A 55,213-nucleotide genomic window follows, 5' to 3' on the forward strand; every position below is an offset into this window, starting at 1 on the left:
CCCCATCAGTTCCTTTTCTTCCTCGGTCATTGTGAAGGCGAAATCCGGTCGAGGCGGGATCAGCCGGCAATGAAATATCAATGGCGCTGTGGGCGGTCCGTCGTTGCTGGCCATCGGCCCTTCTCCAAAACCCCGTCAATCGGCCATCGGTATTCCGCCTCGATTGACCTATTCGTCCGGTCCCGGTTCCGGCCAGGGCTCCTTCGCCGCTTCCGCGTACCAGTGCCGCATCGCCGGCGTGGCCAGCACGGCGTCGACATAGGCCCTGGTGTCGGGCGCGAGTTCACCGCCATAGGTGTCGAAGCGGGTGACGACCGGCGCGTACATGGCATCGGCCGCGGTGAAATGGCCAAACAGGAAGGGGCCGCCCTTGCCGTATTTTTCGCGACACGCGCGCCAGATGGCCTCGATGCGAGCGCGCTGCACTTCGCCTTCGGCGTCGAGCGGCTTGTGGCCCTTGGGCCGGCGCAGATTCATCGGCCAGCCATAACGGACCTCGCGAAAGCCGGAATGCATTTCGGTGGCCACCGAGCGGGCCAAGGCCCGGGCGCCGATATCGTCGGGCCAGAGCCCTCTGTCCGGAAACAGGTCGGCAAGATATTCAAGAATGGCAAGGGTTTCCCAGACGATCCTGCCCCCGCCCTGCGACGGCTTGTGATCCAAGACGGGTACCTGTCCGGTCGGCGAAACCTTAGCAAGATTGGCAAAGGTCTCGGGCGTCCGCAGGCGCACGAAGCTTTCCTCGAACGGGATCTCCAGATGCTTCATCGCCACCCATGGCCTGAGCGACCAGGAGGAGAAGCATTTGTTGCCGATGTAGAGCGTGAATTCAGCCAAGGCGATTTCCCCCAAATTTTCGTCACACTAGAGCAATTCCAGGAAAAGTGTGTAGCGGTTTTGCCGGGAAAAGCGCGTAGCGCTTTCCCTTGGGAAATGAGTCCAAACAAAGAGTTAGGGCAGTTCGGTGTTTCCGTGAAACGATGAACTGTTCCAGCCACGCAACGCAATGGCAGCAAAGCGTTTCGGCCGCCTTGCAGCTTTCACCCGGCGATGAACTCAGTTTGCCTGCGCAGCCAATTGCGCCCCAGGCGAAACACCGGCGCGGGCGCGGATCGCGGCGACCGCGCTGGCAATATCGGCATTGACGCGCAGCGCCTCGCGTCCGGCTTCTATGGTGAGGTCGACCTCTTCGACCGGCAGCTTCAGCCGGGTCGGTATGGCGTTGAGCCTGATTTGCACCGCCGGATCGAGGTCGGCGAAAGACAGGTGCTGCACCACGAGCCGGACGTCGCGGCAATTCCAGCCGCCCGTCGAGCCTCGATAGGCGGCCACCGTCGGGGTCGGCAAGGCGCAGCGGTAGCGCACCAACTCCTCCTTCCACTGCGAGACGGCCAGGGTCAGGGCATCGAATTCGTCGCGCACCGAGGAAGAAAGCGTGGTGCTGGTCACGGCGTCGAGCAGTTCCGAGGCCTTTGGCCCATGGAGTGATTTCGCCCAACTCAAATCCCTGTTGCTGCCCGCATCGGCGACGATGAAGATCAGCGTCGTCAGGCGAACGGCCGCCGAAGGCGACAGCGGCCCGTAGGGCGTGCCGGCGGCCGAGCGCTCGAGCGAAAAGCCGGTGACGCCGATATTGTCGGTCAAGCCGCCGTCGAGCAGCTTCACATAATCGAGCGGATCGGCGTTCTGGTAGGAATCGAGCGCGCTGGCGTAGGCCTTCAGCCTGAGCGAGGCGTTGCGGTCGGCAAGCGCCCGGCTCAGCCACAATGGCTTGCGGTAACCGCAATCGGGCTTGGTGGCGGCGACCACGATCGGGGCGAAGACGATGGGCACGGCGGCGGAGGCGGCAACCGCATCGGCCAGCCGCACCTTGTCGAGGTCACTGCACAGAGCCGCGAAGGTGTCGTAGGTGAACATGAACGGCGTGCGGTTGTAGATATCGGACGCGTTAACCCAGACGATCGGCCGGTCCGGCTTGCGGAACGCCTCGAAGGTCGCGCCGTCGAAAAGATGGTCGTTCAGCCATTTGGCGAAGCCGCTGCGGTCATTGACGCCGCCATAATAGGCGCGCACGAGATTGAGCGGCGACACCGATGTCCTGAGATCGGCTTCCGCGTCCTGGATCAGGAAACGCTGGCGAAAATCCTGGTAGCCGTCCTTGCCCTTGTAGCCGAAATAAGCCGCCGCGATGGCGCCGCCGGACGCGCCGGAAATCATCCTGATGTCGTCGACCAGCGTGCGGCGGTACGGCCGCTCGTCGATGACGATGTCGTCCAGCGCCTGCAGCACGCCATAGGAGAAGGCAGCTGCCCTGGTGCCCCCGCCGGAAAAGGCGAGGCCGACCACGGTCGAACCATCGTCACCCGGATCGGGGATGAAGGTCGGTGAAGGGTGGCCTGCTTCGGATGTCAGGACGTTGATCGGTCCGACATCGTCGGCGATGCAACCTGCCGTCAGCACGCAGACGGCGACCGCCAAGGCAAGGCGAAACAGAAAACGCATAGAACTCCCCCGGCCGCCCGTAGGCTGGTCCCGCGCAGACCCTAGCCGCATTGCCTCGCCAGAGGCAACCAGTTGTCTGGCGGCACCCTGCGGCCTGCGGAACCTAAGCAAGGCTGGACCGTTTGCCTTTCGCGAGTGAAAATCCCGAAATCCCAGGAGATGCGAAATGGTGAACAAGGATCAGGTCGCCGGCGTGGCCAAGCAGGTCAAGGGCTCGATCAAGCAAGCAGCCGGCAAGGCCACCGGCAACCGGCGGACCCAGGCCGAAGGCATGGCCGACAAGGTCGCGGGCAAGGTGCAGAGGGCCTATGGCGACGTGAAGGACAAGGTCAGGAAGGCGTTCTGATTCAGCATCGGGAAGATCGGAAAAGGAAGATCGGAAAAGGCGGCTACCCGAGGCCGCCTTTTTCATGTGCTCCAGCCCTTGCTGAAAGCGTTGGTGAAAGCGATCTCGCCGTGGTCGTCGGTCGCCTCGCCCAGCACCACGTCCATGCCGTCGCTGGTCACCCTGGCCAGAGCGAAACCTCCCATATAGGCAGCCTTCGGCTTGAACAGGTCGAGCCCGTCACGACGGTAGATCAGCGAGGTTTCGTGCTGATGGCCGTGGAAGACGGCAATGACATTGTAACCCTTCAGCGCCGCCACCAGCGCCTGCCTGTCGGCCTCGCCCCACCAGTGCGGCGCACCGGCGCCGCCATCGTCATAGGTCCGCTTGGCGGGATCCCACCGCTCCGTCGAAAATGTGTCCCAGCCATAGTGCTGGAACAGGATGACAGGACGGCCATCCGACGCATAGGTCGCCAGATCCTGCTTGAGCCATGGCAGGCTCGAATCGGCGCCATGGCCGGTATCGCCGGCGAAGCGATGCGTCTGGACAAGATGCAGGCCACCCCAATCCCATGAATAGCAGTCGGTCTCGACATCGTAGTCGGTGGCCGGCACGGGCGGCTTGAAGAACACGCCGGCGCGATGGTTGACTTCGACATAGTCACGCAGTTCGCGCCGATACCAGTCGACATGATGCGGCGGACCGTTCTGGTCGAGATCGTGGTTGCCGAGCCCGATATAGACCGGCATGTGAACGCGATCCGGGCCGACGCCCTGGCTGTAGCGCTGGCTGAATTGAAGCAGCTGCGTACCCTCGCTCGGCTGGGTGATCTGGCCGCCGCCGTCGTCGGTGATGTCACCGCCGATGACAAGGCCGAGCGGCATGCCGATCCGGCGGCCCGCTGAACGCAAGCGGGTGGCGACGCCATTGATCTCGGCAGGCCAGTCCTTGTCGCCGATGGCATTCAGTGCCGCGACATTGCGCAGCAGTGCGGCATCGGTCTTGCCCTCCTGCTGGCAGTTGGGACTCAAGCCACTCGCCATGCGGCAGGCATGGATATCGGCGATGAACAGGAAGGTGGCGTCGATGGGCTGGATGCGCTGCCCTGTCTGGCTGAACGCCGGGCGTGAAACCGCACCAGCCGTGGCAAGACCGGCGGCCTGCATCAGAAAGCTGCGTCGTGAAAGCAATTTTGGCCGCCGGTGATTCATCATCGGCGGAATTTCAGCACAAGCGGCGTCCGTCCGTCCAGTTTCGGCGATGTCGTCAGTCGATGTGCGTACCCCTCACGCATGAGTGGAAATTGAAATGAAGCGCAGGAAGCCTTTGGACTGGTCTGATCAAAAGCGGCTTGGACGGAAGTTCGCAAGCAGCGGATGCTCAGTGCCGCTGGCGATCTCGCCGGCGAGCAGTTCGCCCGCAATCAGGCCAAGTGTTGCGCCGCTGTGGCTGAAGGCGACGTAATATCCCTGAATGTCCTTCAGTTGGCCGAAGACCGGCTCGCCGTCGCCGGGGATCGGCTTGGGGCCGACGCCGTAGCTTTCCAGTTCCAGTTTCGGATGGCCTTCGAGAACCTTCGAGGCTTCATCGAGAAGCCCCTGGACGGTCGAACCCTTCACACCATAGGTGCCGTCGGAATTGACGGCCACCTCTTCTTCCGACCAGGCGGAATCGAGCACCAGGGCTCCGTCCGGCGTCGGGCGGATGGCGACGCGCGGTGTGTTGAGCACGGCCCGGAGGGGCAAGTCGACCGACCTGGTCCTGACCAGCAGCGCGATCGGCGTTCCGTCGGCGATATGCTTGCCGGTGACCGCAACCATTCGCGGCACGTCGCCGCCGGTCGCCAGCAGTACCGCATCGGCAGCGAAGCTGGCGCCGCTTGTCGTGGTGACGCCAGTGGCGCGGCCGTCGATGACCGTGACCGCGGCGCTTCCGGCGTCGGTGACCAGCTGCCCGCCGCGCTGCAGAAATTCCGCGATCAATATCTCGATCAGCGACGGCAGGTCGACCCAACCCTCGCCCGGATTGAAGATCGCGCCTTGAGGCGTGACAGCGCTTGCAGCGATGCCGGGCGTGGCTGAAGCTATCGCGCCCGCGGACAGATGTTGCGCGTCATAGCCGAGGCCCTTTTCATGGGCGAAGACATCCGCGATCTCGTTCGAGGCGTCATCGGCATCCCATGTCAGGCCGCCGTCAAAGCGCAGCCAGGCAGCATCGGGATATCTTGCCGACAGCGTGCGGTAGCGGTCGATACCGATCATGCGCAGGCGATGATACTCCGCCGATCGCCTGCGCGCGGAATTCAGCCAAGCGAGCGAGCGGCCGGAAGCTCCCTTGGCGAGCGGTCCATTATTGACCAAAACGGTTTCGATCCCGAGCCTCGCAAGATGAACGGCCGAGGAGACACCGAAAATGCCGCCCCCGACAACAATGACCTTTGAGACCGAACGTGATGTAGCCATGGGATATTCTTTCACTGGTGGAGGTTGGATCGGGCGACCGTCTCAGGGTCTGCGATCGTGGGATCAAAGCACTTCGGCAAGGAAGTGTTTCAGACGCGTGCTCTTTGGAGTGTCGAAGATCGCGGCGGGCGTGCCGGCCTCGATGACGCGGCCTTCATCCATGAAGACGACCTGATCGGCGACCTTGCGGGCAAAGCCCATTTCATGCGTCACCACGACCATTGTCATGCCGCGCCGGCCGAGGTCCGCCATCAGGTTGAGAACGCCCTTCACCAGTTCAGGATCGAGAGCGCTCGTCACCTCGTCGAACAGGATAACCTCCGGGTCCATCGCAAGCGCGCGGGCGATCGCCACGCGCTGCTGCTGTCCACCGGAAAGACCGCCGGGACGATGGTGTTTGCGGGCGGCGAGCCCGACATCGGCAAGGCGCGCCTCGGCGATGCGCTCGGCCTCCTGCACCGGAATGCCCTTGACCTTGGTCAGCGACAGCATGACGTTTTCCAGGGCTGTATGGTCCGGAAACAGGTTGAAATGCTGGAAAACCATGCCGACACGCCGGCGCAGTTTTTCAGGCTTCATCGCTAGGATGCTCGCGCCATCGAGCAGCACGTCACCACCCTTGGGCTCGACCAGGCGGTTGAGACAGCGCAACAAGGTCGACTTGCCCGACCCTGACGGGCCGATGACGCAGGTGACCGTCCCCGGCTTGACCGCCAGGCTGACGCCCTTGAGGACATCGAGATTGCCATAGGCCATGTCGAGATCGGTGATGGTGAGACTGCCGCCCTTGAAGCGGGGAAGCGCGGAATTGTCCTCAAGACCGCTCTGCGCAGGTGGATTGCTGACGGCGTTTTCCAGTTCATCGACCTCGGCAAGACCGCTGGTGACGTGGCCGGCCTTTTGCTTTCCAACCCGCAGCGAGTTGTCGATGTAGTTGACCACGTGGGTCAATGGCACAGTGATGACGAGATAGAACACGCCGGCCAGAAGCAATGGCGAGAGGTTTCCGGTGACCACCGCCTGGTCCTGGCCGACACGGAAAATCTCGCGCTCCGATGCGAGCAGGCCGAGGAAGTAGACGAGGCTCGAATCCTTGACGTTGCCGATGAACTGGTTGACCAGGGCCGGCAAGACACGGCGGACGCCTTGCGGTATCACGATCAGGCGCATGCCCTGGCCGTAGCTCATGCTGAGCGCCCGGCAGGCCTCCATCTGCCCGCGCTCGACGCTCTGGATACCCGAGCGGAAGATTTCGCCGATGTAGGCGCCGGCGATCAGACTGAGGGCGAGAATGCCGAGCGGATAGGGCGAAGGCCCAAAGATCTCACGGCCGATGCGGGCAAAGCCCTGGCCGATCAGCAGGATGGTGACGATCGCCGGAAGGCCACGGAAAATATCGGTGTAGACCCGGGCGGGAAGGCGCAGCCAGCGCGATTGCGAGATGCCCATGACCGCCAGGATCATGCCGAGAACGACACCCAGTACCGTGGACGCGGCCGCGAGGATCAAAGTGTTCTTCAATCCGATGGTGATCATGCTGGGCAGCACGTCCGCCATGGCCTGCCAGTCGAGGAAACTGCGCCGCAGGTTTTCAAGCCAGTCCATTCGCACCCCTTTCGGTTGCGCTGTCCGCATCGTCCGCCATCGAGTGCGGCAGCATAAGGCCCGGCCGCCGGTGTGAAAGCCGGCGGCCGGGTGCGATTACTTCTTGGGGAGATACTGGTCGGGCATCGGCGAACCGGGGAACCACTTCTCGTAGAGCGTCTTCCAGGTACCGTCCTGCATGGCCGCATGAAGGGCGGTGTTCAATGCCTCGCGAAACTTGTCGTTGCCCTTGCGCACCACGAAGCCGGCCGGCGCGTCAAAGGAAGGAATATTGACCGCGATCTTCAGGTTCGGATAGCGAACGCCATAGTCCTTGGCGGCCTCGTAATCGAGGAAATGCGCGTCGACGGTTCCGTTGTTGAGTGCTGAAACGGCAGAATTGTTGTCGGGGAATTTGACGAGATCGGTTCCGACAAAATTCTTCGCCGCGTAGATTTCCTGGAGCGTCCCCTGCACGACGCCGAGGCGCTTGCCCTTGAGCCCTTCCGCCGACGTGATCGCCTTGTCGGCGGTCAGCACGGAGAGATAGCCTGCAAGATACCCGTCGGAAAAGTCGACGGTCTTCTTGCGCGCTTCCGTCGTGCCGATTGCCGCGACCGCGACATCGAAGCGCTCGTTCGCAACCGAAGGCATCAACGCCGAGAATTCCTGGCCGGTGAAGATCACCTGGTCCGGCTTGAATCCCAAGCGGCTCGCGACGTTGCGGAACAGTTCGATGTCGAAACCGGTGAAGGTGCCATCCGCCTGGGTGAAAGCGTAGGGTTTGGCATCGCCCATCGTCCCAACGCTGATGACTTTCGCATCAATAAGACCGTAGGGATTGTCATCCGCGGCGGCGGCTGTCGAAAGCAAGCCGGCGCCGATGCACACGGCCATAAGAGCCATTGCGCCGGTCCGCACCGGTGACATCAACGACTTGAGAATTCCTATCCTGCTCATGTCTTCTCTCCACTCTGAAGGTCTGTTCTTCTTGGTATTTGCGTCGAGCCCGCACTCTCGCGCCTGACATCGCCCGCCACCGCAATCGCGGGACGTTCCGTCACAGCCTCTTGGCTCGCAATTCTCTAAAAGAGACCGGTCTCTTGTTGCTTGAGACCGGTCTCTTTGATAATCGTTATCGCCAGATTGACCTTCCGTCAACAACTCTTGTAGTCGTTCATCCGATGAAAAGAACCGCGCCCAAGACCCCGTCGATAACGGTCAGCGATGTCGCCCGCGCGGCAAACGTCTCGAAGGCGACAGCCGCGCGCGTGCTCGGCGGATACGGCGTCGTCAGCGACACGATCCGCGCTGATGTCGTGGCCGCGGCCAAGGCACTGGACTACCGTCCGAACGAGCTGGCTCGCAGCATGACGACCGGCCGGTCCGGCATCATCGGGGTGGTTGTCGGCGACATTGAGAACCCGTTCTTCAGCCTCGCGGTGCGTGGCATCAGCGACGCCGCAAGGGCAGCCGGGTTCAACGTCATTCTGGCTAACTCCGGCGAGCGGATCGAGGTTGAAAAGGCAGCTGTGCGGCTATTGATCGGCAAGCGCGTCGACGGGCTGATCGTCACGCCATCGGAATCGCGTGACATCTCGCACCTGCGCGACATTCATCGTTCAGGCCGGCCGCTTGCCCTGCTCGACAGGGCGCTGCCCGATCTGGATGTCGATACAGTCACGGTCGACGATCGCGGCATCGCCATGCGAGCGACCCGCATTCTTGTGGATGCCGGACACCGCAAGATCGCCTATGTGACCGCGGTCGACGCCGAAGGGCACGAGTACCGCGATCTCGGGCAAATCTATACCTCGTCGGTTCGCGAGCGCATCGACGGTTTCCTCACCGTGTGCCGAGATGCCGGAATTGATCGGCCAGAACGTTATGTCCGCCTTGGTGCAACAAGCCCCGCCGAAACGCGCAGGGCTGCCGACGAGATGCTGTCCGGGCCGGATCGGCCGACGGCGGTCCTTGCCTCCGACAGCGTCATAGCACTGGAGATATTCAGGGTGATCCGCGAGCGCGGCTTGCGGGTTCCCGAGGACATTTCGCTGATCACCTTCCATGATGCGGACTGGACGAGCGTAACAACGCCACCCATCACCGTCATCGACCAGCCCGTCTACGCGCTTGGCAAGAGTGTCGCGGAATTGCTTATCCGGCGATTGAAGGGAGAGCCACGCCCGGCGGAAAGACTCATTCTGCCAACATCGATCTTTGAGCGCGGGTCCGTTGGCCCGCCCTCGCCAACTTCGCGATCATTGGTCCGGCGTTAGGCTTCCAATGCCTCGATGATGGCCCCGGCGACAAAGGCCGGATCCTCCCAATGCGGGTTGTGGCCACAGGCTTCGGCGCGCACGAGTCTCGCCACCGCCAAGCTGCGCGACAGCGCCTCCTGGTGCGCCTCGCCGAACAGCGGGTCGCACGCGCCGGCGATGATCAGCGTTGGGGTCCGCACGGCCTGCGCCGCACTGGTCAGGTCGGCCGGGCATATCTCTTCCAGAATGGCGCGCCAGCGCGCCGCGGGCATGGCCGATGCGTCTTTCGCCAGGCCGGCTAGAAACGGCTGGGGCACATCGGACCGGCAGGCATGCCACCAGTCATAGAACGGGTCGGCTGGCGATATCGGGTCACGCAGGGCCTGAACACCCGTCACGAGTGGATGGTCGCGTGCGAAATCGGGCTTCAACGTGCCTGCCATGACCACCAGCGCCCCGAGGAGCTCGGCGTATCGCGCAGCCAGAGCGATGGCCACCATGGCGCCCAGCGAATGGCCCACGACAACAGGCCGATCGAGTTGGAGATGCCGGATCAGCCCGGCAATGTCATCGGCGAAGTCGGTAATGCCGCAACCTTTGCCCGCCGGCGAGGCGCCATGGCCGCGCAGGTCGGGCATGATCAGCCGGCGGCCGGCCAGGTGCGGCGCCAGCAGCGAAAAGCTGCGGCTGGTGTCGGTGAAGCCGTGCACCAGAACCAGCGCCGGCTCGGCGCCCGATATCTCGACATAGGCGATCTCGAGGCCGCCGGGATTGACGAATTGCTTACGGCCGACCCAGGCGTCCTGCTCCGCAGCCGATGCCGCCTTCAGTTCGACCGCCGTCACAGGCCGAGCTTCTCCTTGACCGCGGCAAGGCCGGGCTTGCCGTCGAAGGTGGTGACGCCGGCGAGCCAGGCGTCAAGGCGGCCCTTGTTCAGCGTGATCGCCTTCAGGGCCCCGTCCTCCGGCTTCATGCCGTCATTGATCAGGTAGCCCATGCCGACATTCTCGAAATCGATGTCGAAGGCGAGATTTTTCAGGAACTGCGCGACATTGGGACATTGCTGCAGATAGCCCTTGCGGACCTGCGTCGTCACCGTCGCGGCGCCGAAGTTCGGGCCAAAGAACTTGTCGCCACCAGTCAGATATTTGAAATCGTACATGGTGTTCATCGGATGCGGGGCCCAGCCCTGAAAGACGATGAACTGCTTCTCCTTGATCTCATAGCCGACCTCCGAGAGCATGCCCGCTTCGCTCGACTCGACCACGTGCCAGCCGTCAAGGCCGAAGGCCGGATCGGCGATGGCGTCCATCATCAATTGATTGGAACCGGGTTCGATGCCGTACATTTTCTTGCCGAACTTGTCGGCGAATTTGTGCAGGTCGGAAACGTCCTTGACCCCGGCCTCCCAGACATAGGTCGGTACGGCGAAGGTGTATTTGGCCCCGACGAGATTGACGCGGACATTCTCGATCGAGCCGTCCTTCTTGTAGGGCTCGTAATAGGTGACCATCGCCGGATCCCAGTAACCCAGGAACAGGTCGAGATCCCTGTTTTTCATGCCCTCGTAGATGACGTTGATGCCGAGCACTTCGCTCTGCGACTGATAGCCGAGCGCTTGCAGCAGGACGTTGGCCACTCCTGTGGTGAAGGCGAGATCGTTCCAGCCAGGCTCGGCCATGCGAACGGTCCTGCACTCTTCGGCCTCTGCCGCCCGGGCCGCGTGAGACGCCAGCACCAAAGCGGCAAGGCACACGCCATTTGCAAGGATGCGCAACATTTCGGTTCTCCTCTTGTCCTCAATTGACCAATTGGTCTTTTTATTGTCCCACCGGTCAATAGTTGATCTAGACGGACTAAGATGTCAACGTGGATTCGCAATGCCTGGATCGAACCCGTGAAACTCAAGCGTCTCGGTGACATACGTCGCAAGGAGTTGCGGCAAGCCGCTTTCGCGGTGCTGGAGCGCGAAGGCATTGCCGGCGCGACCCTGGAAAAGGTTGCCGCCCATGCCGGCGCCTCCAAGGGCATCGTGCTGCACTATTTTCGCAACAAGCAGGAATTGTTCGAACATGCGATGCGCGAAGCCAACGCCGTGCTGCGCGACGCCGTGGTCGCCCGGCTTCGTCGGGCGCGCACGCCAAGGGAACGCCTCGATGCGGTGATCGATGGCAATTTCGAGGAGCATCTGTTCCAGCCATCGCTTTGCCATGCCTGGCTTTCGCTCTGCGCCGAGGTGCCGCGCGACGAGAAGCTGGCGCGGATCCAGAAGGTGCTTCACGCGCGCATGCGCTCGAACCTGTTGTCCGGTCTACACGGCCTCACCTCGCCCAAGGTTGCCGATGACATCGCGCTTGGCGTCACCGCGCTGATCGACGGGCTTTGGTTGCGGCTCGGCCTGGAGCCGGGCAGCGTGTCGCGCGAGCAGGCCATCCGCCAGGTCAAGGATTTCGTTGCCGCGCGGCTGGCTATGCAGCAGCCTGCTACCGTCAGCGCATAGGCCGGCCCCGGCCTTTGGGCAGGCCGAATTCCACGCCAAGTGAAGGGCGCGCCGTCAGGGCGGCCAGCCGGTCGCGCGCTTGCGCCGCTCAAGGCCGGATTTCAGGTTGCCGCCAGCGTCGGCGTGATCCTTCAGAAGCCTCGCCCACGCCGCCACCGCTGCCGCGCGTGTCAGGCGGGTCCTGGCAAAATCCTGCGCCTCCGCGGCTATCTCGGCCTCCAGTTTCGGATTGGCGCGCAGCCACTCTATGCGTTCGGCCAGATCGGACAGGTCGCGCGCCACCGGGACATAGTGGCGAAACGGCTCGATATCGTCGAAGAACCACTCGCGCCACGGCCGATCCTGCAACAGCACGACCCGTTTGGTGTGGAGCAGCATCTTGAAGCGGCCACTGTAGCCCGCGCCCTCGACGTCGATCATGTACCTGTAGGTGGCGACCTGGTCTTCCATTGTCTTGAAGGTCGCGGAATACCGGTTCATGTCGGTGTTGTAGTTCGGCTCGGTGTTGTAGGCCTCAATCAGATCCGGCCGCGCCTTTGCAATCTCGACTATCGCCTGGCGAGCATGGTTCATGCAGCGCCCCGCCCAGAACAATCTGTCATCGCGCGGCGGCTCTTCGGAGGCGGCAGCCATCGCCCGCGTTTTCTGGTCGTAATCGTCGAACTTCGCGTCCGGCCAGCCATCGAAAACGAAATCCGGCGCGGCTACCTCGCCATAGCCGTCGGCTTGAGAGAAGGCAAAGCGCGTGCGGAAATAGCGATACCTTCTGCGCGACGGCGTATCGCCGAGCAGCATATAGAAGGGCGGCAGGCTTTCGACGCCCAGGGACGCCAATGCCTCGGCGATCAAGGTCAGGACCTGCACGTGCCGCTCAAGCCAGGCAGCGCGGGAGCTCACCTTGAGCGTCCCGCCTTCGAAACGGCAATGGATCTCGCCGCGATTGAGCCCAGGCAGAAAGCGCCTGCCAACCTCGACGACATCGACAGCCATGGGAAGCGCTTTCGGTCCATTCTTGAGTGGTGCCATTTTCAAAAGACGCTCGCCGCGGCCCGTTTCGATCAAACGCGGCTATCCCGTTGGCGCGGCGGATGCAAGGGCAGACAATCCCGGCGTCGGCACCTGACGAAGTTCATACCGTGGGATAGGCCTGCGGCTTGACCCGGGCCGCGACCATGCGGTGCTCTGGCCTGACCCAAAACTTCGGAGCGCCAAATGAGGCTTCAAGACAAGCATGCGCTGGTGACCGGCGGCTCGGACGGCATCGGCCTGGCAATCGCCGAGGCGTTCCTGCGCGAGGGCGCCGATGTCCTGATCGTCGGCCGCGACGCCAGCAAGCTCGAAGCCGCGCGCGAGAAACTGGCGGCTGCCGGCCCAGGGGGAACCGTGGAGACATTGTCGGCCGACCTTGCCACAAGCCCCGGCATCGCAGCGGTTGCCGAACACGTGAAAGGCTCCGGCCGGCCGCTCGACGTTCTCGTCAACAATGCCGGTGTGGCCTATCTCGTGCCATTCGAGACCGTAAGCGAGGCACAATTCCAGCACTCCTTCGCGCTCAATGTGACAGCCGCGTTCTTCCTCACCCAGGGACTGCTGCAGCATTTTGGTGCTGGCGCCTCCGTCATCAACATCTCCTCCTATCTCGCCAACAAGATGATCCCGAAGCGGCCGTCCAGCCTTTACTCCCTGTCCAAGGGCGCGTTGAACTCGCTGACCAAATCGCTGGCCTTCGAGCTCGGCCCGCGCGGCATCCGTGTCAACGCCATCGCGCCCGGCACGGTCGACACAGCCATGCGGCGCCGGTCGATCGAGAACCTGCCGGCGGCCGCGCAGGCCGATCTCAAGGCCTATGTCGAGCGAAGTTATCCCCTCGGCCGCATCGGCCAGACGAGCGATCTGGCCGGCATCGCGATCTATCTGGCGAGCGATGAGGCGGCGTGGACCAGCGGCGGCATCTTCTCCATCGACGGCGGCTACACCGCGGGGTGAGCTGCGGGCTGGCGTCTTGCGCCGTGGACAAGCCGGTGTAACAAGCCGGTGTACTTGACCGACGTCCGATTCCGCGTCTGTCACGAAGAGCGAGAATATCCCGGACACGCGTGCCGCCATGTCGTCAGACGATCCGCTGATCCTCTTCTACACGACGTTCTTCGGCAAGCCCGTCGACATTGGGTCCATCCATTGCGAATTGCCGGGGCGGTGGACGCTGGACAAACGCCGGATTTCCGAGGCGGCGGCGGTTGTTTGCCACATTCCGAACTTCCGCGAAATCGGCGACGCCTACAAGTACCCTGGCCAATACTGGGTGGCCTGGTCCATGGAGAGCCGCCAAAACCACAGCCGCATCGCCGATCCCAAGATCATGCAGCACTTCGACCTCACGATGACGCATGAATCCGGGTCGGACGTCTGGGTGCCCTACCTTCCGCCCAAGCAATGGTGGGAAGAAATATTGGCCAAACCAATCGGGCCGAAGACGGAAGAGGCACCGGTCGCACTCTTTCAATCGGCCGGGCTGAACCACAGCGGTCGCGTCGATCTGGCGACCGAACTGTCACGCTACATCAAGATCGATTCCTATGGCCGACACTTCAACAACCGGTCGATCATCGGCCCCGATCTCGGTCAGAAGACCAAGATCGAAACCATTGCGCGGCACAAATTCTGCTTTGCCACGGAGAACTCGATAGAGCCCGACTATGTCACCGAGAAGATCTACGACGCATTCGCGGCCGGCACCGTGCCGATCTACCTTGGCGCCCCGAATGTTGATGAATTCGTCCCTGCAAATTCATATATCGACGCCAACGCTTTCCCCAACGCCAGGGACCTGGCGGCCTATCTCCAGCATCTGATCGAAACGCCGCAAGACTACGAGACCTACTTTGCCTGGCGCTCGACGCCACTGCCCGACAGTCTCGTCAAACGTCTGCAAGGCTTGGAAATCCCTGCCTTCTGTGGGTTGATGAACCTTGTGGGTCAACGCCGGGAAGAACGGCCAAATCCGCCATCGGGACGGCCAATTCTCCCTTTCGGCCGCATCTCCTTCCTGCGCACGCGGCTGCGTCGCTGGAAGAAAAAGGTCCGAGGCTGACGATCGGGGCATGAGGGGAGAAGGAGGAATGCTCCTTCAACCGATTTGCATTCACACCACCCGCAATCTCCGCTTGAAGGCCATTGTGCAACGCGATACGCCCTTGCCCAAATCGACAGACCGGAGACTTGCCGTGAGCACGCCAAAGACCAGAACCGAAACCGATACGTTCGGCCCCATCGAGGTTGCAGCCGACCGTTATTGGGGGGCGCAGGCGCAGCGTTCCCTGGGCAATTTCAAGATCGGCTGGGAAAAGCAGCCGGCTTCGATCGTGCGCGCGCTCGGCATCGTCAAGCGGGCCGCGGCGGAAGCCAACATGGAGCTGAAGCGGCTCGATCCGGCGATCGGCAAGGCGATCATCGCGGCCGCGCAAGAGGTCATCGACGGCAAGCTCAACGACCATTTCCCGCTGGTGGTCTGGCAGACCGGCTCCGGCACGCAGTCCAACATGAACGCCAATGAGGTGATCTCCAACCGGGCGATCGAGATGCTTGGCGGCGTGATGGGGTCGAAGAAGCCGGTGCACCCCAACGATCACGTCAACATGAGCCAGTCGTCGAACGACACCTATCCGACGGCCATGCACATTGCCTGCGCCGAGCGCATCGTGCACGATTTGCTGCCGGCGCTGAAGCACCTGCACAAGGCGCTGGACGCCAAGGCCAGGGCCTTCAATCACATCATCAAGATCGGCCGCACGCACACGCAGGATGCGACTCCCCTCACCCTCGGCCAGGAATTTTCCGGCTATGCGGCGCAGGTCGCCTCCTCGATCAAGCGCATCGAAATGACGCTGCCCGGCCTGCAGGAACTGGCGCAGGGCGGCACCGCCGTCGGTACCGGCCTCAATGCGCCTGTCGGCTTCGCCGAGCGGGTGGCTGATCGCATCGCCGCCATCACGGGCATCGCGTTCGTCACCGCGCCGAACAAGTTCGAGGCGCTCGCCGCACACGATTCCATGGTGTTCTCGCACGGCGCCATCAACGCGGCTGCCGCAGCACTGTTCAAGGTAGCCAACGACATCCGCTTCCTCGGCTCCGGCCCACGCTCCGGGCTCGGCGAATTGTCGCTGCCGGAGAACGAGCCCGGCTCTTCGATCATGCCCGGCAAGGTCAACCCGACGCAGTGCGAAGCGATGACACAGGTCTGCGTGCAGGTGTTCGGCAACAACGCCGCGGTGACCTTCGCCGGCAGCCAGGGCCATTTCGAGCTCAATGTCTACAATCCGCTGATGGCCTACAACTTCCTGCAGTCGGTGCAGCTCCTCGCCGACGCGTCGGTCTCCTTCACCGACAATTGCGTCGTCGGCATCGAGGCCCGCGAAGACAACATCAAGGCGGCCCTCGACCGCTCGCTGATGCTGGTAACGGCGCTGGCCCCGACCATCGGCTACGACAACGCCGCCAAGATCGCCAAGACGGCGCACAAGAAGGGCACCACGCTGCGCGAGGAAGCACTGGCCACCGGGCTGGTCAGCGAGGCTGACTATGACCGGCTGGTGCGGCCGGAGGACATGACGCATCCGGGATAAGGTGTTTTCGGCGGGAGAATTTCCTCCCGCCGCCCCGCCTTTCGACACGAATTTCGCGCGTCTTGCCCGATCATGGAAATGTACGGACTGTGAACAATGTGTCGCCAGATAGGCGGCTTTGGTGAACAGTCGGCATCGTCTATCTCTGGCTCATTCAACCCATTCGGAGAGCCACCATGTCCATCAACACTTCAGCCGCCGGCGCCGGCACCGCGTCCAACAGCTCTGTCACCATCCTCCTCGGCCGCATCCTGCTCGCGGTCATTTTCCTGCTTTCCGGTTTCGGCAAGCTCACCGCCATTTCCGGCACCGCCGCCTATTTCGGCGGCCTCGGCTTGCCGGCGCCAACGGCAACGGCCGTCATCGTCGGTCTGATCGAACTGCTTGGCGGCCTTGCCGTCCTCGTCGGCTTCCAGACCAGGCTCGCCGCCTGGGTGCTCGCTGTCTTCACCGTCGCCACCGGTCTGGTCGCGCACACCGGCTGGGCCGACCAGATGCAGATGATCCAGTTTCTCAAGAACCTCGCCATCACCGGCGGCTTCCTGCTGCTGGCTTCATCGGGCGCCGGCGCCTACTCCATCGACGCCAAGCGCGGCTAATCCTTCTTCCCATACCTGAGAGAAGCGGTGCGGAATTTTCCGCGCCGCTTTTTCGTTGTCTGGAATAGCCAGTTCGGTTTCGGCTCCAGCTTCGCAGGCGTAAGCTGCGCGGCGCCGGCTCGATCCCAATCGGGCGCCGGCAAGGGAGGTGGCCATGACCCGCAACGCATTGCTTCTGGTTTCGCGACTGCTGTTTGCCGTGCTGTTCGTACCGTCCGGCTTCCAGGCCCTCGCCAACATTGCCGGCACGACCAGTTATTTCGCCGGCCTCGGCCTGCCGCTGCCAGCCCTTGCCGCCTGGGGCACGGGCCTGTTCGAGCTGATCGCCGGATTGCTGGTCCTCGTCGGCTTCCAGACCCGGGTCGTGGCGCTGCTGCTGGCAGCCTTCTGCGTCGTTGCCGGCTTCATCGGCCATTACGGCCAGGGCGCTGACGATGCGACGCTCGCCTTCCTGCACCAGCAGATGCTGATGAAGGACATTGCGATCGCGGGTGGCTTCCTGGCGCTGGCCATGGCCGGTGCCGGAGCCTGGTCGGCCGATGGACGCAGTTTCGGCATCGGTGCGGACGCGACCTGAGCCTCGATCCACCGGAACGCGCTATTTGACCGAAACGCTCGGCCCGCCTTCCACTGCCAGCACCAGCCTGCGGTTGGTGATCCGCGCCAGCTGCGCCAGCCGGCCGGCCGGCCGCTCGCCGTAGAGGTCGGAGAGCGAGGCCGGCAACACCAGCGCCAGCACGCCATTGGCGCGCGGCTCCCATTTCAGCCTGGGCATGATGCCGGGCATCGAGGCCGTCAGCAGATAGACGACGCGCATCATCGCCGCCAGCACCCTGGCACGCTCTAGGTAGCGCGGCGTCGCCAACGCCTTGATTTCCGGCGCGATGGATTCGTTGAAGATGCCGTCGTGACGATACGCATTGGCCAGCGCCAGGAAGGCACGGCCCGGATGGTCGACGCCGAAGAAAGAGGCATGGGCAATGATGTTGAGCGATTGCCTGCCGCGATACTCGGGATGCGCGCGCCAGCCGATGTCGGCCAGCAGTGCGGCGGCATGGCGGTAGCGCGCCTCGTCCTCGGTCTCGTCGATGCCGAAGGCGGCGAAGGATTTGGCCGTCCAGTCGACCAGTTCATGCGCATGGGTAACCGAGCGCGAACGCAACCGGGCGAGCTCCTCGGACGCCGAAATCAACGGATCCGCCTTCTGCTCCGCCTCGTCGAGCAACGAATAGAGGAAGCCTTCGCGCACACCGAGCGCCGAGACGATGATCTTCGACGGCTGCATCGCCGCCATGATCTCCTGCAGCACGATGGCGCCGTAGGGCAGCAGCGAACGGCGGTTCTTCGAGACGCCTTCGATGCCCTTGACCTTCTCGATCTCGGCTTTGCCCACCTGCTTGAGAAAGTTCGCCGCACTGTCGGCTGATATCTCGTAATGGTGCATGACGCCGAGCGGGTAGTTGGTCATCTCCATGTGCAGCCGGGCGAGGTTTCGCCAAGTGCCGCCGACGGCGTAGAAGGGCCGGCCCTGCCCGCCCTTCAACAGCTTGGCCCGCGCAAGCTCTTCGCGCGCGATCTTCTGCGCCTGGGTGAGCGAGTTCTTCGCCATGTCCTGCAGGCGCAGGCCACCGAGCGGCAGCGTTATGCCGTCACCGATTGCCTCGCCACTGACGTCGACAAGCTCGAGGCTGCCGCCGCCCAGATCGCCGGCGATGCCATTGGCCGGATGGAAGCCGGAAATGACGCCGAGCGCCGAATAGTGGGCCTCCTGACGCCCGCTGATCACCCGGATCTCGGTCTTGAGCACGTCCTCGGCCCGATGGATGAAATCGGGTCCGTTGATTGCCTCGCGCGCGGCGGCGGTGGCCAAGACATACATATGCTCTGCGCCGGCCTGATCGGACAGCGCGCGAAAGCGGCGGAACTCTTCCATCGAGCGCGTCACCGCCTCGGGGTCGAGTTTGCCGGTCGAAACGATGCCGCGGCCAAGACCAGCCAGCATCTTTTCGTTGAACAGCATGGTCGGCGAGCGCGCCAGCCCTTCATAGACAACGAGGCGGATCGAATTCGACCCGATGTCGATGATGGACAGCGGTCGGCGGTCCTGCAGCCGGCCCTGGGAATCAGACAGCATCAGGTGGACGCTGCGGCGTTCTTCTTGCGGCGCTTGAACTGCGCAATGCGTTTGGGCGCATGCGACTTCAGCGCGTCACCCCGTCCGGACAGGCTCGGATTGGTCATGAAATATTCCTGCGCGTTGAACGGTTCCTCGCCCTCCTCCAGCACCACGCGCCGGGAGGTTCCATCAGCCAATACGTCGAAACTTTGCTGATTGTCCATGATGTTGCCGAGCATGATCTGGCCGAGCACCTGTTCATGCACAGTTGGATTGGTGATCGGCACCATGGTCTCGACGCGACGGTCGAGATTGCGCGGCATCAGGTCGGCCGAGGAGATGTAGACGATCGCCTCGTCCGACGGCAGGCCATGGCCGTTGCCGAAACAATAGATGCGGCTGTGCTCCAGGAAGCGGCCGACGATCGATTTGACCCTGATGTTTTCCGACAGGCCCGGCACCTGTGGCCGAAGGCAGCAGATGCCGCGCACGACGAGGTCGATCTCGACACCGGCACGGCTGGCATCATAGAGGGCGTCGATGATGATCGGGTCGACAAGCGCGTTCATCTTCATCCAGATGCGCGCCGGCCTGCCTTCCAGCGCATGGGCGACTTCGTCGGAAATGTGCTGCAGGATGCGGTTGCGCAGCGTGAACGGCGAGATCGCGAGCCGCATTTCGGCGGTCGGCTCGGCATAGCCGGTGATGAAATTGAACAGCTGCGCGACGTCGCGGGCAATCGTCGGGTCGGTGGTGAAGAAGGACAGGTCGGTGTAGATGCGCGCGGTGACCGGATGGTAGTTGCCGGTGCCAAGATGCACGTAATTGCGCAGCTTGCCGTCCTCGCGCCGCACCACCAGCGACATCTTGGCATGGGTCTTCAGTTCGAGGAAACCGAACACGACCTGCACGCCGGCGCGCTCCAGGTCGCGCGCCCAGCGGATATTGGCTTCCTCGTCGAAGCGCGCCTTGAGCTCGACCAGTGCGGTCACCGACTTGCCGGCCTCGGCCGCGTCGACCAGCGCGCGCACGATCGGGCTGTCGTTGGAGGTGCGGTAAAGCGTCTGCTTGATCGCCACCACTTCGGGGTCGGCCATTGCCTGGCGCAGGAACTGCACCACCACGTCGAAGGATTCGTAGGGGTGGTGGACGATGATGTCCTTCTCGCGGATGGCGGCAAAGCAATCGCCGCCATGTTCGCGGATGCGCTCGGGAAAGCGCGGATTGTAGGGTCTGAATTTGAGGTCGTCGCGAGGCACGGCGACGATCTCGGAGATCTGGCTGAGCGCCAGCGGCCCGGTCAGGACGCTGATGCGGCTCGATGAGACGCCGAGTTCGCTGGCCACGAAATCGCGCAATTCGTCAGGCATCAGCTTGTCGAACTCGATGCGGATCACCGATCCGCGACGACGGCGCTTCAGCGCCGTCTCGAACAGGCGCACCAGATCTTCCGATTCTTCCTCGACCTCGATATCGCTGTCGCGGATGATGCGGAACGTGCCTGAGCCCTTGACCTCGTAGCCAGGGAACAGCTTGCCGATATAGAGCCCGACCGCCTCTTCCAGCGGGATGAAGCGGACATGGTGCTTGCGATCCGGAAGACGGATGAAGCGCTTCAGCGCCACAGGCAGGCGCAGGAGCGCGCTCATTTCCTCGCCGTTCTTGCGATGGCGAAGCTGCAGGGCCATCGAGAAGCCGAGATTGGGAATGAACGGGAACGGATGCGCCGGGTCGATCGACAGCGGGGTAAGCACCGGAAACACCTGATCCTGGAAATGCTCTTCCAACCAGATCTTCTCGTCCTTGGTCAGAGCGTCGCGGGTGATGGTCTCGATGCCTTCCTTGTTGAGCAGCACAGTCAGCGCCGAAAGGCTCTTCTGCTGGTCTTCCTGCAGCCGTTCGACCTCGCGCAGCAGCTGTTCGAGCTGCTGTTCGGGAGTGCGGCCATCAGGGCTCTTCAGCACGATGCCCTCGCGGACCTGGCCGGCGAGGCCGGCGACCCGCACCATGAAGAATTCGTCGAGATTGGCAGCCGAGATCGAGAGGAAACGGACGCGCTCCAGCAGCGGATGATGGGTGTTCAGCGATTCCTCGAGCACGCGGCGATTGAACTGCAGCCAGGAAAACTCGCGATTGACGAAACGATCGGGATTGCCGCCTTCCGGGCTCGCCGCTTCGACATTGATGAATTCGCTCTGCACCGGCTTCAGTTCGTTCATGGTTCCTGCTCTTTCCACCGCTCAGCCGGTTAACCGGCTTAACTTATCCTCTGACAGGCTTTTGCGACAGTTTCATTTCATCGATCTTGCAAAGAGACCTGTTATGATCCAGATGCATGCGAGACTGCGTTAAGGAGACGACGATGGCAGGCGGTTCCATTCCCCATTTCCAGAACGATGCGGGCCATCCGGCGATCGACATCGGCGTCAAGGAATTCATGTGCACGGGCGCCAACCCGCCTTTCGATCACCCGCATGTGTTTCTCGACATGGGCGACGACAATGAGAAGGTCTGCCCCTATTGCTCGACGCTCTACCGCTATTCGCCGAAGCTGAAGGCGACGGAAACGCTGCCTGCCGGCTGCCTCTACATCGACCAGGCCGCCTGATTCCCTCGCGACGGACCTGATGGACGACAAAGGCTCCCGGCAAATCGTCATCGCCGGAGCGGGCGTCGCCGGGCTGACCTCGGCACTTGCTTTTGCCAGACGCGGCTACCCAGTGCGGGTGTTCGAGCAAGCGCCGCGCCTGGAAGCTGTAGGCGCCGGCCTCCAGCTTTCCCCCAACGCGACACGCATCCTGCGTGACCTCGGCGTACTCGACCGGCTGTTGCCGGCGGCGGTGCGGCCGGAGGCAGTGGTGCTGAAGGATGCGAGGACGTTGCGCGAATTGGCGCATGTGCCGTTGGGGCAGTCGGGTGAAGACCATTGGGGCGCTCCCTATCTCGTCGCGCATCGGGCCGACCTGCAGAGCGCGCTGATGGCGTGTGCTGCCGAGATGCCTGATATCCATCTCACCGTCGGGGCGCGCGTCCAAGGAATTGCGACTGGCAGCCATGGTGTCACGGCGACCGTCGAGATCGGCGGCAAGACTGCGGAGGAACAAGGCTCGTTGCTGGTCGGGGCCGATGGCGTCTGGTCGTCGGTGCGCGGGCTTGTCGATGCAAGAAGGATGGCATCGCCAAGAAGCCGTTTTTCGGGAGAGTTGGCATGGCGCACCACCGTCGCGGCCGACAGCAGCGCCGGGCGGGCCTTCGCCGCGATCTCCGCAGTCGATTGCGTCACGACGTTCCTGCATCCGGGTTTCCACATGGTCGCCTATCCCGTCAGCAAGGGCGACGCATTCAACCTCGTCGCCTTCACCAAGGGCGAGCGCATTGCCGAGGGCTGGTCCGGCCATGCCGATCCCGGCATCCTCGCCGCCGCCATGCGCGGCACCGCGCCAGGACTCGTGAAGCTGGTGGAAATAGCCGGGCCGTGGCTGACCTGGCCGCTGCATACCGTCGAACAGAAACAGCCTTGGACAACGCCGGCCGGCATTGCGCTGATCGGCGATGCCGCGCATGCGATGACGCCGTTCGCGGCACAGGGCGCGGCGATGGCGATCGAGGATGCCGCGACGCTTGCCACTCTGGTCGCCGACTTCCCCGCCGATCCGCGACAGAGCCTCACCATCTGGGAGAATCTGCGGCGGCCGCGCGTGGAGAAGGTTCTCAAGCGCGGTGCGCTCAACCGGTTTGCCTGGCACGCCCGAGGCCCGGTGGCGCTGGCCCGCAACCTGGTGCTGGCGACGCGGCCGGCGGAGAAGCTCGCGGCTGATCTCGACTGGCTTTATGGCTGGGAGGAACCGAAGGTCGTCAGACGGTAGGACGTCGAGACAAGTCAGCCCGATGGCCTGGCGGGACAGCGCCCCCCTTTGTCCTTCCGGACCTCTCCTCCACCCTGGGGGGAGATTGGCGGCTTTGGCGCCGGCGTCCATCTCGGAAACGTTGCCGAGTCTCAGTTATACAACCGCATCGACCACCCCAGCGACACCGGCAGCGGGTTCCACCAGCCGGTCCGCAGGCCTGCGGTACGCAGAGCGGCAGCGGTCCAGGTGTTGCAGCCGACCAGCGCGTTAAAGTGGCCGTTGGCTTCGAAAAAGCCGTCGAATTTTGAATAGGCGGCGTTCTGGACATGGATCGGACCGTTCGGCCCCTGCTGAAAACTGGCCTGGATGAAATCGAGCAACGCCGCGAACCGCCTCCCGTCAATGTCGAAGCCCGCGACATCCGGATGTGGTTCGGCGATGGCGCCTGCGACATCAACATGCATCACCGAGGCATCGAGGGTCAGCGCCTTCATCACCGGACCGGCCTTGAGTTCGGACCAGGTCGGTGTTTCCAGATAGAAGGCGCGGCCACCCCAGCCGAAGACGATGTAGCGCACCTCCGGACTATCGGCCGGGATGCCGGCCTCGACCAGAAAATGAAAGCGCTGACGCACGGCATCGTCCACCGGGATGGCGATGTCGGTGTGGATCGGGTTCTTCAGCACCAATATGTGCCGCGTGCCCTCGCCCGCGGATGCCGCCGGCCAGAGCGGACGCGGCACCAGCGTGCCGAGGGCCGCTGCAAGCAGGATCGCGGCAAGCGACATGGAAAGGAAACGCAGGACTTTTCTCATCGATGACGCCCGCTGCCCTGCCGCCAATCGCATCAGCCGATCCATAAGAAAAGAGCCCAGCCGCATTGCGGCCGGGCTCTTGCGCTCGGTTTGGGACCGGTCAGTGCAGGATCTGCGACAGGAACAGCTTCGTGCGCTCATGGCGCGGATGGTCGAAGAACTCGGCCGGCGTGTTCTGCTCGACGATCTGGCCCTGATCCATGAAGATCACCCGGTTGGCGACCTTGCGGGCAAAGCCCATTTCGTGCGTGACACACAGCATGGTCATGCCTTCCTCGGCGAGCCCCACCATGGTCTCCAGAACTTCCTTGATCATTTCCGGGTCGAGCGCCGAGGTCGGCTCGTCGAACAGCATGATGCGCGGGTTCATGCACAGCGAGCGCGCGATCGCCACGCGCTGCTGCTGGCCGCCTGAAAGCTGTCCCGGATACTTGTTGGCCTGCTCCGGGATTTTCACGCGCTTGAGGAAATGCATGGCGATTTCCTCGGCCTGCTTCTTGGGCGTCTTGCGCACCCAGATCGGCGCCAGCGTGCAGTTTTCCAGGATGGTCAGATGCGGGAACAGGTTGAAGTGCTGGAACACCATGCCGACCTCGCGGCGCACCTCGTCGATCTTCTTCAGATCATTGGTGAGTTCCTTGCCGTCGACGATGATCTTGCCCTTCTGGTGCTCCTCCAGCCGGTTGATGCAGCGGATCATGGTCGACTTGCCGGAGCCTGAGGGCCCGCAGATGACGATGCGCTCGCCACGCATCACCTTCAGATTGATGTCCTTCAGCACATGGAATTCGCCATACCATTTGTGCATGGCGATGATGTCGATGGCGACATCGGTGGTCGAGATGTGCATCTTGGCGGCGTTGACCTTGATCTCTTCCGCGCTGACGGCATTTTCGGTGGCCATTGACAGGGTCCCCTTGGTCTTTCGTTTAGCGTTTGTAGCCGGTGTCGAGCCGGCGTTCGGTGTACATTGAATAGCGCGACATGCCGAAGCAGAACAGCCAGAAGACGAAGGCGGCGAACACCAGGCCGGACCGGGCCGTTTGCGGCGTCGCCCAGTTGGCGTCCGAGAAGTTCTGCTTGACGACACCGAGCAGGTCGAACATCGAGATGATCAGGACCAGGCTGGTGTCCTTGAACATGCCGATGAACGTATTGACGATGCCGGGAATGACCAGCTTCAGCGCCTGCGGCAGAACGATCAGCCCCATCTTCTGCCAATAGCCGAGGCCGAGCGAATCGGCGCCCTCATACTGGCCTTTGGGAATTGCCTGCAGGCCGCCACGCACGACTTCGGCCATATAGGCGGCGGCAAACAGCGACACGCCGATCAGTGCCCGCAGGAACTTGTCGAAGGTGACGCCAGCCGGCAGGAAAAGCGGCAGCATGACGCTGACGAAGAACAGAACGGTGATCAGCGGGATGCCGCGCACCGTTTCGATGAATATCACGCACAACGTCTTGATGATCGGCATTTTCGAACGCCTGCCGAGCGCCAGCACCGTGCCCAGCGGCAGCGACACGGCAATGCCGACGAAGGACAGGCTGAGCGTGACCAGCAGGCCCCCCCAGCGCGAGGTCTCGACATGCGGCAGGCCGAATACGCCGCCGATCAGCAGGAAAAAGGAGACGATCGGCAGCACCAGGAAAAGCAGGATGGCGTTCAGCCCCTTGCGGGGGACACGCGGGATCAGCATCGGCACCAGCAGCGCCACGAACAGGATGGCAACCAGGATCGGCCGCCAGCGTTCCTCGATCGGATAGGTGCCGAACATGAACTGGCCGAACTTGGCATTGACGAAAGCCCAGCAGGCGCCGGTCCAGCCATCCGGCTGAATGCCGCCTTGTGCAACGGTCGCACAGACGGTGCGGTCCGGCCCTGTCCACTGCGCGTTGAGGAACGCCCAGTTGACGACCTGTGGCAGGATCCAGGCGACGATGACGATGCCAAGGATGGTGAGGATGGTGTCGCCAACCGTGCCGACCAGATTCTTGCGCACCCAGGCCATCGGGCCGCGGACGCTTGTGGGCGCGGGCTGCGCCAAGGCCATTTCGGTGCGCACCCAGGACATATCGTGTTCCTGCATGGCTCTACCTTTCCACCAGCGCCATTCTGGCGTTGACCACGTTCATGACGGCCGAGGTCACCAGGCTGAGGATGAGATAGGCGATCATCATGATCAGCACGCCTTCGACCGCCTGTCCGGTCTGGTTCAGAACCGTGCCGGCTGTCGCCGTCAGGTCCGGATAGCCGATGGCGATCGCCAGCGACGAGTTCTTGGTCAGGTTGAGATACTGGCTGGTCAGCGGCGGGATGACGATGCGCATTGCCTGCGGCACCACAACCAGCCGCAGGATAGACCCGGATCGCAGCCCGAGGGCTCCCGCCGCCTCGGTTTGGCCCTTGCTGACACCCCTGATGCCGGCGCGCACGATTTCGGCGATGAATGCCGCCGTGTAGCAGGACAGCGCCAGATAGAGCGACAGGAACTCCGGCTTGACCTGGAAGCCGCCGGTCAGGTTGAAGGTGGATTGTTTCGGAAGATCAAAGCTCAGCGGAAAACCGCTCAGAATGTAAGCGAGCAATGGCAGGCCGACGATCAGCGCCACGGAAGTCCAGAACACCGGAAATTGCTGGCCTGTCACCATCTGCCGCTGACGCGCCCTGCGGGCGACGAACCACGCCATGGCGATGCCGACAAGCAGAGCGACGAAGATCAACCAGGAGCCCTCGCCCCACACTGCGCGGGGAAAATAGAAGCCACGCTGGTTGAGGAAGGAGCCGAAGGGCAGATGATAGCTGTCACGCGGTGCCGGCAGCACCGCCAGCACGCCGGAATACCAGAAGAAGATGACCAGCAGCGGCGGGATGTTGCGGAAGACCTCGACATAGACCGTGCAGATCTTCTGGATCAGCCAGTTCTGCGACAAGCGGCCGATGCCGATGACGAAGCCGATGATCGTTGCGGTGATGATGCCCGCGACGGCGACGATGATGGTGTTGATCAGGCCGACGAGGATGGCGCGGCCGTAGGTCGAGTCCGACGTATAGGCGATCGGCGTATCCGAGATGTCGAACCCGGCGCGTCCCCTGAGGAAGCCGAAGCCGGAGGCGATGTGCAGGCGCTGCAGATTGTCGATGACGTTCTGCACGATCCACCAGACAGAGCCGAACAGGACGATGACGACCAGCGTCTGGAAGAAGAGACTGCGGACTTTCGGATCATTGATGAAGGAAGCCCGGCTGGGCTCCTCGCGAAGAACTTCCTGCGATGCCATGTGACCGTCCCCTGGAAAGAGAAACCGGAAGGCAGAGTATCTGCCTTCCGGATCACATTTCGGTCAGCGGATCGGCGGAGCGTATTGGAGGCCGCCCTTGGTCCACAGCGCGTTGATGCCGCGCGCGATCTTGAGCGGGCTGCCCGAGCCGACATTGCGATCGAACATTTCACCGTAATTGCCAACGGCCTTGACGATGTTGACGACCCAGTCGTTGGAGACGCCGAGATCGGTGCCGATCTTGGTATCGGCCTCCTGGCCGAGCACGCGCTTTATCTCCGGGCTGGCCGAATTCTTCATCTCATCGACATTGGCCTTGGTGATGCCGAGCTCCTCGGCGTCGAGCAGCGCGAAATAGGTCCACTTGACGATATGATACCACTGGTCGTCGCCCTGGCGCACGGCCGGGCCGAGCGGCTCCTTGGAGATGATCTCGGGCAGCACGACGTGATCGGCCGGCGAGCCGAGCGTCAGGCGGATGCCGTAAAGGCCCGACTGGTCGGTGGTGTAGACGTCGCAGCGGCCGGCATCATAGGCGGCATTGACCTCTTCGAGTTTCTCGAAGACGACCGGATTGTACTCCATCTTGTTCGCCTTGAAGTAGTCGGCGAGGTTGAGTTCGGTGGTGGTGCCGCTCTGCACGCAGACGGCGGCGCCCGAGAGCTGGAGAGCCGAATTGACGCCTGGCAGCTTCTTGGCGTTGATCATGAAGCCCTGGCCGTCATAGTAGGTGGTGCCGACGAAATTCAGGCCGAGCGCGGTGTCGCGATTGATGGTCCAGGTGGTGTTGCGCGACAGGATGTCGACCTCGCCGGACTGCAGCGCGGTGAAGCGTTCCTTGGCGCTGAGCGGCGTGAACTTGACCTTGGTGCCGTCACCGAAGACGGCGGCCGCGACAGCGCGGCAGAAATCCGCATCGATGCCCTGCCAGTCGCCCTTGTCATCCGGCGCCGAGAAGCCGGCCAGACCGGTCGAGACGCCGCACTGGATGAAGCCCTTCGCCTTGACGGTGTCGAGCGTCGTGGCCGACGCGGCCGACGCCATCAATCCAAGCGTAGCGGCGCCAAGAATGCCGATAGCAATATGTTTCATGACCCACAGACCCTTTTCTCTGTTTTTCAGGCAAACCCTGATCTTTTTTCCCTTGTGAACGCAGCTCCCATCCCGGCCCATTTCCGGAACCCCGCATCGTAACCGACGCGCCGCCTCCCATTCACGAATGGCATCGAAGGCGATAATTCCTGTGAGGTCAAGGAAAATGACCGAATCCGAACGTGTTTGAAAATCGATTGCCTGAAATGCCCGAACCGCAGACAAACGCGCTCGATATCCAAGCCGTGACCCCATAAATCTGCCGGGCGGACTGCATGCAAGATCCTCTGTGACCCGATAGCCAACTTATTATTACTGCACAGCAGCGCATCAACGCTGCACCAACAGCCGACATTTCTTGATCAGCTGGCGCTCAAGCGCTCGATTTTGCCGACAGCATCGTGAATGCTCCACATGGTCCCGATCTCGTGAGCGATCCGGCCAGCAGCGGCTCGAATTCTGGAATCGGCGAGTGCTCTCTCTATTGCCGCGCGCAGCGATGTCGTATCGGGGTTCGGCAGCGCGATGCCTGCGCCGGCTGCTTCCACCCTCCGCGCATTTTCGGGCTGATCGGCGTTCAAGGGTGTGAGGACGATCGGCAACCCGTTTGCCAATCCGGCCAGGACCGTGCCTGCACCGCCGTGGCAGACGAGAGCCGCTGCCCGTGGAAATATCTCGCGCTGAGGTACCCAAGCCTCGACCGTCACATTCTCGGGAACGGCACCGAGCAGCGACCGATCCATCTCCGCGCCGGTCGAAAACAGCGCCCGAACAGGCAAGTCCGCGACGGATTTCAGGGCCGTGCGAAACAGCTCGTGATTCTTGGACGATCCCGCCGCCAGCGTGCCAAACGTAATGAAAACCAGCGGTCTTCCATCGTCGAGCGCCCATGTCGGAACGGCACTTTCCGGGTCCAGGCTCTCCCTCTCCGTCCGCACACGGAACGGCGCCAATGAGCCGACCGTCTCCACATCGCCATCCAGGGACGCGGGAAATGACGTGAAAGTCGGCGTGGCGCGCAGAGCCGCCCCGACATCCGATTCGAGTCCGGCTTCCTGACGCAGGACGTCAACCGGCGCCACTGCGCTTGCCATTGCGACCGCTTCTGAAAGACCGTTGATGGTCGCGACGCTGGCAACCGGAATGTCATTCTCCGCGGCCACAATCGCGCCCGCAAACTCCAGCGACTCACGCACGATAACGTCCGGCTTCCAGGTCCGGAACGTTTCGCGAAGCCCTGGCAGTGCGGCTCGCGCGTTGAGGTCCGCGAAAACGTCGCGGACCATTGTGCGGCCCATTTCCTCGGCGGTCATGTTGGAGGTCGCCGCCCAGACCTTGCCAAGTTTCTCGTCACCCGGATGACCGAAAGGCGCGTGCGCCAACCCTGTGTCCCGAAGTATTGGACCGGCGCTCTCCGGTGAGGCGAACAAAACTTGATGGCCGTGCTTCGTCAGCGTATGCGCGTAGGGCAGCAATGGTCGTATGTGGCCTGTCATCCGCATGGATGAAAATAGGACGCGCATGCCGCTCCCCCTGACCTTGTAAGCAGACCGTCTTTGCCGACCGTCCAAGTGACGATGTGCATGAAATGAATGGACCCTGTTTTACAAAACAAAGCAATGCCGCGGCATGTCGCCCTCGGCCCACTCGCGACCGGTCAAATCGGCGGCAAGTCTGGCGATGTCCGTGTTACGCCGAAGCGAACGTAAGGTCGGAGCATCAGCGGCTGCGCGGTGGAGCATAGGGGATTGATGGCGTTGCCCGAGACGTGATCCAAGCTTCGAGACCGGAGCCCGAGCCATGCGCTAGGAAGCGATTAAGACTGGACCGGGATCAAGCCGCTGCTGCTGCCCGACAAATCGCGCGAGGTCGGCGGGCACGTGACAGAAGACGGCCTCCGCGAAAGAAATTGGCATATCCGAAGTCGGTTTCCTGGCGAACGCCATGCTGTTGCACGGCCCATGCCGCCGCACTATGGCTAGCGGCTTACCAGAAGAGGCAAGATGAATGGCAAAAGACGGCAACGAGCAGGGTTCAGGCAAAGTGGGCATCAACACGCGGCTTGCCCATTCGGGTAACAACCCGCACGACTATTTCGGTTTCGTCAATCCGCCGGTCGTGCATGCCTCGACGGTGCTGTTTCCCAATGCCGCCGCGATGGCGAGCCGCAGCCAGAAATACACTTACGGCACGCGCGGCACGCCGACGACGGACGCCCTTGCCCAGGCCATCGACGCGCTGGAAGGATCCGCCGGCACGATCGTGGTGCCGTCGGGCCTTGCGGCGGTGACCATTCCGCTGCTCGCCTTCGTATCGACCGGCGATCATCTGCTGATCGTCGACAGCGTCTACCATCCGACCCGTAATTTCGCCGACACCATGCTGAAGCGGCTCGGCGTCGAGGTGGAGTATTATGATTCGCGTATCGGCGCCGGCATCGCCGCCCTGATCAAGCCCAACACCAGGGTGGTGTTCACGGAATCGCCGGCGTCCAACACATTCGAGGTGCAGGACATCCCGGCGATCGCCAAGGCGGCGCATGCGGCCGGCGCCATCGTGATGATGGACAACACCTGGGCGACGCCGCTCTACTTCCGGCCGCTCGACCATGGCGTCGACATCTCCATTCATGCCGCGACCAAGTATCCGGCCGGCCATTCAGACGTGCTGCTCGGCACCGTGTCGGCCAATGAAAGCCACTGGAAGCATCTCTATGAGAGCTTCTGCACGCTTGGCTGCTGCGCAGGCCCCGACGATGTCTACCAGGTGCTGCGCGGCCTGCGCACCATGGGCGTGCGCCTGGAACATCATCAGCGCAGCGCGCTTGCCATCGCGTCGTGGCTCGAAGGCCAGAAGGGCGTGGCGCGCGTGCTGCACCCTGCCCTCCCCAGCCACCCGGACCACGAATTGTGGAAGCGCGACTTTTGCGGTTCGAGCGGCATCTTTTCCATCGTGCTCGCCGGAGGCGGCCAGAAGGAGCAGCACGCTTTCCTGGACGCGCTGCAGATCTTCGGGCTCGGCTATTCCTGGGGCGGCTACGAGAGCCTTGCGGTGCCGGTCTGGCTTGGCGACCGCGTCGTGGCACAAGCCGCTTATGAAGGCCCGCTGATCCGCCTGCAGATCGGCCTTGAGGATGTCGACGACCTGAAAGCCGACATCATGCGCGGGCTGGCCGCAGCCGCGGCCTGAGCGGTGCGCGCGAGCTGACTGCCGCACAGAGTCGGCAAACGGTCGCAAGGCCTTGACGCTGATGACAAAGCGCGAGCCGCTCGCGGCATCCCATTGCCGCGCGGCGCGCAATATTATTCTCTCGGGCCGCGACTTTCCGGATTTGTTTGACTTTCAAATCCGCGGATTCGGCCGCATTGCGTGCTGCACGGCATCCCCGACCAATCCATTTGTCACAAAGCTTGCCATGACCTTTCGTCTTTTTGTCCCCATCCTTGCCGGCGCAACGCTGCGCGAACGCATCCTGGCGTGTATCGGCGCCACGATCGGCATCGCGCTGACCGGCGTGATCAGCGGGCTGGCGATGGGTGGCGGCCCGCACGTGGCCCTGCTGGTGGCGCCGATGGGCGCCTCCGCCGTGCTTCTCTTCGCCGTGCCCGCGAGCCCTTTGGCGCAGCCCTGGTCGATCATCGGCGGCAATTCCATATCGGCGCTGGTGGGCGTGACCGTGGCGCATTTCGTCCATGATCCGGTCATTGCCTCGGGCCTCGCTGTAGCTTTCGCCATCGCGGCGATGTCGTTCACGCGCTGCCTGCACCCGCCAGGCGGCGCGGCGGCGCTGACGGCCGTGCTCGGCGGGCCTGCCGTTGTCAGCGCGGGCTTCCTGTTCCCCTTCGTGCCGGTGGCCTTGAATTCGATCATCCTGGTCACGCTCGGCTTCCTCTTCCACAGGCTGGCGCGGCGCAACTATCCGCATGTCGCCGCCCCCCCCGCCAACAGCCATGGGACAGCCGATCCGCCGGCGCAGCAGCGCGTCGGCTTCCGGCCCGAGGATATCGACGCGGCACTGACCACGCTCGACGAAACCTTCGACATCGACCGCAACGACCTCGAGCGGCTCCTGAGACAAGTCGAGCTGCAGGCCATGGTGCGCTCGCACAGGACGTTGCTCTGCGAGGACATCATGTCCCGCGACGTCGTGTCAGTGCCGGAGCAGGCCACCATCGAGGAGGCGCGCCAGCAACTGCTCGATCACAATATCCGGACCCTGCCGGTGGTCGACGCGGACGCCCGTCTGGTGGGCGCCGTCGGCCTGCGTGAACTGACGAGGGCCAGCGACACGGTGAAGGGCGTCATGTCGAAGGCCGGCACCGCCTCGCCCGATACGCCGGCGATGAGCCTGCTTCCCGTGCTGACCGACGGGCGCAGCCACGCCGTGGTCATCGTCGACCGCGAACGACGCATTCTCGGCCTGATCACCCAGACCGATCTTCTGGCGGCGGCCGCGCGCGTTCAGGCCGCAGACAAGGGATTGGCGGCGGCTTAGAATAGCGAAGCCAGGTTGCCGAAATCCGGGAACCTTTTTCCGGCGGGCGCATCCAACGTGCAGTCATGCGCTGTTTGGGGAGATCCGGTCGCGATGAGCAAACTCGTAATGCCCGCCAAAATGCCGGAGGCGGCTGAAGGCCCTTCCGGCGACGTGCTGCTCGTGCAGCGCGCGCTCGCACGCGAGGCTGGTGCTTTTCGCGCTATCATCAAGACACATAACCAGTTGCTCTACCGGATCGCCCGCGGCGTGGTGCGCAACGACGCTGAGGCCGAGGACATCGTGCAGGAGGCCTATATGCGGGCCTTCGCCAGCCTCGGCTCCTTTCGCGGCGACTCCTCGCTCGCCACCTGGCTGTCGCGCATCGTCATCAACGAAGCGCTCGGCCGGCTGCGCAAGAGGCGCCACACCGTGGCGATGCCCGAGAACCCGGAAGCGCAGATCATCCGCTTTCCCATCAATCCCAGCGACGACCCGGAGCGGACCATGGCGCAGCGGCAGATTCTCGCACTTGTCGAACGGGCGACCGACAGCCTGCCCGACATCTACCGCGTGGTCTTCGTGGCCCGTGTCATAGAGGGCCTCAGCATGGAGGAAACCGCCGATCTGCTCGGCGTGCGGCGAGAGACCGTCAAGACAAGGCTGCACCGGGCGCGCACCCTGTTGCGCAAGGCGCTGGACGACGAGATCGGCCCGGTGCTGCTCGACGCCTTCCCCTTCGCCGGCCGCCGCTGCGAACGGCTGACCCAGTCCGTGATGAGACGCCTTGGCTTCGAATGATCCTGCTCTGATTTTGCGGGAACGTTTTTGCCGGCCGCGCATCCAATCAGCGTCAACTGAAAATCGAGCCCGGCGCCTCCGCGCGGCCGGGCGAAGGAGGATGCCATGTTCACCCGATATACCGCGGCCCTTGCCGCCCTGCTTCTCGTCAGCGCTGCTCCGTTCGCGCAAGCCGCCGACAAGCCGACCGACCCGCAGATCGCCCATATCGCCTATACAGCCGGCGTCCTCGACATCGAGGCGGCCAAGCAGGCGATCAAGACATCGAAGAACAAGGAGGTCGTCGCCTTCGCCAAGGACATGGAGCGCGACCACGAGGCAGTGAACAAGCAGGCGCTCGACCTGGTAAAGAAGCTCAAGGTGAAGCCCGAGGACAACGCCACCAGCCAGGCGCTGAGCAAGGCGGCGGAGGCCGAACGCGCCAAGCTCGCCAAGCTGACGGGCGCAGCCTTCGACAAGGCCTATATCGAGAATGAGGTGGCCTATCACAAGCAGGTCAACGGTGCGCTCGAAACCCTCCTCATCCCCTCGGCCAGCAATGCCGAGCTGAAGAGCCTGCTCGAGACCGGCCTCAAGATCTTCCAGGGCCACGAACAGCACGCCGAACACGTCGCCGGCATGCTGAAATGAAAGCGGACGTCTTGATCCATCCGTCATGGCTGGCCGCCCTTGCGCTGATGCTTTCAGCGGCGCCGGCGGCGACCGCGACCATAGAGGTCACCATCGACAAACTCGTCTTCTCGCCGGCGACCATCGATGCGAAGGTCGGCGACACGATCGAGTGGGTGAACAAGGACGTGATTGCCCACACGGCCACGGTGAAGGGCGGCTGGGAGGTGATGATCCCGCCGAAGAAGTCGGCAAGCCTGACGTTGAAGGCGGCGGGCGCGGTCGCCTATTTCTGCCGCTTTCACCCCAACATGAAGGGCCATCTCGACGTGTCGCCCTGATCAGCGGCCCTGTCGAGCCGTAGCGAGGCGCGCCTAGCCTCGTCAGGCCGGGCGACATGCGTCCACGAGCCGTCGTAACTTGCTTTGCGCCGCTCGATCCAGGCATCGAGCCCTTCGCGCAAATCAATGGTCGGAGCCATGCGGGCGAACTGCTCGGCTTCGACCAGAAGGCCTTCGGCGATGCTGTGGTTGAGCCCGCGCGCCACGGCGGTGAGAATGCTCGCGACCGCAGGTCCGGAGTGCCGAAGGATACGCCTGGCCAGATCAAAAGCCGCCGGCATCAGGTCGTCGTGGGGGACGACTTGGTTGACAAGACCGAGTTCAAGAGCACGCGGTGGCGGAAACCAATCGCCGGTCAAAAGCAATTCGAGCGCCCGCTTGCGCCCGGCGAGCCTCGGCAGGCGCTGCGTTCCGCCAAAGGTCGGCGGCATTGCGAGGTTGATTTCCGGCTTGGCGAACAGGGCGCGGTCGCTGGCGATCGCCAGCGGCACGGCCTCGGTGATCTCGCAGCCGCCGCCGAAGGCAATCCCGTTGACGGCGGCAATGACGGGTTTGCGGTAGGCTTCGAGCCGTGCCGTCAGCCGCTGGCCGCGCATGACGAAGTCCCGTAACGCTGTGTCGGTACCGGCGGCAACGCTGCCCGAGAACTCGTGGATGTCGCCGCCGGCCGAGAAGGCCCGCTCTCCCGCACCGGTCAGAATGATCGCGCGAATGTCGTCGTCGACTTCAATGTCATCGAGGATCGCGAGCAGGCGATCAATCAGGGCATAGTTCAGCGCGTTGAGCTTTTCAGGGCGGTTGAGGGTAAGAACAGTCACCCCGTCGCGGGTCTCGTTCAGGACAAGATCGGTCATGGTTCTTCCTTTCCAAATACGATGGGAAGGGACCACGCTTTCGATTGTATGTATATTCACTAGTCGGTATACATGACGTATGATCCAGGCACAAAGCCCCACCCGCGAACGCATCGTCGAAGCCGCGACCAAGCTCTTCTACGCAGAGGGAATCGGCCGCGTCAGCGTTGATGCCATCGCCGAAAAGGCGGGGTTCACCAAACGGACGCTTTACTATCACTTCAAGAGCAAGGACGACCTGATCGCCGCCTACCTCGATGGTCGCGACCAGCCCAATCTGCGGCAGATGGCCGGCTGGTTCGATGCGGCGGAAGGTGGCGCGGATCGCAGGGTCGAAGCGATCTTCACCAACCTTGCGCGGGTCGCGCGTCATCCAAAATGGAAAGGATGCGGCTTTCTGCGCACGGCCGCCGAACTCGCCTCGATGCCCGGCCACCCGGCTGTCAAGGTCGGAGCACGTCACAAGTCAAATTTTGAAGCCTGGCTGGCTGGCGCGTTGTCCGACCACGGCATCAAGGAACCACGGGCGGTGGCCCGCGAGATCGTGCTGCTGATAGACGGCTCGTTTTCGATCATGCTGATCCACCGCAATCCCGACTATATAGAAGCCGCCGGGCACGCCGCCGCCACTCTGGTCAGGGCGCGCATTTGAGGCAGGAACTAAGTGCTTCTTGGTTTGTCCCTAATTCCCATTTCAGCCCAGAATGCGCGTTGCTCGGGTGTTCGTCTCAAGCTCGCATGACTTTCATGTATTGCCAGGCCAGGGGTGGTGTTGGCCTCGACAATGACGATGTCATCGTTCGTCAATGCGACATCCCACCCGATGAGGCCCGGATAGGGTAGTTGGCTTGCCAGCCTCAACATACGCGACTTGACAACATCCCAGTTGGGTATGACCGCGTTGCGGATTTGGGCACCAGAGTCCGGATGACGTTCACTGACTTGGCGGCCCCTCGTTTCCGAATTGTAAGAGAGGCCGGGGCCAAGAACGCCGTTCAGCGGATCCACCAGCGCCGAGATTCCGCCACGCCCGATCTTCCAGTTGTCGGTCGGATAGGTTTCCGGACGGCCCATCTTCATGGTCGCCGCCAATATGACAGTGCGGTGGTTGGAAAAATGCGTCCCGGTCAACACCCGAAGCGTATTCAACGTGGATGGAAAAAATGTCTCGCTCCATGTTCCCTGTCGGATGATCTCCGAGATCGTGTAGGCATCCGGCTTCTGGCGCAAGAAACCGTCAAGCCATTCCCGGGCGTGCACCTTGTGGCCATTGACCTGCAATCCTTCGGGGGCATGAACGAGCCTTAATGCACCTTTCGCGTGTCCGCCCGCAGCAGGTTTGAGAAACAATTCACCCTTCTGATTTACGAGCGAAAGTATCGTTCCAAATTCAAGACGTTCTTCCGGTTTCGCGAGATCAACAAGATGCTGGCCGGCGACATAGTGGGTCATTGGCGGCGCTACGGAGGGCATGACATGGTCAAGCCATGCCTTTTGGTTCAGCTTATTGAACAAGAACTGGTCAATGCGATTGTTGTAGGCTGCGAGCCGGCGAGTGTACAAACTGAGGGGGGTATATTCTTTTCGAAGAAACGCCTGCTTCTCGAGCATGATCAATGCTTGCGACTGGTGGCCTCGAAGCAAGCCGCGCAACCGCCACAGGCCGCTTGGCGCTGGGTCCTCGAATTCGGTCCGTACAAAAGCGCTGTATGCACGCCATCGACGTGCCATTGCGACCACCGCCCCCAAAGGATCACCTCTCCCACCACAACTCAGAAACTGCCCCAAAATCAATCGTGAGCACGCCGGCGCCAGATATCAAGTCCGCACGCCGAGTTTGTGTTCATGGTGCGCTGCCGAATTGGTTCCGAGAGCTAACTGCTGCTTTTTCTTAATGCCCCAGCGCCAACCATGCCGTGCCGACCACGAGCGTGATCAGCGTCAACGGCAAGCCGACCTTGAAGAAGGCACCAAAAGACAGTTGCGTGCCGGCGGCCTTGGACTGTTCAGCGACGATCAGGTTGGCGACCGAGCCGAGCAGCGTGAAATTGCCGGCGAGCGTGGAACTCATCGCCACCACCAGCCAGGCCCGTTCGGGATTTTCCAGCCCGGGTATGAAGGGTCGCAATGCCAGTACGGCCGGCACATTGCTCATGATGTTGGAAAGCACCGCGGTGAATCCGGATAGCCGCCAGACGTCATCAAGGCCGAGATTCTTGGCCGAGGCGATGATGTCGGGCGTGAGCAGCGTCCTTTCTGCGCCGGCAACCACCACGAACAGACCCGCGAACATGAACAGCAGCGGTCCGTCGATCTCGCGGTAAATACGCGCGGGCTTGATGGCGCGGGTGAGCAGGAGAATGGCGCCACCGATCAATGCCGCCTTGGCGACGGGAACGCCGGCGAAGAAGGCAACGGCCAATCCGATGCAGACGATCACCGCCTTCAGCACCTGCCCGCGATGCATGCGCCCGCGCGACACATGCGGCGTCAACTCAGCGCTGCGGGTGAATTCTGTGCGATAGACGATGCGCACGATGACGATGACCGCGACCAGGCCGAACAGGGCGACCGGCGCGAGCGCCGCCGAGAAGGCGGGATAGGAAATGCCCGACAGCGCGCCGATGACCATGTTCTGCGGATTGCCGGTGATGGTGGCGACGCTGCCGCAGTTCGACGCGGTGGCGGTGGCGATCAGATAGGGGATCGGGTTGCGGTTGATGACGCGGGTGACGTGGACGACGATCGGCGCCATGACCAGGCAGATGGCATCGTTCACCAGGAAGGCCGACAGCACGCCGGTCAGCAGCGTGACCATGACCAGCAGCATGAACGGCGCGTGCGCGTGTTCGATGGCGATGGCGCCAAGGCCGCGAAAGGCGCCTGAGACCTTCAGATGCGCCACCACGATCATCATGCCGAGCAGAAGCGTGATGGTGTCGAAATTGATCGCGCGGTAGGCATCCTCCATGCTGATCGCGCCAATCGCGATCATCGCGGCGCCGCCAAGCAGCGCAATCCCCGCCCGGTCCAGACGCAGTCCAGGTATGCGGCCGACAGCCACGCCGGCATAGGTCAGGACCAGGATCAGCAGTGCCGCCGCGCCCATCAATGTCATTGGTAAGAAGCCCCGCTCGATCTGGTGGCGCCGATGCGGTCCGCCCGGTGGTTCTTTTGCATGTCAACTTTGGCGATGTCGAGATTGATGACAAACGGAGTGGGCAGCCGTCGTTGCGGGCGGTATCGCTAACGTCGGTAGAAATCCAGTCGCTGTTGCAATGCCTGCGGCGAAAACAGCCGCTCGACAGTCTGCCGCGCTTTGTGGCCCACACCAGCCCTCAGCGCCGGATCGGCCTTGAGCTCGGCCAGGAATTGCGCCGCCTGTTGCGTCGTCTCGAAGAGAAAACCGTTCTCGCCATGGATGATATGGTCGGCATAGCCGCCATGCGAATGGCAGACCACGGGCAAACCGCAAGCCATCGCCTCGAATACCACGCGGCCGAAGGTCTCCACATGCGAGCCGGTGCGGTAGTAGAAGACGTCGAGCGTCGGCAAGAACTGTTCGGCGGCAAGCTGGCCTTGCGGCAGGAGTTCCAGCTGCGGATGTGGCGTGAGCTTGTCCTTGAGCGGCGTCCCGCCCTGGATCCGCACCGCAACGCCATCGGCCAGCAATGCCTCATAAAGCGCCGCATCGTCGGCATGATGCTTGTCCGCCGTGTCGCGGCTCAGACGCCCGACCGTGAACGGTCGATCCGACCTTGCCGGCCATGGCGAGAAACGCTCGATATCGATCGGCGACGGATGCACGACGCCTTCGACCTGCAGCATGCGCTTCTGAAAATCGGAGATCAGCACCAGTTCGGCGTCGGGCCAGCCCAGCAGGCGCGGCATGCCGCTCGTCAGCGCGATGATTTTTGGGTGGAAGGTGTTGAAGACATAGATCAGCCGGCGTGGCCGCCGGATCAGGTAAGGCCAGATCTTGTTGCGCCAATGCGCGCCGAGGAAGACGTAGGTGCCGCCGTCCGGCACGTCGCGCTTTGCCGGCGAGACGCGGTGAATCGGAAATTGCCGCATCAGTTCGTCGGACACGCGCGAAGAGGTTGCCCAAAGACGCACCTGCTGGTCGGCGCTCAACAGCCGGTACAGGTCGAGGGTTTCGCGCTCGCTGCCGCCAAACGGGTTTTGAAAACTGTTGAAGAGATGGATCATGATCGCCGCGCTTGCCTGGCCTTGCCCGGGGCCATCCCGCCACTCGTTCGCCGGCACCGAAAGGTCGCGACTGCGCCAGCGGGCCGGAAGACCGAGGAGATCAAGAAAGCAGAAATGTCTCTGGCGATGCCCAATACATCACCTTACCCGGAGGAAGCACACCGACAGGAAGGCGTCAAGGAAGCGGCCGCCTTCACGCGTTGCAAGGCTGCCTTCAATGCACCGTGGCGACGCTGGGCTGAGATACCAGAGCGGCTTCCGCCGGGTCGAAACTGACCTGGTCGCGCCCATTCGACTTGGCGGCATAGAGCCGTCGGTCGGCGGCCGAGAATATCGCCTCGTAGGTGGTCGGGCCACTGAAGCTGGTGCCGCCGATAGAGACGGAAAGCGGACAGGCGCGGCCGCCGGGCGAAAAGTCCATCTCGCGGATCCGCCGGCGGATGCCTTCGGCAACCAGCCAGGATTGCGAGGGGTCGACACCGGGAAGAAACACGCCAAACTCCTCGCCGCCGATGCGGCCGACGATATCACTGCCGCGCAATTGCCCCTTGATTGCCTGCGCGATCAGCTTGAGCGCCTGGTCGCCGCAGTCATGACCGAGGCGGTCGTTGATCGACTTGAAGTGGTCGGCATCGATGATCAGCAGCGCGCCGGAACGGGCATGCTCCTGCTTGCGGGTCTCCTCGAGATAGGCCTCGACCAGCATCGAGAAGGCGCCGCGGTTCAGCACCGCCGTAAGACTGTCGGTCGCGGCGATGACGCTGAGTTCGCGTTGGGCTATGGCCAGTTGGCGGATCTTCCACATGAGAAGAAACAGAAACGAGCCGCCCAGCACCAGGGGAAGAAGCAGGTCCGTAAGTTGCGCGCGCCAGACAGCCTCGGGCGAGAGATAGGGGAAATTGAACGAATCAACAAAAAACGCCACGGCAATGAAGAATGCCGTGCCGGCCGCGGTGACAGCGATCACCCTGCCCCAGCTGGTCGGCGACAGGTCGAGCTTCATCCCATTCCACTCCGTTAGCCGCCTCTACTATGACGTGCCAACGCAAACAAAATGATAAGACTTTCCCTTCAATTCGAGATCAGTGAGCCGGAGCACGCCCGCCAATCGGTGGTCGTGCTCCGGCGGTGAAAGCAGTTCGGTGCTTAAATTTCGCGCGATGCGGGAGTTCCCGAACGTCAACGGCCGGGCGCCGGTCGACTCGCCTCCACAACGAAGGATGCGGCGATCAAGTCGTCGGCATCCAGTCGTAGCGAGCCGTCGCCTGCTCCCATGATGGCGGCGACCTTGTGGAAGGTCTTCATCTCATAGTCGGAAATTTCGGCATCCTGCATTCTGGCCTTGAGTTCAGCGATACGCCGCCCCAAGGCAGGGGACGTTCCAATTTCTCGTTTCGACATGGCCTGGCTTCTCCTCCCCCAACCCGCACTTGTTTTGCCCCGCCCATTCGCTGGCCCGCACATTGCCCTTTTATGAGGTTCCGCGAATACAAGGCCCCGAACGCCTCATGGGGCCTAAGGTTCCAATCTCGGCAGATCACGAAATAATTCCGGATCGCCCGTCGAGCTTTGCGCACCGTCAACAGCCATCTGGATGCTGTCTCGTTCTGGATCAGCCAAGTTGGCATCGCAATTGCGTGGCCGGGATCAGCAGGGGGAACAAAGCACCCGGCATGATCCCTGGGCGGGCGACCTGCCGCCGAGAGAGGCGCGACGGGTTTCGTGAGATGTTCCGAAGCCGCCGGTTTTTAAGGTAAGTCCATGGCCGACAACAAACCGTCTTCCCCATCCGTAGAAATCTCCCGATCCCTGGGCGAGTGGTTTGTCCGCATCGTAAGAACGAACCGCAACACGTATTCCAGAGCCTTCGAACGGGAGGCCGATGCAGTCGCTTTCGCTGAGGATCAGCGTGCGCGTCTGACATTGCAAAATCCCACGAGCATCTAGTCGTGCGGAACTGGTACCTTGGCGCAGTGAACGATGCGAGATCCTGTTTAGCGCTTTGCCCTTCTGGACTGGCTCGGGGTCAGGAATCCACCCATTATCAGGTCTAAGGCGTCGAGTGCCTCTTCATCCAGCAAGTTTGTCAAGGCCACTCCACCCACGAGCACAACCTCGTCGTTGTCTATGTCGTAGACCTCCCAGAGCCCATCCTTGACCCTTCGAATTGCGTGCCGACGCTGCATAAGGGTGTCCTAATAGTCGAGTCTCGGAAACTCCTGCAAGAAAATCGGTCCGGGTGCCCGGATTAACGGTGGAAAACTATGATCCAAACCCAACTAGCGGGTTTAGCCATGCCTTACCAGCGGACCCGTTCCTCCAAGTTCCATTGCGAAACGAAAAACCGGAAAGGTGGCAGACTTTATGCGAAAGCTGTTTGCGTGTTTAGCAAAGCAGCCATCACGGGCGCGGAAGCAAACGCCAGGACACCAGGGGCCGGATCGTCCGAACGGCCGTGGGAACGGGGAACTGCACACGCGCGTTAACATTCGTTAAGATCTCTAATTTAGCATCCGCTCATTATGCGTTTCTCCATTCTACTCTTTTGCTGGTTGGCATTCTTCGGTTGGGACTTCGCCGCTCACGAAGGCCAGTTCACCATCGGGCTCGGAACACGAATCGTGCGTTTGTTTCAGTAGCCGGACGTCGGCCGGAGTTCGATCTCGACATCGAACGCCCTCCAAAGACATACCAGCCGGTTGATCTGGAGACGGTTCGACAGGCAGATTCTGCTCGCAGATCGGGTATCTTTGAAATTGTTGGCGATCCCGACAGGATTCGAACCTGTGACCATCGGCTTAGAAGGCCGGTGCTCTATCCAGCTGAGCTACGGGACCGCTGGCCGGCCAAAAAAGGGCCGGCTGGATATCTGGCGCTGGCCGCCGTTCAATGCGTCCAGGGCGTCCTGCGGTCATAGCGGAAATTTTCCGCATAGGAAATCTGGCGGCGCTTGGTCTCTTTCGGCTCCTCGACACGGAAGGCAAGCCCTTCCTTTTCGGCGTAAGCCACGGCCTCTTCCCGCGTGTCGAAGGTGAGCCTGATCTGGCTTCTCATATCTCCAGAGGTCGTATAGCCCATCAGGGGATCGATCTTCTTGCGCATCTCGGGATCGAATTCCAGCACCCAGTGGCCGGTCTTGGCCTTACCGGACTGCATCGCGGTTTTGGCTGGGCTGAAAATGCGCGCGGACATGGCCACCTCATTGTTGTGCAAGGCAGCATCGCCGCCCTTTGCCCGTCATTACTGCGCAATGCGCATGGCGGCAAGGTTTTTGCACTTGCCATGCAGCACCGAAATGAATAGGCAACAGACCGTTCGGAGTGTAGCGCAGGCTGGTAGCGCATCTGGTTTGGGACCAGAGGGTCGGGAGTTCGAATCTCTCCACTCCGACCATCCCTTTCGAAAAATGCCGTATCGATAGCCATTGGCGTGATCGCATTGCCATCTTTGGCCGCTGCCGGCCGTGCGGCGATGCCACGGTGGGCTGCGGCGATCAGGCCTCGGCGGCCTTTCTTGCCGGACATCGACTAGCCGCGCCGCCGCATGGCCGTGGCGGGTCAGAATGGTCGCGGCCGCCGCACAGATGATCGCTCGATGCGTTTGAAGGTAAGCTCGCCGGGCGAGAACCCCAACAACCTCATTCCCGGCGAGCCTACAACCTGATTTGGAACGCAATCAGGACCGGGGTCAGCCGGCAACCTCGCGCTGCAAGATGGATGCCAGCTGTTATTTCCCAAAATGGGACACGCTTCGCATTTGCCGACCGTCTGAACACCGAGTCACCCGGAGCGCGTTGCACCAAAACAGATCGATGCGGCCCGCCCCATGTCCTGTTTGTGCATGTCGTGTCCCAAGGGCACGTCTGGGCGACATGCGTCAAATCTAGAACGCGCCCTGCCCTTCGTCCATGGCGCTGACCGCTTCGGCCGCCAGCGCCCGCGTGATCGGCGTCTTGCGCTCGAGCGCGGTGCGGTCCAGCCGCTCCACCACGCGCATGGCGGTCGCCAGCGAGCGTTCGATGCGCCGCACCAGATACTGCACGACATGCGGCTCGACCTCGACCTGGCGGTCGGCGAACAGCTTGGTTATGACGCCGGCGAGCAGGAGATCATCGGGCTCGTGGATTTCGACCGTCGCCGCCGCTTTCAGCCGCGAGGCAAGATCAGGCAGGGAAACACCCCAGGCCGACGGAAAACGGCGCGCCGTCAACAGCAGCGTCGAGCCGGCGCCACGCACCGCATTGATCAGATGGAACAGGCCTTGTTCGTCGATCGCGCCTGTGTCGACATCGTCGATCAGCACCGGCCGGGCGCCAAGGTTTGCGATGCCGTCGCCAATGCGCCCGGCATTCACGGCCACCGCGTTGGCACGCGCGCGCCAGATGGCAGCCAGATGCGTCTTGCCGGAGCCGGCGGGACCTGCCAGCACCACTACCGGCGCCGGCCAGTCGGGCCAACGGTCGACCAGCGCCGCCGCCTGGTTGTTGGTGCCGGAGACGACAAGTTCGTCGCGCGAATAGCCGGTGCCGTGGCCGAGATCGAGCGGCAGCTGGCGCGGCGGATCGGTTCGCTGGGCAGTCACTTCAGCGACGCGGCTGCGTGCGGTGGCCGCCGCCGCGATCTGCCGGCAATGGCGGCAAGGGCTCGGTCGCGCGGCCCTTGTAGAGCGGCGATTCGAGATAGCGGGCGATGGCAAACCGCACCAGCACAGCAACGGCCGCGGAAGCCGGCACGGCAATCAGCAGGCCAACGAAGCCGAACAGCGCGCCGAAGGCGAACAGCGCGAACATCAGCCACACCGGATGCAGGCCGACGCTTTTGCCCACCAGCCTGGGCTGCAGGATGTTGCCTTCGATGAACTGGCCGATGAAGAAGACCACAGCGACGGCGACGATCATCGTCCAATCCGGCCAGAACTGGACGAAGGCGACGCCGACGGCCAGCACCAGCCCGGTCAGCGAGCCGACATAGGGGATGAAGGAGATCAACCCGGCGAACAGGCCGATGAGGATCGCAAAATTCAGCCCGGTCAGCGTCAGGCCAGTGGCGTACATGGCGCCCAGCACCAGACAGAGCGTGCCCTGGCCGCGCACGAAGCCGGCGGTCGCTGTGTTGATGTCACGCGCGATGGCGCGCACGGTCGCGACGTTGTCACGCGGCACCCAGCTGTCGATGACCGCCACCATGCGGTCCCAGTCGAGCAGCATGTAGAAGGCAACGACCGGCGTCACCACGAACAGGCTGACCACCGAGACCAGTGCCATGCCGGAACTCCACAGCGAAGTGAATACGGTGGTGATCAGGCCGAAGCCCGAGGTCAGCAGCGAATTCAGTCCGTCACGCAAGCCATTGGCATTGACGCCGAATCTCTGCTCCAGCCATTTCGGATCAAAGGAGGTGATCAGGCTCTGCAGCCGGGTGAGATATTCCGGCAGCTTGCCGGCGAAATCGGCCATCTGCGTCGCCAGCACCGGAATGAGGATGACGAAGGCCAGTACCAGCACGATGAGGAAAGTGATGAGGATGACCACCGTCGCCATGAAGCGGGACAGGCCGAGCCGCTGCAGCCGGTCGGCGACCGGGTCGAGGAAATAGGCAAGCACCATGCCGGCGACGAAAGGCAACAGGATGGCGCTGAAGACATAGAGGAAAAGCGCCAGGATCGCCGCGCCGGCCAGCCAGAAGAAGATCTGGCGGCGGAACGCGGAGGACGCGGCAAGATCGGCAGCCGCAGCCTCGATCACTGCCGCTTCTTTCTCAGATGTCCTGATTGGAGCTTTCGCCATAGCCGCTCATATGCCTCAGCCAAGCCACGAGATAGGCTGCGGCCGAAGCCACGGTCAAGACCCCGGACAGCAATATGAGGCCCTGCCTCAAAGGGTCGAGGCGCACGGCAAAGGCGAGTTCGCCCAGCACAACCGCCGCCAGCACGATCTGGATGGCTGTATTGGCCTTCGATACCAGAAACGGCTTTATCTCGACGGGATGAGCCATTACCGTGGACAACAGGATCGCGCAGACGATCAGCGCATCGCGCGATACCATGGTGACGACCAGCCACAGCGGCAACTGCCCGGTGAAGCCCATGACGACGAACACCGAAACCAGAAGCAGCTTGTCGGCCATCGGGTCGAGATAGGCACCAAGCCTGGACTGCTGGTTGAAACGGCGTGCGATAAAGCCATCGACACCATCCGACACGCCGGCAATGACGAAACCGGCAAAGGCCCAGTCCCAGCGCGCCTGCAGCATGGCCAGCACCACGGCAGGCACCAGGACAAGGCGCAGGATGCTGATCAGGTTGGGGATGGTCAACGTGTTGTCCCGCCATATTCTCTTTCGGGATAGATGAGGGAGACGGAAGGGCGACACAAGGGAGAAGCAGTCCGTTCCAAGCGCGAGCGCCATGCGGGATGCCAGGCTATCCACGTTTTTGTCAGGCCAAATGGCGCTCGGTTCGGCCGTTATCCTTGCGGACCGAAACCGTTCATGCGAAGAGCCCGCAAACGAGCAGGAAAATTGTGATGAGCAAGCGCGAAACTGGCCAGCACAAAACGGGCCAGTCCAAAACGAGCAAGCGCAGGAACGGGCTCACCTATGCCGAGGCCGGCGTCGATATCGATGCCGGCAATCTCATGGTCGAGAAGATCAAGCCGCTGGTGCGCGCCACGCGCCGGCCGGGCGCCGATGGCGAGATCGGCGGTTTCGGCGGCCTGTTCGACCTCAAGGCCGCCGGTTTCACCGATCCGGTGCTGGTCGCCGCCAATGACGGCGTCGGTACCAAGCTCAAGATCGCCATCGATGCCGGCAAGCACGACACGATCGGCATCGACCTCGTCGCCATGTGCGTCAACGACATCGTCGTGCAGGGCGCCGAACCGCTGTTCTTCCTCGACTATTTCGCCACCGGCAAGCTCGACCCCGACCAGGGGGCGGCGATCGTCGGCGGCATCGCCGAAGGTTGCCGTCAGGCCGGCTGCGCGCTGATCGGCGGCGAGACGGCGGAAATGCCAGGCATGTATCACGGCAAGGATTATGACCTCGCCGGCTTTGCCGTGGGCGCGGCCGAACGTGGCCAGCTTTTGCCCACGGACGACATTGTCGAAGGCGATGTGCTGCTCGGCCTCGCCTCCTCCGGCCTGCATTCGAACGGTTTCTCGCTGGTGCGCCGCATCGTCGCCGCCAGCGGCCTGGCATGGAGCGATCCGGCGCCATTCAACGACGAGGCGACGCTGGCCGAAGCGCTGCTCGAACCGACCCGCATCTATGTCAAATCGATCCTCAAGGCCATCCGCAACACGCATGGCATCAAGGCGCTGGCCCACATTACCGGCGGTGGTTTCCCGGAAAACATTCCGCGCGTGCTGCCCAAGGACTTTTCGGCCGAGCTCGATCTCGAAGCGATCGACGTCCCGCCGGTGTTCTCGTGGCTGGCCAAGACCGGCGGCGTGGCGCCGGAAGAGATGATGCGCACCTTCAATTGCGGCGTCGGCATGATCCTGGCGGTCGCGTCCGGCCAGGCGGCACAGGTCGCCGCCGTGCTGCAGGAAGCCGGCGAGACAGTGACACCGATCGGCCGCATCGTGCCGCGCCGCGATGCCGGCGTCATCTATCGGGGCTCGATCGGCCTATGAGCAGAAAACGCACAGTTGTCCTGATATCAGGGCGCGGCTCCAACATGACCGCGCTGATCGCCGCTGCCAGCGACCCGGCCTTCCCGGCCGAGATCGTCGGCGTCATCTCCGACAAGGCGGACGCCGCCGGCCTCGGCATCGCCAAGGCGCGCGGCATCGCCACGCAAGTCATTGCCCGCGCCGACCATGGCAGCAAGCAGGCGCATGACGCGGCGATCGACGCGGCGCTTAACGCCTTCAATGCCGAGATCGTGGCGCTGGCCGGCTACATGCGCATCCTCACATCAGGCTTCGTCCAGAAATGGCAAGGCCGCATGATCAACATCCACCCTGCCCTGCTGCCGGCGTTCAAGGGCCTGGACACTCATGCGCGCGCGCTGGCCGCCGGCCTGCGCATCCATGGCTGCACCGTGCATTTCGTCACATCCGAGATGGATGACGGGCCGATCATCGCGCAGGCGGCCGTGCCGGTGATGGTTGGCGACAATGCGGATGCGCTGGCTGCCCGGGTGCTGAAGGCCGAGCACCGGCTTTATCCGCTGGCCCTCGGGCTGGTCGCCGAGGGCAAGGCGCGCATGGAGGGCGGGCGAACGGTGCTTGCCCACTTTGCCGATGACGCCGACAACGGCACCTCGGTGGTGATGGCGCCCGACCCGCTGCGCGAGGAAGCCGACCTGGAACATCTGGCGCGGATCACGCCCTGAGCCGAGAGTGCGGCGATGAGACAACTTCTTCTCCTGCGCCATGCCAAATCGAGTTGGGACGATCCTGATCTCGACGACTTCGATCGGCCGCTCGCCGAGCGCGGATTGAAGGCGGCCAAATTGATGGGGCGCGAGCTTGCGGCGCGCGACTGGCTGCCGGACCAGGTGCTGGTGTCGTCGGCGCTGCGCACCCGCGACACCTGGCGGCTGGTCGCCGCGGAGTTGCCCGCGCATCCACGGGTCGCGTTTGCCCAGCCGCTCTATGAAGCTTCGGCTGCTGATATTCTGGGCCAGATCCACAAGGCCGACCGGTCGAGCGGCTGCCTGATGGTGGTTGGCCACAATCCTGGACTGGAGAACCTGGCAAAACAGCTCGCCGGTCCGGGCTCGGATGCCAAGGCGCACAAGAGGTTCGAGGAAAAGTTCCCCACGGCAGCCCTCGCGCGCTTTGTCTCCGACGGCGAGTGGTCCACCCTGGTCTCCGCGCGGCTGACGCATTGCCTGCGCCCGAAGGATTTGGGCTAAAAGCCCATGCCGGGCGGATGCGGCGGACAAGTCCGCCGCATCCGAACCCTCAGTTCCCCCAGATGCCCTGGCCGGGTTCCGGCCAGTCGGTGGCGGTCTTCATCTTGGCGTCGGCTGCCTTGTGCCCGGCCATATCCGTGTTCTTGACCGCGCCGGTGACGGCATGATCGACGCCGGCAATCGAAGCAACCGGCTGGTTGGCATTGTCGGAGCCAAAGTGGTCGCTGCCGGCAAAAGCGCCGCCGGTCGCAAAGAGAAGAGCGAGGGCAGCGAAAGCAATCTTGTTCATTTCAATCTCCTGTTCATCCGTTGTGCGGCGTCTTGGGAGGACGGTTCCGCTGGGGATAAGACCCGGGGCCACCCGGTTTTATTCCTGGAGGTGGACGCTTTTTCTGCCGGATGCGCAGATTGGCCATACCGATGCCACCTGCCCTGTCGCACAAAAAACAAGAGCGGCGGGCCAGGCCCACCGCTCTTTGTTATTATCGAAGCCTGCTTGAGCGTCGGCTCAGTTGCCCCAGATACCCTGGCCGGATTCCGGCTGGTTTGAATCGGGCGTCAGCTTGAAGCCGTGATGCTCGACCGGCTTGCGGATCGAAGCCGTGTGGCTGTGGTCGATATTGCCGGCGGGCGCCGTGATGGCCGGCTGGTTGACGTTGTCCGAATTATAATGGTCGCTGCCGGCAAAGGCGGTGCCCGTGGCAACGAGGATGGCGGCGGCAGTAAGTGCGATCTTGGTCATTTTCTTTACTCCAGTATTTCCAGTTCTGTCCGTCTAGTGGCGTGCCCTTGGGAGGAATTTCGCGTCGCTCGGACAGGCTGGAAGTGGTTTTTTCATTCGCCGACTTCCAATCACGAAGATGTTCCATCACACACCGGATCGAGACGTCCGACCTCGGCCAAATGGCAGAACACCAGAAATTTTATTGATCAATATCATATGGTTATAGGAAATCGCCCAATGCATGGTACGGCGATTTGCTGAATCAGCAGTCCCCATCCCCTCACGGCTCGTCAACATAAGTTGAACCGACCGGTTCGATTTCGATCAACCCCCATGTGAACCGCGGAGCCCTGCCTTCCCCATAACTCGATCGGCATTGGCACTTATCCCCATGCACAAAAAACAAGAGCGGCGGGCCAAGCCCACCGCTCTTTGTCGTCTACCGTGGTTTGAAGGGATTAACGGCCCCAGATGCCCTGGCCCGACTGAGCCGGCACGTTGGCATTGGCGTCGCCCTGTACCTTTACGGACTTGGCGATCGAACCGGTATGCGTGTTGTCGACGTTGGAGACCGACTGGTTGGCAACCGGCTGGTTGACATTGTTGGAACCAAAATTGTCGCTGCCGGCAAAAGCGGTGCCCGTGGCAACAAGGATGGCGGCGGCGGTAAGAGCGATCTTGGTCATTTTAAGTACTCCTGAATTGAAGGTCGGATTGAAATCGACAGTCGCGATTAGCGGCCGAAGAGGTTACGGTCAGCGCCCTGCGGAGCCTGGGTCTGGACGGTTGCGGTCGACTTCGAGATCGAAGCGGTGACCGAATGGTCGACAGTGGCGGCGGGCTGGTTGACGTTGGCCGAGTTAAAGTTGTCGCTGCCGGCGAAAGCGGCGCCCGTGGCAACGAGGATGGCGGCTGCGGTAAGAGCGATCTTGGTCATTTTCTTTACTCCAGTATTTATCTGTCCTGTCCGTCTAGTGGCGTGCCCTTGGGAGGAATTTCGCGTCGCTCGGACCACCCCGAAGTAGGGAATGCCTTTTGGGATTTCCAGTCGCCCCGGTCCTGCAGGATTTCGTTATATTATAGACAATGAATATTGCGCCGCGGCAAACCAGACGCAAATTATCCAATTATTTCATTCTGTTAAACTCTTCCCTTCTGACGAAGGCCTAGTGATTTTGGAGGCCATTGTTCACCGTTTGCGGTACAATCTGTCAATCAGAACCGAACCGTTCGGTTCGATTTGTATGCGAAAACAGGCTGATTTGAACCAGGAAGGGTCTGCTGTTACCCCGCGCCAGAGCCGCATTTGTCTTGCGTTGAGATCGATACTGTCGCTCATTCAAGAGAGATCAGGGGGGCCGCGGCCGATCAAGCCTTGGGCGTTCCGCTGGGAGATAGGATCCGGGCCGCCATAGATATGCGACTGCTGCTTGTTGAGGACAATCGTGAACTCGCCGACTGGTTGGGCAAGACCTTGCGCCAGGCGAATTATGTGGTCGACATCGTCCATGACGGCGAGGATGTCGAGCATGCGCTGGCGGCCGGCGATCATGCGCTCGTCATCCTCGACCTGGCGCTGCCGCGAATGGGCGGGATGGAGGTGCTGCGCATGCTGCGGGCACGCGGCAACGCAGTGCCGGTCATCGTGCTGACCGCCAACGCCAGTCTCGATGGCCGGGTCAAAGGCCTCAACGAAGGCGCGGACGACTATCTCGCCAAGCCGTTTCAGATCGAGGAGCTCGAAGCGCGCATCCGCGTGCAACTGCGCCGCGCCAATGACCGCACCGCGCCTGTCGTTACCTGCGGCGATCTCGTCTTCGACACCAACACGCGGCTGTTTTCGCTCGCTGGCGACATGCTGGCACTGACGCCGCGAGAACACGCGGTGCTTGAACAATTGATGGTGAAGGCCGGGCGCACCGTGAGCAAGGCCGCACTGTCGGCTGCCATCTATGACTTCGAGACCGATGCGGATCCAAGCGCCATCGAGATCTATGTGCACCGTGTGCGCAAGAAGCTCGAAGGGTCGCGGGTCCAGATCGCCACCTTGCGCGGCCTCGGCTATCTGTTGCGCCATGAGGATTAACAGTCTTCGGCTGCAATTGCTGGCCTGGGTGGTGCTGCCGCTCGCCGGGCTGGCAACCATCAATCTATGGACCAGCCAGCGCAATGCGCTGGCGACCGCCGATCTGGTCACCGACCGAATGCTGGTCGGCTCGGCGCGGGCGATTGCCGAGCAGGTCGCGATGGTCGATGGCGTGCTCGACGCAACGGTGCCTCCGGCTGCCATCGAGATGTTCGACACCGGCGACCGCGACAGCGTCTATTACCGGGTCGAGACCGCCGGCGGGCGCTTGCTGACCGGCTATCCGGACCTCCCCGAGGCGCCGCAGCATGCCAGCGTCGGGGCCAGCTATCGCGACCACGCGCTACGGCTCCTTACCCTCAGCCATGCCGTCATCGGTGCCGGCGACGACTCGCCGATATCGGTCACCGTGGGCGTTACGCTTGCCGGCCATGACGCGATGGTGAAGCGGCTGTGGTTCAGTGCCTTTGCCCAGCAGCTGGCTCTGGTGGCGATTGCCGGCGTGTTCGTGCTGCTCGGCCTGCGCCGGGGCCTGGCGCCGCTGATCCGGCTGCGCGACGCGGTGCGCTCGCCGAGCCGCAGCGATCTCGACCCGGTTGAAGTGCCGGGCGCGCAAAGCGAGATCCGGCCGCTGATCGACGCGCTGAACGTCTACATGGAGCGCGTGCGGGGGCAGATGGCGGCGCAGCGCCGCTTCATCGCCAATGCCGCCCACCAGTTGCGCACGCCGCTGGCGCTGCTTTCGACGCAGGCGAGCTATGCCTTGAGAGAAACTGTGCCCGACGCACGCCAGGAAGCGCTGGTGGCGCTGCAGGCAAGCTCCGGCAAGCTGGCCCGGCTGGCCGAACAGTTGCTCACCTTATCGCGGGCCGAGCCCGGCAGCCGGCGGCCACGCGCCGATCGCATCGACCTGACCGAGGCCGCCAGGCACGTGCTGGAAACGCAGGCGCCGGCGGCGATCGCCCGCAATATCGATCTCGGCCTTGAAGAGACCGGCCCCGTGCCGATCGTCGGCGACGGCACCATGCTGCGCGAAATGATCGTCAACCTGGTCGACAATGCGCTGCGCTATTCCTCGTCAGGCGGCAGCGTCACGGTGAGACTGGCGGCCGTCGATGGCGAAGCCGTGCTGACGGTTGCTGATGACGGGCCTGGCATTCCGCCGGACGAAAGAGACCATGTGTTCGAGCGCTTCTACCGCATCGCCGGCTCGACCGAGGAGGGCAGCGGCCTGGGGCTCGCCATCGTGCGCGAGGTCGTCGAAAACGCCGGCGGCCGCGTCACCCTGCGGGATGGCGCGGCCGGCGGTCTGGTGGTCGAGGTCAGGTTGCCCCTGGCCTGACCAATCAGGCGCCCTGTTCGTTGAAGGGCGCCGGGCGCCATTTGACGACATAGTTCTCGAAGCGGGTGATGATGAACTCCACCACCAGCGCCATGACAGCCAGGATGATCATGGCGGCGAAAACGCCATTGGCGTTGAAGGCACCTTGCGCGGTCGAGATCAGCAGGCCCATGCCTTGCTTGGCCCCGAGGAACTCGCCGACGACGGCACCAACCAGGGCAAAGCCGAAGCTGACATGCAGGCTGGCAAGGATCCAGCTCATCGCCGAGGGGATGATCACCGAGGTGGTGATCTGGAACGGCGACGCGCCGAGGATCTGGGCGTTGGCGATCATCGCACGGTCGGCCTCGCGCACGCCCTGAAAGGCGTTGGCGAAGACGACGAAGAACACCATCACCACCGCAAGCGCCACCTTCGAGGCCATGCCGAGGCCGAGTGCGATGATGAACACGGAGCCCAGCACAACGCGCGGCACCGAATTGGCGATCTTGATGTAGATCGAGAAGACATCCGCCAAGAGCCGGTTGCGGCCAAGGATGATGCCGGCGGCGATACCGCCAACGGCGCCGATGACGAAGCCGAGGAAGGTCTCCTCCAGCGTCACATACATCTGCAGCCAGAGCGACCCTTGCGACGTGCCCTCGGTGACCCACACCCAGATCTGGTCCCAGATGCCGGAAGGGCTGGCGAAGAAGAACGGGTCGATGACATTGTAGTCGGCGCCGAGTTCCCACAGGCCAAGGAAGACGACAAGGATAGCCAGGCGCAGGCCGATGACGAGTGCATGGCGCCGGCGCAGCCGTGCCCTCGCCCGGGCTTCGGCAACGGCAATCGAAGCATCGCGGACGGCGGCCTGATTGGCGGTCGGAGAGATTGCGGTCATGCTGTTTCTCCTTTCAATGGCTGGCCTGCAGGCCACGGCTCTGGCCGAGTTGCACTTCCTCGCGCAAATCGCTCCAGATCACCTTGGCGATCTCGATGAATTTCGGGTCGTAGCGGATGTCGGCCATGACGCGCGGGCGCGGCAGGTCGATGCGGTAGACGCTCTTGACCGTGCCCGGCCCGGCGGTCAGCACATAGACCTTGTCGGCCAGTGCCACCGCCTCTTCCAGGTCGTGTGTGACGAAGACGACAGAGGATTTCTGCTCCGACCACAGGTCGAGCAACTCGTCCTGCATGGCGGTGCGCGTCTGCATGTCGAGCGCGCTGAACGGCTCGTCCATCAAGAGGATCTTGGGCTGGTTGATGAAGGTCTGCGCCAGTGCGACGCGCTTGCGCATGCCGCCCGAAAGCTGGTGCGGATAGTGCTTTTCGAAGCGGCCGAGGCCGACGCGGGCGATCCAGTCGCGCGCCCGCTCATAGGCCTGAGCTTTCGGCGTGCCACGATAGAGCGGACCGGCGGCGACATTGTCGAGGACGCTGCGCCACGGGAACAGCGCATCGGCCTGGAAGACGAAACCAATGTCGCGGCTGATGTCGGTGACCGGATTGCCCATGACGCGGACATCACCGGTTGTCGGCCGCAGGAGTCCGGTGACGAGGTTGAGCGTCGTCGACTTGCCGCAGCCGGTCGGCCCGACCACGCAAGCGAATTCGCCGCGCGCCACGGTCATGGTGAAGTCTCGGATCGCCGTCATCATATGGCCGTCGGGCGTGACGAAGCGCAGCGTCACATCATCGATGGCGATAGCGGCGTCGGCGGGTGGCGCGGCCTGAGACAGCTTCTCGGCCGCCATGGTTTGCACTTGCATGGCGCACTCCTGAGGTGTTGGCGCGGAGACGCCGCCGGTCGGCCAGCAGGCTTACCGTCATCGGCATCCGGAAAGGCGCCGCTGCCGAACTGATTCAGCCAAGCGGCGCAACTTGTTGTTCTTCAACGCGCGGAGCGGAAATCCGCACCCATCGGACGGCGCTATTTGGCGGCGTCGACGAATTCCGTCGTGAAGGTCTTCGACAGGTCGATCTGCTTGCCCTAGAGGCTCTTGGAGAAAGTCGACAGAACTTTCAGCACCGTCTCCGGGCCATCGGCCGGCATGCGGCCGTCGGGCGTGAACATCGCCTTGCCGCCGGCCAGGCCTTGCACATAGAGGTCCTTGTTGCCGGCGTAATAGTCCTTCGGCATCTTGTCGGCGATCTCCTCGGCCGAATGCGTGGCGATGAATTTCATCGTCTTGACGAAGGCATTGGCGAGTTTTTGGGCCTCGTCCTTGTGGCCTTCGAGCCAGGAAGACTGGACATAGAAGGACGCCGCCGGATAGTCGCCGCCCAGCGCTTCCCTGGTCTTTTCGGGCGTGCGCATGTCGACCAGCACACTGGCCTCGCCGGTCTTGAGCAATTGCGCGATGGTCGGCTCGGTGGTCATGCCGGCCTGGATCTGATCCTGTTTGACGGCGGCGATAAAGGTGTTGCCGGCGCCGACCGGCAGCAGCGTGTAGTCGCCGGGCTTCAAGCCGTTGCGCACGGCAAGGTACTGGGTGAGGAAATCGGTCGAGGAGCCGAGACCGGTGACGCCGAGCGTGGCGCCCTTGAAATCGGCCGGCGACTTGATCTCGGGATGCTTGGCGGAGACCAGCTCGACCTCGCCCGGCGCCTGGCTGAACTGGACGATCGACTGGATGTATTTGCCCTTGGACTGCAGGTCGACAGTGTGATCGTAAAAGCCGACGACGCCCTGCACGGCACCGGCCAGCAATTCGTTCTCGGCCTCGACGCCGGCACGGGAATTGACGAGCTCGACATCGAGCCCTTCATCCTTGAAGTAGCCGAGCTGCTGGGTAAGCATGGCCGGCAGGTAGATCTGCTTTTCCATGCCGCCGACGATGATGGTGATCTTGTCCGCCGCCGATGCTGCCGTCGCACCAGTGGCGACGAGGGCAAGCGTCAGGGCTGCTGAACGCAAAACG

Annotated in this window: 57 protein-coding genes and 2 tRNA genes (2 of these 59 running past the window's edge); 22 read left to right on the forward strand and 37 right to left on the reverse strand. The window is 62.8% G+C overall.

Annotation, left to right across the window (positions count from 1 at the left end; genetic code table 11):
* From AC07UC_RS25265 to AC07UC_RS25275, 3 genes are all read right to left on the reverse strand, one after another.
* Positions 1–114: the beginning of a YciI family protein gene (locus AC07UC_RS25265; protein WP_494907765.1), read on the reverse strand. 210 nt of this gene lie to the left of the window's left edge; the window shows 114 of its 324 coding nt (coding positions 1–114); it begins with the start codon at positions 112–114; its stop codon lies off the left edge, out of view.
* A 54-nt stretch (positions 115–168) separates the two neighbouring features.
* The gene (locus AC07UC_RS25270) at positions 169–837 is read right to left on the reverse strand and encodes a glutathione S-transferase family protein (RefSeq protein WP_140768217.1); all 669 of its coding nucleotides are present in this window, start codon (positions 835–837) and stop codon (positions 169–171) included.
* Between the two features lie 219 nt (positions 838–1,056).
* Positions 1,057–2,502: a patatin-like phospholipase family protein gene (locus tag AC07UC_RS25275; protein WP_494907766.1), complete on the reverse strand. Its 1,446-nt coding sequence runs from the start codon at positions 2,500–2,502 to the stop codon at positions 1,057–1,059.
* Positions 2,503–2,668: 166 nt separating this feature from the next.
* Here AC07UC_RS25275 and AC07UC_RS25280 point away from each other — a divergent pair, with 166 nt between their 5' ends.
* Positions 2,669–2,848: a CsbD family protein gene (locus tag AC07UC_RS25280; RefSeq protein WP_140768220.1), complete on the forward strand. Its 180-nt coding sequence runs from the start codon at positions 2,669–2,671 to the stop codon at positions 2,846–2,848.
* A 62-nt stretch (positions 2,849–2,910) separates the two neighbouring features.
* On the opposite strand, the gene AC07UC_RS25285 is transcribed toward AC07UC_RS25280, so the two are convergent.
* The 4 genes from AC07UC_RS25285 to AC07UC_RS25300 form a co-directional block, all read right to left on the reverse strand.
* Positions 2,911–4,044, reverse strand: a complete 1,134-nt coding sequence (locus AC07UC_RS25285) for a metallophosphoesterase (RefSeq protein ID WP_202323086.1) — start codon at positions 4,042–4,044, stop codon at positions 2,911–2,913.
* A gap of 126 nt (positions 4,045–4,170) precedes the next feature.
* Complete coding sequence (locus AC07UC_RS25290) at positions 4,171–5,292, reverse strand: NAD(P)/FAD-dependent oxidoreductase (protein WP_494907767.1); 1,122 nt, start codon at positions 5,290–5,292, stop codon at positions 4,171–4,173.
* A 63-nt stretch (positions 5,293–5,355) separates the two neighbouring features.
* Positions 5,356–6,897, reverse strand: coding sequence for an amino acid ABC transporter permease/ATP-binding protein (locus AC07UC_RS25295; protein ID WP_494907768.1), 1,542 nt, complete (start codon positions 6,895–6,897; stop codon positions 5,356–5,358).
* Positions 6,898–6,993: 96 nt separating this feature from the next.
* Positions 6,994–7,836, reverse strand: coding sequence for an ABC transporter substrate-binding protein (locus AC07UC_RS25300; protein ID WP_140768228.1), 843 nt, complete (start codon positions 7,834–7,836; stop codon positions 6,994–6,996).
* 224 nt (positions 7,837–8,060) lie between these two features.
* On the opposite strand from AC07UC_RS25300, the gene AC07UC_RS25305 reads away from it, so the two are divergent.
* Positions 8,061–9,155: a LacI family DNA-binding transcriptional regulator gene (locus tag AC07UC_RS25305; protein ID WP_494908988.1), complete on the forward strand. Its 1,095-nt coding sequence runs from the start codon at positions 8,061–8,063 to the stop codon at positions 9,153–9,155.
* Here AC07UC_RS25305 and AC07UC_RS25310 read toward each other — a convergent pair.
* Both AC07UC_RS25310 and choX read right to left on the reverse strand, forming a co-directional pair.
* On the reverse strand, positions 9,152–9,982 hold the full coding sequence (locus AC07UC_RS25310; RefSeq protein ID WP_494907769.1) for an alpha/beta fold hydrolase: 831 nt from the start codon (positions 9,980–9,982) through the stop codon (positions 9,152–9,154). The two genes, AC07UC_RS25305 and AC07UC_RS25310, sit on opposite strands and share 4 nt — an antisense overlap.
* Positions 9,979–10,917: a choline ABC transporter substrate-binding protein gene (gene choX / locus AC07UC_RS25315; RefSeq protein WP_494907770.1), complete on the reverse strand. Its 939-nt coding sequence runs from the start codon at positions 10,915–10,917 to the stop codon at positions 9,979–9,981. Before choX ends, AC07UC_RS25310 begins: the two co-directional genes overlap by 4 nt.
* Positions 10,918–10,998: 81 nt before the next feature.
* Between choX and betI the strand changes: the two genes are divergently transcribed.
* Positions 10,999–11,637: a choline-binding transcriptional repressor BetI gene (gene betI, locus AC07UC_RS25320; RefSeq protein WP_494907771.1), complete on the forward strand. Its 639-nt coding sequence runs from the start codon at positions 10,999–11,001 to the stop codon at positions 11,635–11,637.
* Positions 11,638–11,691: 54 nt separating this feature from the next.
* On the opposite strand, the gene AC07UC_RS25325 is transcribed toward betI, so the two are convergent.
* Positions 11,692–12,627 (reverse strand): glycosyl transferase family 90, encoded by a 936-nt coding sequence (locus AC07UC_RS25325; protein ID WP_494907772.1) that lies wholly within the window; start codon positions 12,625–12,627, stop codon positions 11,692–11,694.
* 222 nt (positions 12,628–12,849) lie between these two features.
* On the opposite strand from AC07UC_RS25325, the gene AC07UC_RS25330 reads away from it, so the two are divergent.
* The 5 genes from AC07UC_RS25330 to AC07UC_RS25350 all read left to right on the forward strand — a co-directional run bounded on the left by AC07UC_RS25330 (position 12,850) and on the right by AC07UC_RS25350 (position 17,435).
* Positions 12,850–13,623 (forward strand): SDR family NAD(P)-dependent oxidoreductase, encoded by a 774-nt coding sequence (locus tag AC07UC_RS25330; RefSeq protein WP_494907773.1) that lies wholly within the window; start codon positions 12,850–12,852, stop codon positions 13,621–13,623.
* Between the two features lie 118 nt (positions 13,624–13,741).
* Positions 13,742–14,728 (forward strand): glycosyltransferase family 10 domain-containing protein, encoded by a 987-nt coding sequence (locus AC07UC_RS25335; protein ID WP_494907774.1) that lies wholly within the window; start codon positions 13,742–13,744, stop codon positions 14,726–14,728.
* Between the two features lie 133 nt (positions 14,729–14,861).
* Positions 14,862–16,259, forward strand: coding sequence for a class II fumarate hydratase (gene fumC / locus AC07UC_RS25340; RefSeq protein ID WP_140768240.1), 1,398 nt, complete (start codon positions 14,862–14,864; stop codon positions 16,257–16,259).
* Between the two features lie 176 nt (positions 16,260–16,435).
* On the forward strand, positions 16,436–16,858 hold the full coding sequence (locus tag AC07UC_RS25345) for a DoxX family protein (RefSeq protein ID WP_140768242.1): 423 nt from the start codon (positions 16,436–16,438) through the stop codon (positions 16,856–16,858).
* A 154-nt stretch (positions 16,859–17,012) separates the two neighbouring features.
* Positions 17,013–17,435 carry a DoxX family protein gene (locus AC07UC_RS25350; protein ID WP_494907775.1) on the forward strand — a complete coding sequence of 141 codons (423 nt, stop codon included), beginning with the start codon at positions 17,013–17,015 and terminating at the stop codon, positions 17,433–17,435.
* A gap of 21 nt (positions 17,436–17,456) precedes the next feature.
* Here the strand turns inward: AC07UC_RS25350 and ppx are convergent, their stop codons facing one another.
* The gene (gene ppx / locus AC07UC_RS25355; RefSeq protein WP_140768246.1) at positions 17,457–18,992 is read right to left on the reverse strand and encodes an exopolyphosphatase; all 1,536 of its coding nucleotides are present in this window, start codon (positions 18,990–18,992) and stop codon (positions 17,457–17,459) included.
* Positions 18,992–21,193: an RNA degradosome polyphosphate kinase gene (locus AC07UC_RS25360; protein WP_494907776.1), complete on the reverse strand. Its 2,202-nt coding sequence runs from the start codon at positions 21,191–21,193 to the stop codon at positions 18,992–18,994. The genes ppx and AC07UC_RS25360 overlap by 1 nt, the downstream gene beginning before the upstream one ends.
* A gap of 143 nt (positions 21,194–21,336) precedes the next feature.
* Here AC07UC_RS25360 and AC07UC_RS25365 point away from each other — a divergent pair, with 143 nt between their 5' ends.
* Together AC07UC_RS25365 and AC07UC_RS25370 are read left to right on the forward strand one after the other, a co-directional pair.
* The gene (locus AC07UC_RS25365) at positions 21,337–21,582 is read left to right on the forward strand and encodes a zinc-finger domain-containing protein (protein WP_015318409.1); all 246 of its coding nucleotides are present in this window, start codon (positions 21,337–21,339) and stop codon (positions 21,580–21,582) included.
* A gap of 19 nt (positions 21,583–21,601) precedes the next feature.
* Positions 21,602–22,840, forward strand: coding sequence for an FAD-dependent monooxygenase (locus tag AC07UC_RS25370; RefSeq protein WP_494907777.1), 1,239 nt, complete (start codon positions 21,602–21,604; stop codon positions 22,838–22,840).
* Between the two features lie 131 nt (positions 22,841–22,971).
* On the opposite strand, the gene AC07UC_RS25375 is transcribed toward AC07UC_RS25370, so the two are convergent.
* The 6 genes from AC07UC_RS25375 to AC07UC_RS25400 all read right to left on the reverse strand — a co-directional run bounded on the left by AC07UC_RS25375 (position 22,972) and on the right by AC07UC_RS25400 (position 29,390).
* Positions 22,972–23,637: a TIGR02117 family protein gene (locus AC07UC_RS25375; RefSeq protein WP_494907778.1), complete on the reverse strand. Its 666-nt coding sequence runs from the start codon at positions 23,635–23,637 to the stop codon at positions 22,972–22,974.
* A gap of 100 nt (positions 23,638–23,737) precedes the next feature.
* Complete coding sequence (locus AC07UC_RS25380) at positions 23,738–24,487, reverse strand: amino acid ABC transporter ATP-binding protein (RefSeq protein WP_031240865.1); 750 nt, start codon at positions 24,485–24,487, stop codon at positions 23,738–23,740.
* A 79-nt stretch (positions 24,488–24,566) separates the two neighbouring features.
* The gene (locus tag AC07UC_RS25385) at positions 24,567–25,724 is read right to left on the reverse strand and encodes an amino acid ABC transporter permease (protein WP_202323098.1); all 1,158 of its coding nucleotides are present in this window, start codon (positions 25,722–25,724) and stop codon (positions 24,567–24,569) included.
* A 4-nt stretch (positions 25,725–25,728) separates the two neighbouring features.
* Entirely contained in the window at positions 25,729–26,916 is a 1,188-nt protein-coding gene (locus tag AC07UC_RS25390; protein WP_494907779.1) for an amino acid ABC transporter permease, read from the reverse strand.
* A 63-nt stretch (positions 26,917–26,979) separates the two neighbouring features.
* Positions 26,980–28,008: an amino acid ABC transporter substrate-binding protein gene (locus AC07UC_RS25395; protein WP_056563038.1), complete on the reverse strand. Its 1,029-nt coding sequence runs from the start codon at positions 28,006–28,008 to the stop codon at positions 26,980–26,982.
* A 362-nt stretch (positions 28,009–28,370) separates the two neighbouring features.
* Complete coding sequence (locus AC07UC_RS25400; protein ID WP_494907780.1) at positions 28,371–29,390, reverse strand: glycosyltransferase; 1,020 nt, start codon at positions 29,388–29,390, stop codon at positions 28,371–28,373.
* Positions 29,391–30,015: 625 nt separating this feature from the next.
* On the opposite strand from AC07UC_RS25400, the gene AC07UC_RS25405 reads away from it, so the two are divergent.
* From AC07UC_RS25405 to AC07UC_RS25425, 5 genes are all read left to right on the forward strand, one after another.
* The gene (locus AC07UC_RS25405) at positions 30,016–31,197 is read left to right on the forward strand and encodes a cystathionine beta-lyase (RefSeq protein ID WP_494907781.1); all 1,182 of its coding nucleotides are present in this window, start codon (positions 30,016–30,018) and stop codon (positions 31,195–31,197) included.
* A 226-nt stretch (positions 31,198–31,423) separates the two neighbouring features.
* The gene (locus AC07UC_RS25410; protein WP_494907782.1) at positions 31,424–32,503 is read left to right on the forward strand and encodes an HPP family protein; all 1,080 of its coding nucleotides are present in this window, start codon (positions 31,424–31,426) and stop codon (positions 32,501–32,503) included.
* A gap of 93 nt (positions 32,504–32,596) precedes the next feature.
* On the forward strand, positions 32,597–33,283 hold the full coding sequence (locus tag AC07UC_RS25415; RefSeq protein WP_494907783.1) for an RNA polymerase sigma factor: 687 nt from the start codon (positions 32,597–32,599) through the stop codon (positions 33,281–33,283).
* A 105-nt stretch (positions 33,284–33,388) separates the two neighbouring features.
* Entirely contained in the window at positions 33,389–33,913 is a 525-nt protein-coding gene (locus AC07UC_RS25420) for a DUF4142 domain-containing protein (protein WP_494907784.1), read from the forward strand.
* Entirely contained in the window at positions 33,910–34,233 is a 324-nt protein-coding gene (locus AC07UC_RS25425; RefSeq protein ID WP_494907785.1) for a cupredoxin domain-containing protein, read from the forward strand. Before AC07UC_RS25420 ends, AC07UC_RS25425 begins: the two co-directional genes overlap by 4 nt.
* On the opposite strand, the gene AC07UC_RS25430 is transcribed toward AC07UC_RS25425, so the two are convergent.
* Complete coding sequence (locus AC07UC_RS25430; protein ID WP_494907787.1) at positions 34,194–35,087, reverse strand: crotonase/enoyl-CoA hydratase family protein; 894 nt, start codon at positions 35,085–35,087, stop codon at positions 34,194–34,196. The genes AC07UC_RS25425 and AC07UC_RS25430 overlap by 40 nt on opposite strands.
* A 79-nt stretch (positions 35,088–35,166) precedes the next feature.
* Here AC07UC_RS25430 and AC07UC_RS25435 point away from each other — a divergent pair, with 79 nt between their 5' ends.
* Positions 35,167–35,739 carry a TetR/AcrR family transcriptional regulator gene (locus AC07UC_RS25435; RefSeq protein WP_494907788.1) on the forward strand — a complete coding sequence of 191 codons (573 nt, stop codon included), beginning with the start codon at positions 35,167–35,169 and terminating at the stop codon, positions 35,737–35,739.
* An 8-nt stretch (positions 35,740–35,747) separates the two neighbouring features.
* Here the strand turns inward: AC07UC_RS25435 and AC07UC_RS25440 are convergent, their stop codons facing one another.
* From AC07UC_RS25440 to AC07UC_RS25475, 8 genes are all read right to left on the reverse strand, one after another.
* A complete protein-coding gene (locus tag AC07UC_RS25440; RefSeq protein ID WP_494907789.1) occupies positions 35,748–36,698 on the reverse strand; it encodes a sugar-transfer associated ATP-grasp domain-containing protein in 951 nt (316 codons plus the stop codon).
* A 280-nt stretch (positions 36,699–36,978) separates the two neighbouring features.
* A complete protein-coding gene (locus tag AC07UC_RS25445) occupies positions 36,979–38,205 on the reverse strand; it encodes an anion transporter (RefSeq protein ID WP_494907790.1) in 1,227 nt (408 codons plus the stop codon).
* A gap of 128 nt (positions 38,206–38,333) precedes the next feature.
* Entirely contained in the window at positions 38,334–39,296 is a 963-nt protein-coding gene (locus AC07UC_RS25450) for a glycosyltransferase family 4 protein (RefSeq protein ID WP_494907791.1), read from the reverse strand.
* A gap of 214 nt (positions 39,297–39,510) precedes the next feature.
* Positions 39,511–40,299 (reverse strand): GGDEF domain-containing protein, encoded by a 789-nt coding sequence (locus tag AC07UC_RS25455; protein ID WP_140768278.1) that lies wholly within the window; start codon positions 40,297–40,299, stop codon positions 39,511–39,513.
* Positions 40,300–40,475: 176 nt separating this feature from the next.
* A complete protein-coding gene (locus tag AC07UC_RS25460; protein ID WP_140768280.1) occupies positions 40,476–40,697 on the reverse strand; it encodes a hypothetical protein in 222 nt (73 codons plus the stop codon).
* A gap of 593 nt (positions 40,698–41,290) precedes the next feature.
* A complete protein-coding gene (locus AC07UC_RS25465; protein ID WP_140768282.1) occupies positions 41,291–41,482 on the reverse strand; it encodes a hypothetical protein in 192 nt (63 codons plus the stop codon).
* Between the two features lie 574 nt (positions 41,483–42,056).
* A tRNA-Arg gene (locus AC07UC_RS25470) sits at positions 42,057–42,133 on the reverse strand.
* A gap of 49 nt (positions 42,134–42,182) precedes the next feature.
* Positions 42,183–42,488 carry an ETC complex I subunit gene (locus AC07UC_RS25475; protein WP_015318428.1) on the reverse strand — a complete coding sequence of 102 codons (306 nt, stop codon included), beginning with the start codon at positions 42,486–42,488 and terminating at the stop codon, positions 42,183–42,185.
* Between the two features lie 124 nt (positions 42,489–42,612).
* Here AC07UC_RS25475 and AC07UC_RS25480 point away from each other — a divergent pair.
* A tRNA-Pro gene (locus AC07UC_RS25480) sits at positions 42,613–42,689 on the forward strand.
* A gap of 489 nt (positions 42,690–43,178) precedes the next feature.
* On the opposite strand, the gene hdaA is transcribed toward AC07UC_RS25480, so the two are convergent.
* Genes hdaA through AC07UC_RS25495 form a run of 3 tightly spaced genes read right to left on the reverse strand, consistent with a single transcriptional unit; the run spans position 43,179 to position 45,610 of the window.
* Complete coding sequence (gene hdaA, locus AC07UC_RS25485; protein WP_494907792.1) at positions 43,179–43,877, reverse strand: DnaA regulatory inactivator HdaA; 699 nt, start codon at positions 43,875–43,877, stop codon at positions 43,179–43,181.
* 1 nt (position 43,878) lies between these two features.
* Positions 43,879–45,081: an AI-2E family transporter gene (locus AC07UC_RS25490; protein WP_140768286.1), complete on the reverse strand. Its 1,203-nt coding sequence runs from the start codon at positions 45,079–45,081 to the stop codon at positions 43,879–43,881.
* Positions 45,053–45,610, reverse strand: coding sequence for a CDP-alcohol phosphatidyltransferase family protein (locus tag AC07UC_RS25495; protein WP_140768288.1), 558 nt, complete (start codon positions 45,608–45,610; stop codon positions 45,053–45,055). The genes AC07UC_RS25490 and AC07UC_RS25495 overlap by 29 nt, the downstream gene beginning before the upstream one ends.
* 209 nt (positions 45,611–45,819) lie before the next feature.
* Here AC07UC_RS25495 and purM point away from each other — a divergent pair, with 209 nt between their 5' ends.
* Genes purM through AC07UC_RS25510 form a run of 3 tightly spaced genes read left to right on the forward strand, consistent with a single transcriptional unit; the run spans position 45,820 to position 48,158 of the window.
* Positions 45,820–46,929, forward strand: a complete 1,110-nt coding sequence (purM, locus tag AC07UC_RS25500) for a phosphoribosylformylglycinamidine cyclo-ligase (RefSeq protein ID WP_065004974.1) — start codon at positions 45,820–45,822, stop codon at positions 46,927–46,929.
* Entirely contained in the window at positions 46,926–47,633 is a 708-nt protein-coding gene (purN, locus tag AC07UC_RS25505; RefSeq protein ID WP_494907793.1) for a phosphoribosylglycinamide formyltransferase, read from the forward strand. The genes purM and purN overlap by 4 nt, the downstream gene beginning before the upstream one ends.
* A gap of 15 nt (positions 47,634–47,648) precedes the next feature.
* Entirely contained in the window at positions 47,649–48,158 is a 510-nt protein-coding gene (locus AC07UC_RS25510) for a SixA phosphatase family protein (protein WP_494907794.1), read from the forward strand.
* A gap of 49 nt (positions 48,159–48,207) precedes the next feature.
* Here AC07UC_RS25510 and AC07UC_RS25515 read toward each other — a convergent pair whose 3' ends face one another.
* From AC07UC_RS25515 to AC07UC_RS25530, 4 genes are all read right to left on the reverse strand, one after another.
* Positions 48,208–48,447 (reverse strand): DUF680 domain-containing protein, encoded by a 240-nt coding sequence (locus tag AC07UC_RS25515; protein ID WP_494907795.1) that lies wholly within the window; start codon positions 48,445–48,447, stop codon positions 48,208–48,210.
* A gap of 219 nt (positions 48,448–48,666) precedes the next feature.
* Positions 48,667–48,900, reverse strand: a complete 234-nt coding sequence (locus AC07UC_RS25520) for a DUF680 domain-containing protein (RefSeq protein ID WP_140768295.1) — start codon at positions 48,898–48,900, stop codon at positions 48,667–48,669.
* A 440-nt stretch (positions 48,901–49,340) separates the two neighbouring features.
* Positions 49,341–49,568 carry a DUF680 domain-containing protein gene (locus tag AC07UC_RS25525; RefSeq protein WP_494907796.1) on the reverse strand — a complete coding sequence of 76 codons (228 nt, stop codon included), beginning with the start codon at positions 49,566–49,568 and terminating at the stop codon, positions 49,341–49,343.
* A gap of 47 nt (positions 49,569–49,615) precedes the next feature.
* Positions 49,616–49,819 (reverse strand): DUF680 domain-containing protein, encoded by a 204-nt coding sequence (locus AC07UC_RS25530; protein ID WP_494907797.1) that lies wholly within the window; start codon positions 49,817–49,819, stop codon positions 49,616–49,618.
* A gap of 480 nt (positions 49,820–50,299) precedes the next feature.
* Here AC07UC_RS25530 and AC07UC_RS25535 point away from each other — a divergent pair, with 480 nt between their 5' ends.
* Positions 50,300–50,968, forward strand: coding sequence for a response regulator (locus AC07UC_RS25535; protein ID WP_494907798.1), 669 nt, complete (start codon positions 50,300–50,302; stop codon positions 50,966–50,968).
* On the forward strand, positions 50,958–52,310 hold the full coding sequence (locus tag AC07UC_RS25540; protein WP_494907799.1) for a sensor histidine kinase: 1,353 nt from the start codon (positions 50,958–50,960) through the stop codon (positions 52,308–52,310). The genes AC07UC_RS25535 and AC07UC_RS25540 overlap by 11 nt, the downstream gene beginning before the upstream one ends.
* A 4-nt stretch (positions 52,311–52,314) precedes the next feature.
* Here AC07UC_RS25540 and AC07UC_RS25545 read toward each other — a convergent pair whose 3' ends face one another.
* The 3 genes from AC07UC_RS25545 to AC07UC_RS25555 form a co-directional block, all read right to left on the reverse strand.
* Complete coding sequence (locus AC07UC_RS25545) at positions 52,315–53,193, reverse strand: ABC transporter permease (RefSeq protein WP_494907800.1); 879 nt, start codon at positions 53,191–53,193, stop codon at positions 52,315–52,317.
* A 13-nt stretch (positions 53,194–53,206) separates the two neighbouring features.
* Positions 53,207–54,061 (reverse strand): ABC transporter ATP-binding protein, encoded by an 855-nt coding sequence (locus tag AC07UC_RS25550; RefSeq protein ID WP_494907801.1) that lies wholly within the window; start codon positions 54,059–54,061, stop codon positions 53,207–53,209.
* Between the two features lie 221 nt (positions 54,062–54,282).
* Positions 54,283–55,213: the 3' portion of an ABC transporter substrate-binding protein gene (locus tag AC07UC_RS25555; RefSeq protein WP_494907802.1), read on the reverse strand. It continues 23 nt past the right edge of the window; the window shows 931 of its 954 coding nt (coding positions 24–954); its start codon lies off the right edge, out of view; the stop codon is at positions 54,283–54,285.

This window comes from Mesorhizobium sp. GW821-FHT04C10, assembly GCF_059420305.1.

Excerpts from the sequence above, each read along its gene's own strand:
- AC07UC_RS25275 (WP_494907766.1), bottom strand. The coding sequence starts at position 2,502 with ATGCGTTTTCTGTTTCGCCTTGCCTTGGCGGTCGCCGTCTGCGTGCTG.
- AC07UC_RS25280 (WP_140768220.1), top strand. The coding sequence starts at position 2,669 with ATGGTGAACAAGGATCAGGTCGCCGGCGTGGCCAAGCAGGTCAAGGGC.
- AC07UC_RS25285 (WP_202323086.1), bottom strand. The coding sequence starts at position 4,044 with ATGATGAATCACCGGCGGCCAAAATTGCTTTCACGACGCAGCTTTCTG.
- AC07UC_RS25290 (WP_494907767.1), bottom strand. The coding sequence starts at position 5,292 with ATGGCTACATCACGTTCGGTCTCAAAGGTCATTGTTGTCGGGGGCGGC.
- AC07UC_RS25295 (WP_494907768.1), bottom strand. The coding sequence starts at position 6,897 with ATGGACTGGCTTGAAAACCTGCGGCGCAGTTTCCTCGACTGGCAGGCC.
- AC07UC_RS25300 (WP_140768228.1), bottom strand. The coding sequence starts at position 7,836 with ATGAGCAGGATAGGAATTCTCAAGTCGTTGATGTCACCGGTGCGGACC.
- AC07UC_RS25305 (WP_494908988.1), top strand. The coding sequence starts at position 8,061 with ATGAAAAGAACCGCGCCCAAGACCCCGTCGATAACGGTCAGCGATGTC.
- choX (WP_494907770.1), bottom strand. The coding sequence starts at position 10,917 with ATGTTGCGCATCCTTGCAAATGGCGTGTGCCTTGCCGCTTTGGTGCTG.
- betI (WP_494907771.1), top strand. The coding sequence starts at position 10,999 with ATGTCAACGTGGATTCGCAATGCCTGGATCGAACCCGTGAAACTCAAG.
- AC07UC_RS25325 (WP_494907772.1), bottom strand. The coding sequence starts at position 12,627 with ATGGCTGTCGATGTCGTCGAGGTTGGCAGGCGCTTTCTGCCTGGGCTC.
- AC07UC_RS25330 (WP_494907773.1), top strand. The coding sequence starts at position 12,850 with ATGAGGCTTCAAGACAAGCATGCGCTGGTGACCGGCGGCTCGGACGGC.
- AC07UC_RS25335 (WP_494907774.1), top strand. The coding sequence starts at position 13,742 with ATGTCGTCAGACGATCCGCTGATCCTCTTCTACACGACGTTCTTCGGC.
- AC07UC_RS25345 (WP_140768242.1), top strand. The coding sequence starts at position 16,436 with ATGTCCATCAACACTTCAGCCGCCGGCGCCGGCACCGCGTCCAACAGC.
- AC07UC_RS25350 (WP_494907775.1), top strand. The coding sequence starts at position 17,013 with ATGACCCGCAACGCATTGCTTCTGGTTTCGCGACTGCTGTTTGCCGTG.
- ppx (WP_140768246.1), bottom strand. The coding sequence starts at position 18,992 with ATGCTGTCTGATTCCCAGGGCCGGCTGCAGGACCGCCGACCGCTGTCC.
- AC07UC_RS25360 (WP_494907776.1), bottom strand. The coding sequence starts at position 21,193 with ATGAACGAACTGAAGCCGGTGCAGAGCGAATTCATCAATGTCGAAGCG.
- AC07UC_RS25365 (WP_015318409.1), top strand. The coding sequence starts at position 21,337 with ATGGCAGGCGGTTCCATTCCCCATTTCCAGAACGATGCGGGCCATCCG.
- AC07UC_RS25370 (WP_494907777.1), top strand. The coding sequence starts at position 21,602 with ATGGACGACAAAGGCTCCCGGCAAATCGTCATCGCCGGAGCGGGCGTC.
- AC07UC_RS25375 (WP_494907778.1), bottom strand. The coding sequence starts at position 23,637 with ATGAGAAAAGTCCTGCGTTTCCTTTCCATGTCGCTTGCCGCGATCCTG.
- AC07UC_RS25380 (WP_031240865.1), bottom strand. The coding sequence starts at position 24,487 with ATGCACATCTCGACCACCGATGTCGCCATCGACATCATCGCCATGCAC.
- AC07UC_RS25385 (WP_202323098.1), bottom strand. The coding sequence starts at position 25,724 with ATGCAGGAACACGATATGTCCTGGGTGCGCACCGAAATGGCCTTGGCG.
- AC07UC_RS25390 (WP_494907779.1), bottom strand. The coding sequence starts at position 26,916 with ATGGCATCGCAGGAAGTTCTTCGCGAGGAGCCCAGCCGGGCTTCCTTC.
- AC07UC_RS25395 (WP_056563038.1), bottom strand. The coding sequence starts at position 28,008 with ATGAAACATATTGCTATCGGCATTCTTGGCGCCGCTACGCTTGGATTG.
- AC07UC_RS25405 (WP_494907781.1), top strand. The coding sequence starts at position 30,016 with ATGGCAAAAGACGGCAACGAGCAGGGTTCAGGCAAAGTGGGCATCAAC.
- AC07UC_RS25410 (WP_494907782.1), top strand. The coding sequence starts at position 31,424 with ATGACCTTTCGTCTTTTTGTCCCCATCCTTGCCGGCGCAACGCTGCGC.
- AC07UC_RS25415 (WP_494907783.1), top strand. The coding sequence starts at position 32,597 with ATGAGCAAACTCGTAATGCCCGCCAAAATGCCGGAGGCGGCTGAAGGC.
- AC07UC_RS25420 (WP_494907784.1), top strand. The coding sequence starts at position 33,389 with ATGTTCACCCGATATACCGCGGCCCTTGCCGCCCTGCTTCTCGTCAGC.
- AC07UC_RS25425 (WP_494907785.1), top strand. The coding sequence starts at position 33,910 with ATGAAAGCGGACGTCTTGATCCATCCGTCATGGCTGGCCGCCCTTGCG.
- AC07UC_RS25430 (WP_494907787.1), bottom strand. The coding sequence starts at position 35,087 with ATGACCGATCTTGTCCTGAACGAGACCCGCGACGGGGTGACTGTTCTT.
- AC07UC_RS25435 (WP_494907788.1), top strand. The coding sequence starts at position 35,167 with ATGATCCAGGCACAAAGCCCCACCCGCGAACGCATCGTCGAAGCCGCG.
- AC07UC_RS25440 (WP_494907789.1), bottom strand. The coding sequence starts at position 36,698 with ATGCTCGAGAAGCAGGCGTTTCTTCGAAAAGAATATACCCCCCTCAGT.
- AC07UC_RS25445 (WP_494907790.1), bottom strand. The coding sequence starts at position 38,205 with ATGACATTGATGGGCGCGGCGGCACTGCTGATCCTGGTCCTGACCTAT.
- AC07UC_RS25450 (WP_494907791.1), bottom strand. The coding sequence starts at position 39,296 with ATGATCCATCTCTTCAACAGTTTTCAAAACCCGTTTGGCGGCAGCGAG.
- AC07UC_RS25455 (WP_140768278.1), bottom strand. The coding sequence starts at position 40,299 with ATGAAGCTCGACCTGTCGCCGACCAGCTGGGGCAGGGTGATCGCTGTC.
- AC07UC_RS25460 (WP_140768280.1), bottom strand. The coding sequence starts at position 40,697 with ATGTCGAAACGAGAAATTGGAACGTCCCCTGCCTTGGGGCGGCGTATC.
- AC07UC_RS25465 (WP_140768282.1), bottom strand. The coding sequence starts at position 41,482 with ATGCAGCGTCGGCACGCAATTCGAAGGGTCAAGGATGGGCTCTGGGAG.
- AC07UC_RS25475 (WP_015318428.1), bottom strand. The coding sequence starts at position 42,488 with ATGTCCGCGCGCATTTTCAGCCCAGCCAAAACCGCGATGCAGTCCGGT.
- AC07UC_RS25490 (WP_140768286.1), bottom strand. The coding sequence starts at position 45,081 with ATGGCGAAAGCTCCAATCAGGACATCTGAGAAAGAAGCGGCAGTGATC.
- purM (WP_065004974.1), top strand. The coding sequence starts at position 45,820 with ATGAGCAAGCGCGAAACTGGCCAGCACAAAACGGGCCAGTCCAAAACG.
- purN (WP_494907793.1), top strand. The coding sequence starts at position 46,926 with ATGAGCAGAAAACGCACAGTTGTCCTGATATCAGGGCGCGGCTCCAAC.
- AC07UC_RS25510 (WP_494907794.1), top strand. The coding sequence starts at position 47,649 with ATGAGACAACTTCTTCTCCTGCGCCATGCCAAATCGAGTTGGGACGAT.
- AC07UC_RS25515 (WP_494907795.1), bottom strand. The coding sequence starts at position 48,447 with ATGAACAAGATTGCTTTCGCTGCCCTCGCTCTTCTCTTTGCGACCGGC.
- AC07UC_RS25520 (WP_140768295.1), bottom strand. The coding sequence starts at position 48,900 with ATGACCAAGATCGCACTTACTGCCGCCGCCATCCTCGTTGCCACGGGC.
- AC07UC_RS25525 (WP_494907796.1), bottom strand. The coding sequence starts at position 49,568 with ATGACCAAGATCGCTCTTACCGCCGCCGCCATCCTTGTTGCCACGGGC.
- AC07UC_RS25530 (WP_494907797.1), bottom strand. The coding sequence starts at position 49,819 with ATGACCAAGATCGCTCTTACCGCAGCCGCCATCCTCGTTGCCACGGGC.
- AC07UC_RS25535 (WP_494907798.1), top strand. The coding sequence starts at position 50,300 with ATGCGACTGCTGCTTGTTGAGGACAATCGTGAACTCGCCGACTGGTTG.
- AC07UC_RS25540 (WP_494907799.1), top strand. The coding sequence starts at position 50,958 with ATGAGGATTAACAGTCTTCGGCTGCAATTGCTGGCCTGGGTGGTGCTG.
- AC07UC_RS25545 (WP_494907800.1), bottom strand. The coding sequence starts at position 53,193 with ATGACCGCAATCTCTCCGACCGCCAATCAGGCCGCCGTCCGCGATGCT.
- AC07UC_RS25550 (WP_494907801.1), bottom strand. The coding sequence starts at position 54,061 with ATGCAAGTGCAAACCATGGCGGCCGAGAAGCTGTCTCAGGCCGCGCCA.